The sequence below is a fragment of the Umezawaea endophytica genome, assembly GCF_025061645.1.
Taxonomy (GTDB): domain Bacteria; phylum Actinomycetota; class Actinomycetes; order Mycobacteriales; family Pseudonocardiaceae; genus Umezawaea; species Umezawaea endophytica.
Map to the genome: position 1 here is coordinate 142,183 of NZ_JANYMP010000005.1, position 47,160 is coordinate 189,342.

The 47,160-nt window shown below is 72.5% G+C and carries 43 protein-coding genes and 1 pseudogene; 20 read left to right on the forward strand and 24 right to left on the reverse strand.

The annotated features are described in order from the left end of the window. Window positions 1–42: 42 nt before the first annotated feature. From NZH93_RS12960 to NZH93_RS12975, 4 genes are read right to left on the reverse strand one after another with little or no spacing between them, the layout of a single operon-like run. Window positions 43–666 carry a hypothetical protein gene (locus NZH93_RS12960; RefSeq protein ID WP_259623280.1) on the reverse strand — a complete coding sequence of 208 codons (624 nt, stop codon included), beginning with the start codon at window positions 664–666 and terminating at the stop codon, window positions 43–45. Between the two features lie 55 nt (window positions 667–721). Then, window positions 722–1,390, reverse strand: a complete 669-nt coding sequence (locus tag NZH93_RS12965; RefSeq protein ID WP_259623281.1) for a response regulator transcription factor — start codon at window positions 1,388–1,390, stop codon at window positions 722–724. A 55-nt stretch (window positions 1,391–1,445) separates the two neighbouring features. After that, window positions 1,446–3,374 (reverse strand): sensor histidine kinase, encoded by a 1,929-nt coding sequence (locus NZH93_RS50655; protein WP_259623282.1) that lies wholly within the window; start codon window positions 3,372–3,374, stop codon window positions 1,446–1,448. 59 nt (window positions 3,375–3,433) lie between these two features. After that, window positions 3,434–3,871, reverse strand: coding sequence for a hypothetical protein (locus tag NZH93_RS12975; RefSeq protein ID WP_259623283.1), 438 nt, complete (start codon window positions 3,869–3,871; stop codon window positions 3,434–3,436). Window positions 3,872–4,231: 360 nt separating this feature from the next. On the opposite strand from NZH93_RS12975, the gene NZH93_RS12980 reads away from it, so the two are divergent. Beyond that, window positions 4,232–5,587: a sigma-54-dependent transcriptional regulator gene (locus NZH93_RS12980; RefSeq protein ID WP_259623284.1), complete on the forward strand. Its 1,356-nt coding sequence runs from the start codon at window positions 4,232–4,234 to the stop codon at window positions 5,585–5,587. Here the strand turns inward: NZH93_RS12980 and NZH93_RS12985 are convergent. From NZH93_RS12985 to NZH93_RS13000, 4 genes are read right to left on the reverse strand one after another with little or no spacing between them, the layout of a single operon-like run. Continuing rightward, window positions 5,526–6,326: an amidohydrolase family protein gene (locus NZH93_RS12985; protein ID WP_259623568.1), complete on the reverse strand. Its 801-nt coding sequence runs from the start codon at window positions 6,324–6,326 to the stop codon at window positions 5,526–5,528. The two genes, NZH93_RS12980 and NZH93_RS12985, sit on opposite strands and share 62 nt — an antisense overlap. Then, window positions 6,323–7,354, reverse strand: a complete 1,032-nt coding sequence (locus NZH93_RS12990; RefSeq protein ID WP_259623579.1) for a PLP-dependent aminotransferase family protein — start codon at window positions 7,352–7,354, stop codon at window positions 6,323–6,325. Before NZH93_RS12990 ends, NZH93_RS12985 begins: the two co-directional genes overlap by 4 nt. Then, window positions 7,351–7,854, reverse strand: a complete 504-nt coding sequence (locus NZH93_RS12995; protein ID WP_259623285.1) for a hypothetical protein — start codon at window positions 7,852–7,854, stop codon at window positions 7,351–7,353. The genes NZH93_RS12990 and NZH93_RS12995 overlap by 4 nt, the downstream gene beginning before the upstream one ends. Before the next feature lie 14 nt (window positions 7,855–7,868). Next, the gene (locus NZH93_RS13000; protein WP_259623286.1) at window positions 7,869–8,285 is read right to left on the reverse strand and encodes a nuclear transport factor 2 family protein; all 417 of its coding nucleotides are present in this window, start codon (window positions 8,283–8,285) and stop codon (window positions 7,869–7,871) included. A gap of 85 nt (window positions 8,286–8,370) precedes the next feature. On the opposite strand from NZH93_RS13000, the gene NZH93_RS13005 reads away from it, so the two are divergent. Continuing rightward, window positions 8,371–8,946 (forward strand): TetR/AcrR family transcriptional regulator, encoded by a 576-nt coding sequence (locus NZH93_RS13005; RefSeq protein WP_259623287.1) that lies wholly within the window; start codon window positions 8,371–8,373, stop codon window positions 8,944–8,946. Between the two features lie 103 nt (window positions 8,947–9,049). Beyond that, a complete protein-coding gene (locus tag NZH93_RS13010) occupies window positions 9,050–10,471 on the forward strand; it encodes a cytochrome P450 (protein WP_259623288.1) in 1,422 nt (473 codons plus the stop codon). Here the strand turns inward: NZH93_RS13010 and NZH93_RS13015 are convergent. The 3 genes from NZH93_RS13015 to NZH93_RS13025 form a co-directional block, all read right to left on the reverse strand. Then, window positions 10,468–11,694 (reverse strand): PP2C family protein-serine/threonine phosphatase, encoded by a 1,227-nt coding sequence (locus NZH93_RS13015; RefSeq protein WP_259623289.1) that lies wholly within the window; start codon window positions 11,692–11,694, stop codon window positions 10,468–10,470. The two genes, NZH93_RS13010 and NZH93_RS13015, sit on opposite strands and share 4 nt — an antisense overlap. 96 nt (window positions 11,695–11,790) lie before the next feature. Continuing rightward, on the reverse strand, window positions 11,791–12,513 hold the full coding sequence (locus NZH93_RS13020; protein ID WP_259623290.1) for a DUF1990 family protein: 723 nt from the start codon (window positions 12,511–12,513) through the stop codon (window positions 11,791–11,793). Continuing rightward, complete coding sequence (locus tag NZH93_RS13025) at window positions 12,514–12,729, reverse strand: hypothetical protein (protein WP_259623291.1); 216 nt, start codon at window positions 12,727–12,729, stop codon at window positions 12,514–12,516. Window positions 12,730–12,792: 63 nt separating this feature from the next. On the opposite strand from NZH93_RS13025, the gene NZH93_RS13030 reads away from it, so the two are divergent. Continuing rightward, the gene (locus NZH93_RS13030) at window positions 12,793–13,491 is read left to right on the forward strand and encodes a DUF1990 family protein (RefSeq protein ID WP_259623292.1); all 699 of its coding nucleotides are present in this window, start codon (window positions 12,793–12,795) and stop codon (window positions 13,489–13,491) included. Here NZH93_RS13030 and NZH93_RS13035 read toward each other — a convergent pair. Next, window positions 13,488–14,069, reverse strand: coding sequence for a DivIVA domain-containing protein (locus NZH93_RS13035; protein WP_259623293.1), 582 nt, complete (start codon window positions 14,067–14,069; stop codon window positions 13,488–13,490). The two genes, NZH93_RS13030 and NZH93_RS13035, sit on opposite strands and share 4 nt — an antisense overlap. A 284-nt stretch (window positions 14,070–14,353) precedes the next feature. On the opposite strand from NZH93_RS13035, the gene NZH93_RS13040 reads away from it, so the two are divergent. Next, window positions 14,354–17,359, forward strand: a complete 3,006-nt coding sequence (locus tag NZH93_RS13040) for a TIM-barrel domain-containing protein (RefSeq protein ID WP_259623294.1) — start codon at window positions 14,354–14,356, stop codon at window positions 17,357–17,359. Window positions 17,360–17,374: 15 nt separating this feature from the next. Here the strand turns inward: NZH93_RS13040 and NZH93_RS13045 are convergent, their stop codons facing one another. Continuing rightward, window positions 17,375–17,680, reverse strand: a complete 306-nt coding sequence (locus NZH93_RS13045; protein WP_259623295.1) for a zinc-ribbon domain-containing protein — start codon at window positions 17,678–17,680, stop codon at window positions 17,375–17,377. Window positions 17,681–17,840: 160 nt separating this feature from the next. On the opposite strand from NZH93_RS13045, the gene NZH93_RS13050 reads away from it, so the two are divergent. Beyond that, the gene (locus NZH93_RS13050) at window positions 17,841–18,605 is read left to right on the forward strand and encodes a DUF1963 domain-containing protein (RefSeq protein WP_259623296.1); all 765 of its coding nucleotides are present in this window, start codon (window positions 17,841–17,843) and stop codon (window positions 18,603–18,605) included. 12 nt (window positions 18,606–18,617) lie between these two features. Here NZH93_RS13050 and NZH93_RS13055 read toward each other — a convergent pair whose 3' ends face one another. After that, complete coding sequence (locus NZH93_RS13055) at window positions 18,618–19,286, reverse strand: GntR family transcriptional regulator (protein ID WP_259623297.1); 669 nt, start codon at window positions 19,284–19,286, stop codon at window positions 18,618–18,620. A gap of 95 nt (window positions 19,287–19,381) precedes the next feature. On the opposite strand from NZH93_RS13055, the gene NZH93_RS13060 reads away from it, so the two are divergent. The 5 genes and pseudogenes from NZH93_RS13060 to NZH93_RS51410 form a co-directional block, all read left to right on the forward strand. After that, window positions 19,382–19,813, forward strand: a complete 432-nt coding sequence (locus NZH93_RS13060; RefSeq protein ID WP_259623298.1) for a VOC family protein — start codon at window positions 19,382–19,384, stop codon at window positions 19,811–19,813. 178 nt (window positions 19,814–19,991) lie between these two features. After that, the gene (locus NZH93_RS13065; protein ID WP_259623299.1) at window positions 19,992–21,545 is read left to right on the forward strand and encodes a substrate-binding domain-containing protein; all 1,554 of its coding nucleotides are present in this window, start codon (window positions 19,992–19,994) and stop codon (window positions 21,543–21,545) included. Next, on the forward strand, window positions 21,542–23,275 hold the full coding sequence (locus NZH93_RS13070; protein WP_259623300.1) for a hypothetical protein: 1,734 nt from the start codon (window positions 21,542–21,544) through the stop codon (window positions 23,273–23,275). Before NZH93_RS13065 ends, NZH93_RS13070 begins: the two co-directional genes overlap by 4 nt. A 20-nt stretch (window positions 23,276–23,295) precedes the next feature. Continuing rightward, window positions 23,296–24,030, forward strand: coding sequence for a class I SAM-dependent methyltransferase (locus NZH93_RS13075; RefSeq protein WP_259623301.1), 735 nt, complete (start codon window positions 23,296–23,298; stop codon window positions 24,028–24,030). A 50-nt stretch (window positions 24,031–24,080) separates the two neighbouring features. Further along, a pseudogene (locus NZH93_RS51410) lies at window positions 24,081–27,155 on the forward strand (alpha-(1->3)-arabinofuranosyltransferase); the annotation flags it as partial. A 900-nt stretch (window positions 27,156–28,055) separates the two neighbouring features. Here the strand turns inward: NZH93_RS51410 and NZH93_RS51230 are convergent. Next, window positions 28,056–29,261, reverse strand: a complete 1,206-nt coding sequence (locus tag NZH93_RS51230) for a lipopolysaccharide biosynthesis protein (protein ID WP_372506622.1) — start codon at window positions 29,259–29,261, stop codon at window positions 28,056–28,058. A gap of 101 nt (window positions 29,262–29,362) precedes the next feature. Between NZH93_RS51230 and NZH93_RS13085 the strand changes: the two genes are divergently transcribed. Genes NZH93_RS13085 through NZH93_RS13095 form a run of 3 tightly spaced genes read left to right on the forward strand, consistent with a single transcriptional unit; the run spans window position 29,363 to window position 31,936 of the window. Continuing rightward, window positions 29,363–31,018 (forward strand): MmpA family trehalose lipid delivery protein, encoded by a 1,656-nt coding sequence (locus tag NZH93_RS13085; RefSeq protein ID WP_259623303.1) that lies wholly within the window; start codon window positions 29,363–29,365, stop codon window positions 31,016–31,018. A gap of 20 nt (window positions 31,019–31,038) precedes the next feature. Beyond that, window positions 31,039–31,206 carry a hypothetical protein gene (locus tag NZH93_RS13090; RefSeq protein WP_259623304.1) on the forward strand — a complete coding sequence of 56 codons (168 nt, stop codon included), beginning with the start codon at window positions 31,039–31,041 and terminating at the stop codon, window positions 31,204–31,206. Between the two features lies 1 nt (window position 31,207). After that, window positions 31,208–31,936 carry a class I SAM-dependent methyltransferase gene (locus tag NZH93_RS13095; protein ID WP_259623305.1) on the forward strand — a complete coding sequence of 243 codons (729 nt, stop codon included), beginning with the start codon at window positions 31,208–31,210 and terminating at the stop codon, window positions 31,934–31,936. Here the strand turns inward: NZH93_RS13095 and pgfA are convergent. From pgfA to NZH93_RS13120, 5 genes are all read right to left on the reverse strand, one after another. Beyond that, entirely contained in the window at window positions 31,933–32,916 is a 984-nt protein-coding gene (pgfA, locus tag NZH93_RS13100; protein ID WP_259623306.1) for a cell envelope lipid trafficking protein PgfA, read from the reverse strand. The two genes, NZH93_RS13095 and pgfA, sit on opposite strands and share 4 nt — an antisense overlap. Beyond that, window positions 32,913–34,079 carry a glycosyltransferase family 4 protein gene (locus NZH93_RS13105; RefSeq protein ID WP_259623307.1) on the reverse strand — a complete coding sequence of 389 codons (1,167 nt, stop codon included), beginning with the start codon at window positions 34,077–34,079 and terminating at the stop codon, window positions 32,913–32,915. Before NZH93_RS13105 ends, pgfA begins: the two co-directional genes overlap by 4 nt. Continuing rightward, complete coding sequence (locus NZH93_RS13110; RefSeq protein WP_259623308.1) at window positions 34,080–34,835, reverse strand: glycosyltransferase; 756 nt, start codon at window positions 34,833–34,835, stop codon at window positions 34,080–34,082. It lies immediately after the preceding gene. A gap of 474 nt (window positions 34,836–35,309) precedes the next feature. Then, window positions 35,310–35,606, reverse strand: a complete 297-nt coding sequence (locus NZH93_RS13115; protein ID WP_259623309.1) for a hypothetical protein — start codon at window positions 35,604–35,606, stop codon at window positions 35,310–35,312. A gap of 84 nt (window positions 35,607–35,690) precedes the next feature. Next, on the reverse strand, window positions 35,691–36,479 hold the full coding sequence (locus NZH93_RS13120; RefSeq protein WP_259623310.1) for an SDR family NAD(P)-dependent oxidoreductase: 789 nt from the start codon (window positions 36,477–36,479) through the stop codon (window positions 35,691–35,693). Window positions 36,480–36,564: 85 nt separating this feature from the next. Between NZH93_RS13120 and NZH93_RS13125 the strand changes: the two genes are divergently transcribed. Both NZH93_RS13125 and NZH93_RS13130 read left to right on the forward strand, forming a co-directional pair. After that, the gene (locus NZH93_RS13125) at window positions 36,565–37,416 is read left to right on the forward strand and encodes a helix-turn-helix transcriptional regulator (protein WP_259623311.1); all 852 of its coding nucleotides are present in this window, start codon (window positions 36,565–36,567) and stop codon (window positions 37,414–37,416) included. A gap of 255 nt (window positions 37,417–37,671) precedes the next feature. After that, entirely contained in the window at window positions 37,672–39,279 is a 1,608-nt protein-coding gene (locus NZH93_RS13130) for a sigma-70 family RNA polymerase sigma factor (protein WP_259623312.1), read from the forward strand. Between the two features lie 14 nt (window positions 39,280–39,293). Here the strand turns inward: NZH93_RS13130 and NZH93_RS13135 are convergent, their stop codons facing one another. Together NZH93_RS13135 and NZH93_RS13140 are read right to left on the reverse strand one after the other, a co-directional pair. After that, window positions 39,294–40,145: a phosphotransferase enzyme family protein gene (locus tag NZH93_RS13135; protein ID WP_259623313.1), complete on the reverse strand. Its 852-nt coding sequence runs from the start codon at window positions 40,143–40,145 to the stop codon at window positions 39,294–39,296. A gap of 102 nt (window positions 40,146–40,247) precedes the next feature. Then, window positions 40,248–41,405 (reverse strand): serine hydrolase domain-containing protein, encoded by a 1,158-nt coding sequence (locus tag NZH93_RS13140; RefSeq protein WP_259623314.1) that lies wholly within the window; start codon window positions 41,403–41,405, stop codon window positions 40,248–40,250. 173 nt (window positions 41,406–41,578) lie between these two features. On the opposite strand from NZH93_RS13140, the gene NZH93_RS13145 reads away from it, so the two are divergent. Both NZH93_RS13145 and NZH93_RS13150 read left to right on the forward strand, forming a co-directional pair. Further along, on the forward strand, window positions 41,579–42,358 hold the full coding sequence (locus tag NZH93_RS13145) for a M15 family metallopeptidase (RefSeq protein WP_259623315.1): 780 nt from the start codon (window positions 41,579–41,581) through the stop codon (window positions 42,356–42,358). 91 nt (window positions 42,359–42,449) lie between these two features. Further along, entirely contained in the window at window positions 42,450–43,160 is a 711-nt protein-coding gene (locus tag NZH93_RS13150) for a class I SAM-dependent methyltransferase (protein WP_259623316.1), read from the forward strand. 15 nt (window positions 43,161–43,175) lie between these two features. Here NZH93_RS13150 and NZH93_RS13155 read toward each other — a convergent pair whose 3' ends face one another. Continuing rightward, window positions 43,176–44,987 (reverse strand): ABC transporter ATP-binding protein, encoded by a 1,812-nt coding sequence (locus tag NZH93_RS13155; protein WP_259623317.1) that lies wholly within the window; start codon window positions 44,985–44,987, stop codon window positions 43,176–43,178. Window positions 44,988–45,206: 219 nt separating this feature from the next. On the opposite strand from NZH93_RS13155, the gene NZH93_RS13160 reads away from it, so the two are divergent. Beyond that, window positions 45,207–45,593: a hypothetical protein gene (locus NZH93_RS13160; protein WP_259623318.1), complete on the forward strand. Its 387-nt coding sequence runs from the start codon at window positions 45,207–45,209 to the stop codon at window positions 45,591–45,593. Window positions 45,594–45,665: 72 nt separating this feature from the next. On the opposite strand, the gene NZH93_RS13165 is transcribed toward NZH93_RS13160, so the two are convergent. Next, window positions 45,666–46,637, reverse strand: a complete 972-nt coding sequence (locus tag NZH93_RS13165; RefSeq protein ID WP_259623319.1) for a helix-turn-helix transcriptional regulator — start codon at window positions 46,635–46,637, stop codon at window positions 45,666–45,668. Window positions 46,638–46,748: 111 nt separating this feature from the next. Between NZH93_RS13165 and NZH93_RS13170 the strand changes: the two genes are divergently transcribed. Then, entirely contained in the window at window positions 46,749–47,144 is a 396-nt protein-coding gene (locus NZH93_RS13170) for a RidA family protein (RefSeq protein ID WP_259623569.1), read from the forward strand. The last annotated feature ends 16 nt before the right edge of the window (window positions 47,145–47,160 follow it).

Below are 47,160 nucleotides of genomic sequence, written 5' to 3' on the forward strand. Positions count from 1 at the left end.
CGGGCGCGGACGGGACCCGGCCCCGTCCGCGCCCGCCGGTGGTCAGCGGACCAGCGGGTGCGGCCACACCAGCGGCTCGTCCGGCACGTGCACCCAGCCGCGCTGGGCCACCGAGCCGATCTGGACGTTCACCAGCGGCGCGAACGACGGCGCGTCGATGCCGTCGTAACCGTGGTGCACCACGGACCAGTACAGGTCGTCCGAGACGACGAGCACCAGCGGCGCGGAGGTCTCCCGCAGCGCCAGCTTCAACCGCGGCGCGTCGAGCAGGCGGCATGCCACGTCGAGCATCTCCCCCGACTGGCCGAGCTCGTCGAAGTGCACCTCGCCCGCGTGCAGCACCGCCCGCAGGCGGATCGCCAGGTCGGGGAACTCCGCGTTGTGCCTGCCGAGCACCCGGCTCACCTCGGGCACGACCGACTCCAGCAGCAGCGTCTTCGGCACCCGGTCGGACGACCGGATGAGGACGATCGCGCCGTCGCCGCGGTCCAGGGGCGGGTCGAGGTCGGCGTCACCGACGCCGTGCGCGGCGAACGCCTGGCCGAGCGCGCCGTACATCACCCTGCGCAGCTTCTGCTTCTCCATGTTGTTGCGGGTTGTCGAACCCTCGATGTCCACCCCGAACGCGACGCGGTAGACGGGGTGTCGCCTGTCTGCATTGCCCATGCGGACACGGTCCCGCCCCCGCTTTCCCAGGAACAAGCGGTCCCGCGTCCCGGATTCACGGGTGCTCCCCGCCGCCGATGCCGTGCTTGCGCGCCTTCTCGACGACCTCGGCGCGGTCGCGCGCGCCCAGCTTGGACTGGATCTCCCCCGCCCGGTTGGCCACGGTCTTGGTCGCGAGCGTCAACTCGGTGGCGATCTGCTGGTTCGACTGCCCCCTCGCCATCAGCACCAGCATGCGGTACTCGGCCCGCGTGAGGCGGAACGGCAGGTCGCCGTCCGGCACCTGCTGGTCGAGCAGCGCGGTGATGACCCCCAGGTCCAGCACCGCCTTGTTGCCCTCCGCCACGGTGCGCACCGCCTGCACGACGTTCGTCTCCTCCTTGCACAGGTAGCCCGCGGCCCCGGCCCTCAGCGAGGCGCGCACGTGTTCGGGCTCCTCGTGCATGGACAGCACCAGGAGCCTGGTGGCCGGGACCAGCTCGACGATCCGGCGGATCACCTCCGGACCGCAGAGCGTCGGCTCGGCGCCCGCGAACCGCGGTATCCGGAGGTCGACCAGCACCACGTCGGGGTGTTCCCGCTCGGTGAACGCGATGGCGTCCTCACCGGTCGCGCACTCGCCCACCACCTCCACGTCCTCGGCGTCCTCCAGTTCGCCGCGCAGGCCCCTGACGAAGATCGGGTGGTCGTCCACGATCAGGACCCGGTGTCGCGTGTCCGTCAAGGTGCCCTCCCGGTGCGCTGGTGGCACGGCCGTCCGTCCCGACGCCACGACGGGGTCATCCCCGCGTGAACGGGATGCGCGCCGTGACGCGGGTTCCGGGAGCGCCGCAGTCGACGGTGAAGTCCCCACCGAGGTCCTGGCAGCGCTCCTTCATCGATTCCAGCCCGATCCCCGGAACGGGGTTCGGTGCCAGTCCCCGGCCGTCGTCGGTGACGGCGATCTCCAGGCCGGTGCCGGTGCGGACGACGTCGATCCGGCACTCCGACGCCTCCGCGTGCCGGACGACGTTCGTCAGCGCCTCACTGATCACGAGGTAGGCGGCCCGCAGGACGGGGAACGGGACGTCGTCGAGGTCCCCCCTAGGGACGACGTGCACCGCCACCTCGCCGTCCAGGCGGTCCGCCAGCCCGCGCAGCGCGTTCACCAGTCCCGACCGCAGGTCGAGCGCCTGCACGTCGCGGGCCACCCGCCGCACGGTGCCGGTGAGCGTCTCCAGGTCGGCGACCGCTTCCCCCAGCCGCCGCCGCGCCTTCTCGTCGGAGCCGTCCATCGTCCGGAGGACGACGCTCACCTGCTTCTGGACGCCCACGACACCGGGGCAGATCATGTCGTGCAGGTCGTAGCTGATCCGGTGCAGGTCCTCCCGGCGCTTGAGCTCGAACCGCGCGTCCGCGTGGCGCAGCGCCAGCGCCAGCCGCACCGAGTGCACGGCGGGCGCGGCCTGGCCCGCCAGGTCGTCCAGCAGGCCCAGTTCCCGCGACCCCAGCCGCTCGCCGCCGCCGCGCGCCTCGGCCACCAGCACGCCGATCCGCTGCCCGCTGTGCCGCAGGTCCACCTCGTGCTGCTCCCACCCGCGCGAGCACCCGTACTCGTCCGGCGCGCGGCAGTCCGCGCCGTCCAGGCGGACCGCCACGTACGGCAGCTTCAACGCCTCGCCGACCGACGCGGCGATGGCGGGCAGCACCTCGTGCGGGCGGCGGGGGTGCGCCAGCGTGCGCCCCAGTTCCACCAGCGCCCGGTACGGGTCGCAGCGGTCGCCGAACAGCCACCGGTCCAGCGCCCTCCGGAGCAGCGCGTGCAGCGGCGCGAGCGCCACCACGACCACGAGGGTCGCGAGCGCGTTGGCGGCGGTGGGGACGCTGGTGGTGGTGACCAGCACGACGGCCGTGTAGGCGCCGATCAGCAGCGCGCCCAGCAGGCCGTAGAGCAGGGTGCGGTGGATGATCAACTCGATGTCGTACAGGTCGTGCACGGTGATCACCACCACCAGCGCCACCGGGAACGCCATCGCCGCCGCCAGCCAGGCGCCGCCGGACACCAGTTCCAGCGCCAGCGTCGGGATCCCCAGCACGGCGCCCACCACCGCCCAGCCGAGCACCCGCCGCCGCACCCCGTCCTCCCTGAACCAGCGCACCACCAGCGAGAGCACGGCCACCGCCAGCGCGACGGCGAACGCCGTGAACCCCGTCCACGCCAGCACCACCGCGACCCCTCTGCGCGCGGTACCGCCGAAGACCTGCTGCCAGAACGCGACCGGCTCCGACCACGCCGCCCAGCCGACGCCGACCACCGGCAGCACCACCCCGGCCGCCGCGACGGCGACGGCGGGCCACCACCGGCGGGTGGGAGGCCGTCCCGTTGGGAACAGCAGGAGCACCACCGGCAGCAGCGAGTACGTCGGCCACCAGCTCCAGGTGCCGATCCACGCCGCCCACGGCTCGTGCGGCGCGGCCGCGGCCCCCACCGCGACCGCGCCGCACACCCCCATCGCGAGCACCAGCCACCCCACGGCGTTGCGCCGCGCGTGGGCCACGATCCGCTCACCCAGCAGGCAGTACACGACGGCCGTGAACCAGTTGTGCGGGTGCGACGGCTCACCGCCCGTGGTGACGTGCGCGGCCAGCGCGACCAGCACCAGCGCCGCCGAGCCCATCGCGAGCAGCCGGGAGCCGAACACCGCCCCGCCGCCGCGCCGCGTTCCCACCGTCGGCCCGGATACCATTGCTCCCCCTAGTGGTCTGCGAACACCGTCCCCGCGGTGGTTCAGGACGTGCCGGTGAGCCAGTGCCAGAAGTTGTGGCAAGGCGACCCCTCGTCGTACGCCTCGACACCCCCGTGCGCCAGCTCGACGTCCCGGTCCAGGCCGCCCCCGCTCAACGTGACGCCCGCCCCGTCGTGCGGGTGCCGGTGCGCGCGTTCCCCGCCGCCGCGCCGTCCCCCGCGGGCCAACGCCTTCCGCATCGTCGCCAGTTCCGGCAGCAGTCCCGGCCCGACGAGCGCTCCGTACCTCGCCTCGAACAACGCCAGCCCCTCGCACATCCGGCCCGGCTCGAACGGGACGACGGCGACGTGCGGCACGGCGAAGTGCTCGTTGCCCGTCGGGGCGGCCGCCGCGTAGGCGAGGAACGTGTCGTGCCACTGGGCCAGGTCTCCGAGGACGGGATGGACGAGCTGCCCTCGGTCTTCGGTGGGTGCGGACATCGATCTCCTCCGGTCGCTGAGCTTCGTGGTCCAGCGTCCCCATCCCGCGGTCCCGGGAACCAGAGGCGACCGTCCCGGATTCGCAGGGGGAACCCGAGGCACCCCACCACCGGGCGGTGACGGCCGACAAGGTCAGATGACGCAGAAGGCCGCGAGCACCGCGCGCCGACCTGACGTCGGGCTATTCAGGCCTCTTTTTGCGGAATAGCGCGGGTATCCGCGCATGACCCCTACCGCCTGGTTCACTGGTGGGGGGAACGCGTCCGGGGGGACGCTCAGGGGGAGAGAAATGATCTCATGTGGACGTTCGCGCACCCGTAGGTCGTCGACCGGCAACGGCGGGTGGAGCCGCCGAGACCAGTGACGTGGTTGGTGGACCTGGACGAGCACGCCGCGTCCCGCGCGGTCGTCCGGGCGCTGCGCGCGGCCGATCCCAGGACGGAGGTGGTCCGCGCGCCGCGCGCCGAACCGTCCGGCCTGGTGCTGTGCTCGCGGGAGTCGGCGGCGCTGGACGAGCTGCTGTCCGCGACGGCGGGGGCGGGCTGGCACGTGATCGTCGTGGCGGTCGAGAAGGGGCTGGAGCCGTGGTCGGTGCTGGCGCGCGGCGCGGCCGACGTGCTCACCTGGGACGGTGATCCCGAGGCGGTGCTGGCCAGGGTGGCGCGGGCGCGGGAGGTCGACGAGCTGGTGCGCGCGCCGCAGGTGTCGGCCACGCTGCGCGGTTCCAGCCCGGCGCTGGCGGCGGCGCTGCGGGACCTGGTGACCGCGGCGCGCTTCGCCCGCGGACCGATCCTGATCCTGGGCGAGACCGGGACGGGCAAGGAGTTGGCGGCTCGCGTCGCGCACCGGATGGAGTCCGGTTCGGGGCCCCTGGTGGTGGTGGACTGCACGACGGTCGTGCCGTCCTTGTCCGGCAGCGAGCTGTTCGGGCACGAGAAGGGCGCGTTCACCGGTGCCGTCAACGTGCGGATCGGCGCCTGCGCGGCGGCCAACGGCGGGACGCTGATGCTCGACGAGGTCGGCGAACTGCCGCTGGAGCTCCAGTCCGAGTTGCTGCGCGTGGTGCAGGAGGGCACGTACAAGCGGGTGGGCAGCGACACCTGGCACACCACCAGGTTCAGGCTGGTGTGCGCGACGAACCGGGACCTCGCGGAGGAGGTGCGGGCGGGTCGGTTCCGCGCCGACCTCTACCACCGGATCGCGGCGTCGACGGTGCGGATGCCGCCGCTGCGGGACCGGCCCGAGGACGTCGTGCCGCTGTTCACCGCGTTCGTGGCGGAGGCGGAGGGGCGGCGGGAACCCGTGCGGCTGACGTCCTGGGTGGAGCGGGCGGTGCGCGCCCGCGCCTACCCCGGCAACCTGCGGGACCTGCGGCAGCTCGCGCAGCGGGTGGCGGCGCGCCACGTCGGGCCGGGACCGGTGACGCCGGGGGACCTGCCGCCCGCCGACCGCCCGGACCGGGCCGGGCCCGCGGTGTCCGCCGAGCCGGACGAGGACAGGGACCTCGGGACGCTGCTGGCGCGCGTGGTGCGGGTGCACCTCGCGGCCGGGACGAACCTGCGCGACCTGAGGGAGCGGGTGGCCGAGGTCGCGGTGGACGCGGCCCTGTCGGAGGCGGGCGGCAACGTGCGGGCCGCGGCCGTGCGGCTGGGCGTCACCGACCGGGCGCTGCACCACCGGCTGGCCGAGGCGCGGAAGCGGACCGCCGTGTCCTGACCGCGCGCCGACCCGTCAACCGCAGCAGGTTGCCGCCCAGCACCAGGGCCGCCCGGTCCGGGGGCAGGCGCAGCGCGCGCACCTTGGCGAGTTCCACGCCGGGGTGCAGGAACGGGCCGTCGGAGCCGAACAGGACCTTGTGCGCGCCCGCGAGGCGCACGGCGTCGGCGAGCACGTCGAAGTAGCGGACGCCGGAGGTGTCGGTGAACACGTTGGGAAGGCGGGTGAGCTGGTCGACGAACGCGGTCTGGGCGCGCCAGTCGTCGGCGAACGTGGACAGGTGCGGGATGATCCAGGCGACGTCCGGGTAGGCGCGCGCGGCGGTCTCCACCGAGCCGGTGTCGCCGTGCGGGTCGTACAGGACCGGCAGACCGCGTTGCCGGGCCACGTCAGCGATCTCCCTGGTGACGCGCCCGTCGTGCCAGTGGACCTTGATGCCGCACGCGCCCCACCGCAGGGCGTCGTCGACGACCTCGGCGACCCGGCCGCCCGCGGTGGCGGGGTTGACGTAGGCGAACCCGAGGTAGCGGCGGGGGTGGGCGCGGACCAGGTCGCCGACGGCGCCGTTGCCCGCGCGGCAGTCCGAGGTCAGCACGGAGAACAGGACGGTGGCGTCGATGCCCGCGGCACGGGCGCGCGGCCCGTACCGGTGCAGGGACGCGTCGGTGTCCCACGGGCCGGTGAGGCCGTCGCCGAGTCCGGCGTGGCAGTGGGCGTCGATGATCGGGAAGCGCTTCACGAGGCGGCCCTCCCGGCACCGGTGGCGCCCAGCGCGGCGCCGATCAGCGCGATGTCGTCGTCGGTGTGGTCGGCCCGGATCATCGCGCTGACCAGGGCGCCGGGCAGGCACCGGGGAACCTGGACCACGGCGCGCACGCCGTGCGCGAGCACCCGCGCGTGGTGCCGGTGCGCCAGGCCGGTGGTGGGGAACCAGGTGTCGGCGACGGGGAACGGCGGGTCGGTGTCGTCCAGCGCCCGTTGGACGCGGCGGACGTGGCGCAGCAGGCGCAGGCGCGCCCGGCCGGTCCCCCGGTCGGTCAGCGCCCGGTCGGCGGCGGCCAGGTCGGCGGCGGACGGCGGGCCGCAGTGCACGCGGGTGGGGCCGCGCACGGCCAGCCGGGACAGCGCGTCGGCGTCACCGGTGAGGACGGCCAGCGGGGCGCCGTACGCCTTGGCCAGCGAGGCCACCCACAGCACGTCCCGGTGGTCGATCCCGCTCCAGCGCGGGGTGCCGGAGCCGTCGCCGAACGCCTCGCCGGGCCGCCGGGCGCCCAGCACGCCGCAGGCCAGCGAGTCGTCCACGACCAGCGAGCCGCCGTGCGCGCGGGCGACCTCGCGCAGCCGGGCCAGCGGGGCGGCCCGACGGCAGCCGGGGCACCAGCCGTCGGTGACCACGAACAGCCTGCCCCGGCGCGGTTCGGGCACCAGGTCGGGCCGGTGGTGCGGGTAGTCCACGACCCGCGCGCCCCGCTGCCCCGACAGCAGCGAGGCCCAGCGGGCCACCGGGTAGCACGCGGAGTCCACCGCGACCACGTCCCCGCGCTCGGGCAGGCCGCCGAGCACGTCCAGCAGGGCGTGCAGCGCGGAGCGCGCGACCAGCCCGGCGGGCGCGCCCTGCCCGTCCGCCACCAGCGCGGCCACCCGGCGCGCGGCGGGGACCTCCCGCAGCGCGCCGGGAACCCCGGTGGTGAGCGAACGCCACGGCCGCAGCGCCCCCGCGGGGTGGCGCAGGCCGAGGAACAGGGCGGAGGTCGCGTCGACGATCACGCCCGGACCCTCCGCGCGCGCATCCGCTTGGCCAGCAGCGCCGAGGGCATGGTGGCGTCCACGCCCGCGGTCAGGTCGGCGCCGGTCACGGCCCGGTAGGCGTGGACGTAGCGCTGGACGGACTCGCGGAACAGCAGCGCCCAGTGCTCGGCGTCCTTGCGGGTGTGGTCGGTGCTGTTCCACTGCCCGTGCCGGACCGACAGCACGAGGCGCTCGCCGTGCACCGCCAGGTCGAAGAAGTGCGTGATGCTGGGGTCGGGCCAGCCCTGCAACTCCTTCATGGTGTCCACGCGGTCCATCCACGGTTCCTCGTAGGGCACCATCGGCGGACCGCCGAGGAACTGCCGCATCTCCTGCCTGCCCAGGATCCACTGCATCGCCAGCATCTCCGCCCGCGCCGTGGGGGCGAGGTCGGCGAACTGGTTGTGCGCGCCGTGCGCCAGCAGCAGGTGCACCTCGCGCAGGCCGCTGAGGGGAACCCCGTGGCCGTCCGTCCACAACGGACGGACGGCCGCTAGGCGTCGGCGACGCTCGCCAGGGTTTCGGCCAGTACCAGGGGGTTGAGGTAGTCGCGGTACGAGACGACCAGGCCGTCCCTGATCCGGATCACGGCGATGATGGTCTGGCGCAGGGGCGCGCCCGTGGGGAGCACGGTGCCGTGGGCGTCGTACTCGACGATCACCACCTCGGGGTCGGTGGTCTCGTGGATCACCGTGTTGCGGTACTCGTCGAACCTGACCAGGCCGTTGGCCTGCGCCGTCAGGAACTCGCGAATGCGGTCGCGGCCCTCCACCCGGTCGGGCAGGCCCGCGGGCAGGTACGGCCACTCGACGTGGCCGTCCGGGGCGAACAGGCTCGTGAACGCCTCGGTGTCCTGCTCCCGGCTCGCGCGCAGGAGCTGCTCGACGACCTCGCGTGACGTGGCGGTCATGGTCGACCCACTTTCGTTGAACGCTTGTTGATTGAACAACCGTAGAACGAAATGTGCCGTCGGTCAACGGCCGTAGAATGACCACGTGACCGAACCGAGCGCCCGTCCCACCAGGGCGCAGCAGCGCCGCCAGAGCGAGGAGCGCATCCTCACCGCGGCCCGCCGGATCTTCGCCGAACTCGGCTACGACCGGACCACGATCCGGGCCGTGGCGTCGGCGGCCGGTGTCGACGCGGGCCTGGTCATGCACTACTTCGGCAGCAAGGACCTGCTCTTCGCCCGCTCCACCGAGGTGCCCGCCGACGAGTTGCCGGGCGGCACGTCCGACGAGGTGGCCGAGGCGCTGCTCAGGTCGCTGGGCAGGCGCTTGGCCGACGAGCCGACGGCGTCACTGGCGGTCCTGCGCTCGACGCTCACCAACGCCGACGCCGCCGACCGCTACCGCGCCGCCGGGGCACCCCAGCTCAACCAGCTCACCGAGGCGATCCCGACCCCCGACGCCGACCTGCGCGCGAGCCTGCTCAGCGCGATCGTGCACGGCGTGATCGCCGAGCGGTACCTGCTGCGCCTCACCAACCTCGCGGACGCCTCGCCGGAGCAGATCATCGACCTGCTGCGCCCGTGCTTCCAGAGCCTGGCGACACCCCCGCCGACCCCGTAGGCGGCGGAGTGCGTGGCGGTAATTCGTGAGATGACCACGACGCAGTTGCCCCGTCCACCTCGCCTCCCTAGGTTCGGAGCCCGACAAGGGGAGACGCGCGACGATGGAACGACGACCGGTGGTCCTCGACGACACCGCGGGACGAACGGTGGCCGACCTCGGCGGACCGCGGGGCGTCCCGCTGGGGAACCTGCCCTCACTGGTGCGCGGTCAGGTCATGCACCAGGTGCTGGAGAAGTGGTGCGACCGCTTCGGTCCGACCTACCGGGTCCGGTTGGGACGGACGCCCGCCGTCGTGACCGCCGACCCGGTGGTCGTGCACTCCGTTCTGCGCCAACGACCCGACGTGTTCCGGCGGTCGAGCGTCATGACCGAGGTGATCGAGGAACTCGGCGGGAAGGGCGTGTTCACCGCGGAGGGGGCCGAGTGGCGGCGGCTGCGCAAGATCGCCGCGCAGAGCACCAGCGCGTCCTACCTGCGGCAGTACTTCACCACGATCACCGAGGTGACCGCGCGGATGCGGGACTCGTGGGTGGCGGCGGCGGGAACCGGCGCGCCCGTGGACGTCCTCACCGACATGCGGCGGTACACCCTGGACGTCACCACGTGGCTGGCCACCGGGCACGACCTCAACTCGCTGGAGAGCACCGGCGACGGCCTGCACAGCCGCCTGTCGCTGCTGTTCCCGGCGTTCGCCCGGCGGATCAACGCGCCGTTCCCGTACTGGCGCCACGTCAAGCTCCCCCGTGACCGGCGGCTGGATTCCACCGTCCGGGAACTGGAGGTCCTCGTGCGGGACCGCTTCGCCGTGGCCCGCGACCGGATGGCGGACGGCGTCGAACCCGCGAACTTCCTCGAAGCACTGGTCCGGCCACTCCCGGACGAGCCGCCGGCGGGCGACGCGGAGGTCTTCGGCAACGTCCTGACCATGCTGCTCGCCGGCGAGGACACCACCTCCTCCACCCTCGCCTGGGCCGTGCACCACCTCGCCGAACACCCCGAGGCGCAACGGCGGGTGGCGGCCGAAGCCGAGGCGGTGCTCGACGGCCCCGTCGACCCGGCCGCCGTCGGCAGGCTGACCTACGCCAGGGCGGTCGTCGACGAAGCCATGCGGCTCAACCCGGTGACACCGTTCCTCATCGTCCAGCCGAACCACGACGTCACCGTCGACACCGGCGGCGGCTCCCTCCGCTTGGCGGAGGGGACCCCGGTGCTCACGCTGCTGACGTACGGCTCCCGCCGCGACCGGGCCAGGTTCCCCGACCACGACGTGTTCCGCCCCGAGCGCTGGCTCGACGAGTCCCCCGTTCCACCCGAACTGCCCTACGCGCCCTTCGGCGAGGGCCCCCGCTTCTGCCCCGGCCGCAACCTCGCCCTGATCGAGGCCACCCTGCTCCTCGCGACCCTGTGCCGCGACCTCACCATCAGCCCGCACACCGCCACGGGCCCGGTCCGGGAACGCATGGGCTTCACCGCGTTCCCCACCGGTCTCGCGGTCACCCTCGACCGACGCGGGCAGGGCTAGGACCCGACCACCGGTGGGGTGCGGTGGCGGATCGTCAGCAGGGCGATGTCGTCGGTCGCGCGGCGGTCGCCGACCAGGGTGGCCATGATTCGCGTGCAGGCGTCCTCCGCCGGGGCCGGGGCGGCGGTGCGGCGGAGGGTTTCCAGGCCGGTGTCCAGGTCGACGTCGCGGCGTTCCACGAGGCCGTCGGTGTACAGGGCCACCAGTGCTCCGGGCGGTACGTCGACGGTCACGCTCCGGCGGCCGGTGACGGCGAGGCTGTAGCCGACGGGTGGGCCGACCGGGGCGTCGACGAACTCGGTGGCGCGGCCCGGTGCGGCCAGGACCGGGGGCAGGTGGCCCGCCAGTGCGACGGACATGCCGTGGGTGGTCGTGTCGACGACGGCGTAGACGATCGTGGCCATGGTGTGGTTCTCGAAGTGGCTGGCCTTGCGGTCGAGCTTGCCGAGCACCTCCGCCGGATCGGTGAACTCCAGGGCGTAGGCGCGCAGCGCGCTGCGCAGGCGCCCCATGACGATCGCGGCGGCCAGCCCGTTGCCGACCACGTCGCCGACCACGAGCCCGATGCGGTCACCGGGCAGGTGGAACACGTCGTACCAGTCGCCACCGACACCGCTGTCCGTACCGGGCACGTAGCGGGCGGCGAACTCCCAGGCGTCAGTGGTCGGGAGGTGGCTCGGCAGGAGGCTGTCCTGGAGCATGGCCGCCGCGGCGCGCGCGGACCGCGACCGGTGGGCGTGCGCCGCCGTCGCGAGCCGGTCGCCGACGAGTTGCAGCAGGTCGACCTCCTCGTCGGTGAACCGGCGCGCCGCGGTGCTGCCGATGTGCAGCACCCCGGCGAGATCACCCTGGGCCACCATCGGCACGCCCACCAACGATCGCAGGCCCCGCTCCCAGAGCAGGGGGTTGACCACCGTGGAGCGGTCGACGTGGTCGAGCCGCACCGGTTCCCGGTGCTGGGCGACACGTCCGGCGAAGCCGGTCCCCACCGGTATCCGCACGCCCTGGAGGACCTCCTCCTCCAGGCCGATGGCGGCCTTGGCGACCAGTTGCCGCCCGCCGGGGTCGACCAGCAGGACGGTGGCGGTGTCGATGGCGAACAGGTCTCGCACCCGCAGCAGCAGGACCTCGAACAGCTTCTCCAGTTCCAGGTCCCTCAGCGCGCTGTCCGTGACCGCTTCCAACACCCGCAGCCGCATCCGCGAACTCCGACCGACGCCCATCCACCAACCTCATCCCGCACTGGCCGTGCACACCGCTTGAACACTACGAGCACACGGCGATGCGGTGCGCGCCCGGTAGGGGGACCGCCACACGGGTCACCGGCCGGGGTGGCGGGAATCCGGCAGCACCCGCTCCCACGGGCTCGACCGCGCGCCGGACGGGGCCAGCACCACGCCGTCGGCCAGCAGCGTCAGCGGTGGCGGTGGCTCACCGCGCTCGGCGGCGGCCACGAGGTCGCGCAGGCGCCGCAGCACGGCGCCGTAGAACCGCTTCTGGGTCCACCGGCCGAACACCTGGAACCCCGCCCTGATCACCGGGTTCGGCAGCGGGGCGCGCCGGGAGTAGCCGCTGACCCTGAACGACACGGCCCCCGAGGTGAGGTCCTTGACGACCTCGTAGCTGAGCCTGCCCTCCTCCAGGTGCCCGCGCAGCGTCTGGTAGCTCCACCCCCACACCCGTTCGGACTCCTCGCCCGTTCCCCTGGTCTCGTCCACGACGGAGGTGACCCGCACCCCGAGGTAGAACCGCAGACCGGCGAACCGGCCCTCCAGCAGCATGTCGCGGCCGAGCAGTTCGTCGTCACGCCGGTAGAAGGCCCGCATGATCGACGGGTCGGAGAACTCGTACCGCTCGACCAGCAGGCAGGCACGGGCCCAGGCGCCGTCCGGCAGCGGTGGCCCCGGCGGTTCGGCGCCGACCACCGCGACGGCCGAGTCGACGTGCCAGTGCCCGGCCGCCACCCCGTCCACGGGCGCGGCGCGGGGGTCGTAGTTCAGCGGGAGGCCGCACAGGGCGTCGAGTTCGGCGGTGGGCTCCATCTACTCGGATTCCCGCAGCGTGTCGCCCATCAGCCACAGCGTGGGCGGCCACAGCCCGACGAACAGGGCTCGGCGCTCGGCGTTGCCGCGCTCGTCCTGGTCGACCGTCTTGGCCCGGATCCACAGCGCCACGCACAGCACGATCGCCCCGAGTGAGGCCACGTGGAGGTGGTCCCCCCGCAAACCCCTGCGCCGCAGAGATTTTCCTACCGACATGTGGACCTCCGTTCGGCACCGCGGTAACGAGCGACGGCCCGTTCCGCATGGTGTCATGGCCGCATGACACCCGCGAGCGGAGCCGCCCGGCTGGCGACGGTTCTGTGGTGGCCGGTAGGACTGGCGGTGGTGGCCTGGCGCTACCTCTGGCGAACCACCCCCCTGCACCGCTCCGACGAGGCGGGCGGCCCGGAGGACCTCCCCGACTTCGACGACGACGTGCCCGGCGGCCGGGCGCAGCGGATCGCCGACGGCACGGGCCCCCTGCTCCACCGGACGTACGCGATCAGGATCGTCGACAGCCCGCTGAGCGCCCCGGAACTGGTGGACGTCGTCGCCCGCGGGCTCAACAGGGCCTCGCCGGAGATGGCGGTGTTCCACAAGACCCGCGGGTCGAACGGCTCGGTGCGGCTGGGTGACGAACTCGTGGTGCGGATGCCCGGCCCGTGGGACGGACCGGTGCGGGTGACCGGGAGGGACGGCACGTCGTTCCGGCTGTCCACCCTGGCCGGGCACCTCGAAGCCGGTCACATCGAGTTCCGCGCGAGCGCCGCGGACGACGTGCTGCACTTCGAGATCGAGTCGTGGTGCCGGGCGGGTGACCGGCTGTCGCACCTGCTGTACAACCGCGTCGGGTTCGCCAAGGAGGTGCAGTTGAACATGTGGACGCACTTCTGCGTCCGCACCGCCGCGCTCGCCGGGGGCAGGTACCGGGGAGGCGTCACCATCCGGACGCGGCGCGTCGACTGGCCAGCCCGCTAGCCGACCGGACCGCTCGACCGAACAGGCTCGCTCGTCCCCGGCCGGGTCAACTGGTGCCGCCCGGTCGTCTCGGTCGTCTCGGCCGTCGGCCGCCTCGGCGCCGGCACGTCGATCGACGCCTCGGCGTCCGCGTACCACTCGTCGAGCTCGCGCTGCCGCTCGGCCAAGTCCTCGATCAGGTGCCTGGACTCCGCCAGCGCGGCGCACACGATCTCCCGCGCGCGGTGCGCAGCTTCGGTCAGTCGGCGCTGCCACTCCACCTCGTCGAGCGGCGCGTCCCCGGTCGGCACGGCCTCCCGCGGGTCGTCCTCGACGGCTTCCCGCCGCACCCCGGTCGTGGGGGCGTCCTCCGGCGGCCACCCCGTGCGCGACGACCGGGACCCGGCCAACTCCTGCCGCGCCTCGGCCAGTTGCCGGGTCAGGTCAGCCGCGGCCTTCACCCACGAGTCGCGGTCCCGGTACACGGCCTCGAGTTCCCGGTCGGCGTCGGCGAACCGGGCGTCCACCTGCTCGCGGTCGTAGCCCCGCCACCGGACGTCGAAGCAGCGGTCGACCTCCTTGAGCATTTCGTCGATCATGTTCCTACCCCGATGTCCCAGAGGGCGGCTCCGCGACCGCGGTACGCCGGATCAGTCACGGAGTACCCGACCCGCCGCGCAGCACGCCGCCGCGGGGCGGGCACCAGCCGAAATGGTGAACCGCCCGGCCACGGTCACGCTGCGGAGCCCCCTGGCCCGCCCTGTCGCAAGATGTCTGGTTTTGTTGCTTTCTGTTGACAACGTGCGGGTGCTGCGCGAGCGTGAGGAAGTCGGTCGTCGCGCCGCCCTTCCCGACATCCGATCCGGACGACAAGGAGCACTGGATGTCCTCAAGGAAGCCCACTCGTCGCGACTTCCTCAGGGCGGCGGGCATCACGGTCGGCACCGCCGCGGGCGTCGGCGCGCAGGTGCTGCCCGCGAACGCCGCGCCGTCACAGCAAGCCGTCGAGACGTTGACGAACTACGGCAGCCACAGCACCGACGGCCGCTCCATGACGACGACCAGCACCACGGGGCAGCACCTCACCATCACCGCCTACGGCGACCACGTCGTCCGGGTGCGCGCCATCCGCGGCGGCGAGACCTTCTTCGCCGACAACCGCTACGAGATGGTCGACCCCGCGAACCACGCGGGCATGGGCGGGTCGCTGCGCGTCGTCGACGACGGCGACAGCTTCACGATCACGACCGCCGCCGCCGACGGCGTCAAGATCGTCCTGCGGAAGAACCCCCTGCGCCTGGAGTACTACCGCAAGAGCGACAACACCCGGCTGGCCGGGGAAGACGCCACGCACAGCCTGGCCTGGAACGGCACCGGTGTCGTCACGCAGTCCTTCGCGCCCGCCGCAAGCGACGAGCGCTTCGTCAAGGGCGGCCACGGCCTCTACGGGCGCGCCCCGCGGATCGACCGGACCGGGGACCTCGTGTCCCACAACTACGGCGCGCGCAGCGACCACGCGGACCAGGCCCCGGCGATCGTCCCGCTCTACCTGTCCTCCAAGGGTTACGCGATCTTCTTCAACACCACGTTCGACACGGCGTTCAGCTTCGGCAACGGCGGCAGGTACGAGTTCTCCGCCGACGGTCACGGCGCCCCCGGAGCCGAGCCGCAGATCGACTACTTCCTCATCGAGGGCCCCGAGTTCGCGAAGCTGCTCGACCGCTACACCCGGCTGACCGGTCGGCCGCGCTTCCCGCAGCTCGGCGTCTTCGGCTTGCAGTTGTCGGACAAGAACTTCCCGAGCGTCAGCGACCAGAACTGGTGGACGACCAGGATCACCACGCTGCGGAACGCGGGTTTCCCGCTCGACGTGCAGGTCCACGACAACCGCTGGCGCGCGGGTTCCGGGGCGTGGAGCGGGTCGTGGTTCGAGTTCAGCTCGACGCGGTGGCCCGATCCCGCGGGCTTCAAGAACTGGGCCGCGGAGAACGGCGTGCTCACCACGCTGGACTACAACCGCAACAACTCCAACGAGATGGCGGGCTGGATCCCCGGTCCCCCACCGGGTTACAGCTTCGCCGCGGCGGACCTCACCGCCGTCAGCGACAACGACGCGGTGCCGGACTGGAGCAACCCGGCGACCCGAGCCTGGCTCTGGCGCGTCTTCTGGACCAAGGCGCTCGACCCGGCGCTCGGTTTCCCCGGCGACGCGCTGTGGATCGACGAGCCGGACGAGATGGGGCCCATCCCGTACACGGCGCTCGCCGCGAACGGGCAGCGCTGGTCCGAACTGCGCAACGCCTTCTTCCTGTACTGCCAGAAGGGCATCGGCCAGGAGGGCTGGGACGCGGCCATCGGCACCGCCAAGCGCCCCTGGACCTTCACCCGCGGCGCCACCGCGGGGCAGCAGCGCTTCGGCCACCTGTGGACGGGTGACATCAACTCGACCTACTCGGAGATGCAGGAGCAGATCCGGGGCATGCAGAACTCCGGGCTGGGCGGCTTCCCGTACTCCAACATCGACGCGGGCGGGTTCTTCGGCGGCGTGCTGTCCGGTGCCCTCTACCGCAACTGGGTGGCGGCCTGGGCGAGCGTCTCGCCGATCTGGAGGCCGCACTCGACGGGCGACACCGCGGCGCTCGGCCAGGCCGCGTCCCGCTGGCCCATCGACCAGGGCGCGGCGGAGCGGGCGGACTTCCTGCAGTACAGCAGGGTCCGCTACGCGTTGCTGCCCTACGTCTACACCATCGCCCACGCCGCCCACGCGACCGGGATGCCGATGGCCAGGGCGATGGTGATCGACTACCAGCGCAACGCCAACGCCTACTCCCACGACCTCCAGTACCTGTGGGGGCCGTCGATCATCGTCATGCCCGTCACCACCGACGTGGACGGCGCGGTGCAGAACGTGTGGCTGCCCGCGGGCGACACCTGGTACAACTTCTGGTCCGACGCCAAGAACGTGGGCTCGGACACCGCGGAGAAGGCCTACGTCACCAAGCCCGGCGAGATCATCATGTACGTCCGGGCCGGGAGCGTCCTGCCGAGGTACAAGTACGCGCAGAGCACCGCGTTCCTCGACAAGACCCACCTGGAGGTCGACGTCTACGCGGGCAAGGACGGCTCGTTCAGCGTCTACGAGGACGACGGCGTGACCGAGGAGTTCCGCGGCGGCTCCGCGTCGTCGACCACCGCGCTGACCTACACCGACTCGGCCCGGCGGGTGGTGATCGGCCACCCGGTCGGCACCTACCGGGGCGCGCCGACCGAACGCCGCTACGTCGTCCGCGTCCACGGTCTCGCCGCGCCCGTGGGGATGCGCGTCGGCACCGGCGCCCCGCTGCCCGCGTTCACCAGCGAGTCGGCGGCCGTGCTCAACGGCGGCGGCCAGGTCTGGGACGCCACGAGGAAGATCCTCTCGGTGGTGACGCCCAGGATTCCGGTGGTGACCGGCGGCGGCACCGCGGCCACGGTGGAACCGAGCGGGACCGCGTTCCCGACCCCGTCGGACCGGACCGTCCACGAGGCCGAGGACGCCGCCCTCAACGGTGTGGTGATCGGCTCGCGGCACGCCGGGTACACCGGTAACGGTTACGTCGACTACACCAACGCCACGGGCGACCACGTCGAGTGGACGGTGACCGTGCGCGCCGCCGGGACCCGTGCGCTCGGCTTCCGCTACGCCAACGGCGGCACGACCGACCGGCCGTTGACGATCTCGGTCGACGGCACGGTCGTCGGCACGCTCTCCTTCGCTCCCACCGGCGCGTGGACGACCTGGGCGACCGCCCGGCTGGACGCCGCGCTCCCGGCGGGCAGCGCGGTGCGGATCCGCGCCACCGCCACCGGGTCGAGCGGCGCGAACCTGGACAGCCTGACGATCGGCTGAGCCGCGGGCCCGCGATCAGGTCCGGGGCGGGTTCTGCTGGTACTGCTGCTGGACGCCCTGCCGCTCGGGTGACCCGCCTGCCTGCTGGAGCAGGCGGGTCGCCTCGGCCTTGTCCAGCCGGGTCGCCGCGCCGCAGTAGGTGCACTGCGTGGAGTACCTGGTCTTGACCGGGAACAGCGGGACGAAGAACAGGGTGAACTTCGTGACCGCCTTGTGCAGCGGGTGCGCGACCGGGTTGCCGCACTGACGGCAGACCAGGGTCAGCACCGTCAAGATGAAGACCTTGGTGCGAAAGCCGAAGATCACCACGTCGTACTCCAACCGACTCGTCCGGACCCCGTGCCGCTCACGTCATCACCGCTGGTAGCAGGGGTTCGACGTCGAGACTACCCACGATCGGGGAGCGAGGTGGCACGGGACGGTCCGATCGGTCCACCTCCCCGCGTCCGGTCCGCCGGTGGCCGGTGGAACGATCACCGCCATGGCATTCATCGACGAGAGCACCGTCGCGGGACTGGCCGAGGACCACGGCGTTCCCGCGGACGTGGCACGGGAATTGGCCGGGCTGCTGCGCCCCTGCGTCCTCCTGGTGGAACGGGGAGACCTGCCGGAGGGCACCCGGCCCGCCGGACGGTCGGGAGGTCTGCCCGCGCTGCCGGAGGACGTCGAGTGGCCCGGCGGCGCGGGTCCGTTCGCGATGACCGTGGACTGCGCCGCCCTGCCCCACGACTGGCTCGACATCGACCTCCCGCGCGACGGGCACCTGTTGTTCTTCACCACGTTCCAGTACGAGCCGGAGGACTCCGTCGTCCTGCACGTCCCCGCCGGGACGCCGACCGCGGAGCGCGCGCTCCCGGAGGACCTGGACAGCGCCGAGGACGAGGCCTACGAGCCGCGCGAGCTGTTCCCCTTGCCTGGCTTGAGCATCGACCACGACTGGTACGGCGCTCCCGCGGCGACCGCGCTGAGGAAAAGCGATCCGGACCGGGCCGAGAAACTGGACGGCTTCGTCGAGGTCCTCGTGAGCAGTGTCCACAACGGACCTCGCCCGCACCCCGTCGCCCAGCTCGGCGGGTTCTCCGTCCAGTGGCAGGAACCGCCGGACCAGGACGGGCTGGTGCTCTTCGCCCAGATCGCGGGCAACGGCGTCGACCACCAACTGTTCACGCTGAACCTGGTGGTGGGCACCAGTGAGGACATCTCGGCCCGGAAGTGGGGGGAACTCCGGTTCGAGCAGCAGTGCTGAGTCGGCGCGGAGTCAGGCCGGGTCCGCGGTCCCGGTGATGACGTCGACGGCGAGGCGGCGGTGGGCGGCGAACAGGTCGAGCGCCGTCCCGGTGTCGCGGGCGCGCAGTGCCGCGACGAGGTCCCGGTGCTCGCCGGGGATGCGGGCGAGGTAGTCCTCCGCGCTGCGGCCGATCCGGATCAGCAGGAACAGGTGCACCTGGCAGCGGATGCCGTTCCACGCCTCGTACAGGCGCCGGTGGCGGGCGGCGGCGAACACCGCGTCGTGGAAGTCGATGTCGCAGCGCACCATCTCGTGCACGTCCGCGGCGCGCTCCATGGCGTCCGCCGCCTTCGCCAGCACCGCGAGGTCCTCGTCCGAGGCGTGGGCGACCACCCGGTCGACGGCGAGCTGCTCCAGCACGCCGCGCAGGCTGACGAGTTCCTCGACGTCCTCGGGTGACAGCGTCGTCACGGTGGCGCCGCGGTGCCACTCGCTGCGGACCAGGCCCTCGCGCTCCAGGCGCAGCAGGGCCTCGCGCACGGGTCCGCGGCTGACGTCCAGCGCCTCGGACAGCTCCACCTCCCGCACCTGGGCGCCCGGTGCGTACACCCCGGTGAAGATCGCTTCCCTGATCCGGTCCGCGACCTCGTCGGCCAGGCCTCGACGGCGAGCGGGAGCGACGCTGCCCTGGTTGTCCATGATCCCTGCCTCCAGCGGTTGTCGTCATGTTAACATCGGCTCGCTTGTAGCAATGTTGACATTCGCCGCTCGGTTCGAGAAGGAAGGTCCACCCCATGACTGTCCTCGATTCGCCGATCCCGAGGTTCCACCTGGCCGTGCCGGTCGACGACCTGGCCGCCGCCCGCCGCTTCTACGGCGAGGTGCTCGGCCTCGAACAGGGCCGCAGCTCGGACACCTGGGTGGACTGGAACCTGCACGGCCACCAGTTCGTCACGCACCTGGCGGCGGGCCGCGCGCCGCGGGTCCACAACCCGGTCGACGGCCACGACGTCCCGGTGCCGCACTTCGGCCTGCTCCTGCCGATCCCGGAGTTCCAGGCGCTCGCCGAACGGCTGCGCGCGGCGGGCACCGAGTTCGTGATCGAGCCGTACGTCCGCTTCGAGGGGCAGACCGGCGAGCAGTGGACCATGTTCCTCCTCGACCCGGCGGGCAACGCCCTGGAGTTCAAGGCCTTCGCCGACGACTCCCAGGTGTTCGCCGCCTGATCAAGGGCCTCCGGCGCGGCACGGACCGGAAACCGCGTCGCGCCGGGGAAAGCACGGCGGACCGCGCTCCCCCGCCGTCCGGATGACAGATCGAACACGGCTTCGGCGACCCCTCGGTTAACCGGGCGGTTTCGCCTAGTCTGGCCCGACCAGTCAGCGGCGACGGGGGGTTGGGGCGGTGGCTCGGCGTTCGGACCCACCGGTGGTCGTCCTGAGCGTCCTGCTCGTGCTCTCGCTCGCCGGGTGGTTCGGCTTCGACTACCTGCACGACCGGCTCTCCGCGTCGAACTGCGACGCGGTGGCCACGCTCACCGTCGTGGCGGCGCCGGACGTCGCCTCGGCCGTGGCCGCTGTATCGAACCAGGACCAGGACCAGGCCGCGTGCTACCGGGTCGACGTGGTGTCGAGGGAGTCCGCCGAGGCCGTCCGGACCCTCGCGGAGACCAAGCCGGACGTGTGGATCCCCGAGTCGTCGCTGTGGCTGCTGCGCGCCCAGCGAGGGGGCGCGTGGGACATCCCCGTCACCGGCCCGTCCATCGCGTCCTCCCCCGTCGTGCTGGGGCTGACCGAGGCCGCCGCGCGCCAGTTCGGCTGGCCGGCGCGAACGCCGACCTGGGCCCAGGTGTTCAGCGGTGAGCCCGCGATCGGGTTCGTCGACCCGGCCGTCGACCCGACCGGTCTGTCGGCGCTGATCGGCACGGGTGAGCTGACCGCGTCGGCCGCGGACCCCGCCGGTTCCTACGCGCTGACCCTGCGCAAGCTCACCAGGAACACCGTCCAGGCGCCCACCGAGCTGTTCGACCCCTCCCGGCGGCTGGACGGCGTGGTGACCCCCGAGTGGGCGCTGGCGAAGCACGGTCTGGTCGGGGTGTACGCCGACCCCGCCGTGCCGTCGCTGGACTACCCCTACGTCGTGCTCCCCGGTTCCGATCAGGCCGAACGCGATGTGGCGCAACAGTTCCTGAGCCGCCTGCTCGACCAGTCCGCGGCCGGGCGGTTCGCCGAGGCGGGCCTGCGCGGCCCCGACGGCCGAGCGCTCGGCGGGTCGACCGCCGCGGTGGTCCGGCCGGTCGCCCCACCCGCCGACCCCGACCAGTTGCTCAACCAGTGGGCCGCGGTCAACCGCAGCGCGCGGATGCAGGTGCTGCTGGACGTGTCCGGGTCGATGGCGCAGGCCGTTCCCGAGGCCGACGCCAACCGGATGACGCTCACCGTCCAGGCCGCCGAGCTGGGCATCAGGCTGTTCAAGCCGACCACGAAGATCGGGCTGTGGCGGTTCTCCACGAACCTCGACGGCGACCAGGACTACAAGGAGCTCCTGCCGGTGCGGCCGGTGGAGGAGCACCTGGCCGACGGGTCGCTGGACCAGCTCCGCGCGGTCAGGGCCATCCCCAACGGCGCCACGGGCCTGTACGACTCGGTGCTGGCCGCCTACACCTCGGCCCGGCAGAACTGGGAGCCCGGCCGGATCAACCTCGTGGTGGTGCTCACCGACGGCAAGAACGAGGACCCCCAGGGGATCTCGCAGGAGCAACTGCTCGCCCGGTTGGCCGAGTTGCAGGACCCGAAGCGGCCGCTCCAGATCATCGGCATCGGCATCGGGCCGGACATCGACCCGGTCGAGCTGAGGGCGATCTCGCAGGCCACCGGCGGCGACGCCTACACCACCCCGGACCCGACCAAGATCGTCGACGTGTTCTACGCCGCGATGGGCAGGTTGCTGGAGACATGACCACCACCGAACAGCGCCAGATCGTCCTGGCCCGGCCCCGACCCGTCACCCTCGCCGCGGTCGCGATCGGCGTCATCCCGTTCGCGCTGCACGCCTGGATGGCCCTCAACGGGTTCTTCGGGCACGACGACTTCGTGATCCTCCACCGGGCGGCGGCGCACGGCCCGTTCGACCCCGGCTACCTCTTCCAGGACTACAGCGGCCACCTGGCGCCCGGCATGTTCCTGCTGGCGTGGTTCGTCACGGCCGTCGCGCCGCTGAGCCACGTGTTCGCCGTGCTCCCCCTGCTCGCCATGCAGGCGGGGGCGTCCGTGCTGTTCTGGCGGCTGCTCGTGCGGTGCTTCGGGTCGCGCTGGACGCTGCTGCTGCCGTTCGCGGTGTACGCGTTCTCCCCGTTGATCCTGTACCCCACCCTGTGGTGGGCCTACGGCGTGCAGCTCTTCCCGTTGCTGCTGACCATGTTCGGCGCGCTCAACGCGCACCTGACCTACCTGCGCACCCGCGAGTCCAAGCAGATCGTCCTCACCCTGCTGTGGACCGTCGCGGGAATGGCCTTCTACGAGAAGGCCGCGTTGTTCATCGCCGTCCTGTTCGGGTTCACCCTGCTGCTGGGCGAACGGATGCCGCGGCGGGTGTGGGTGGCGCACGGCGTCGTCCTCGCCGCGTTCACCGCGCTGTTCGTCGGCCTGACCGCCAGCCGCGTCAAGAACGACCTGCCGTCCGCGGACGCCATCGCGGACTTCGTCGGCTACGCGGTGGTGAACACGTTCCTGCCGGGGTTGTTCGGCGGCCCGTGGACCGGTCCCGCGCCCGGCTCGACCATCGCGACGTCCCCGCTGTGGCTGCGCCTGGCCGTGGCCGCGCTGGCGGTGGTGGTGCTCGTCGGCGGACTGGTCAAGGCACCGCGGCGCGCGGGGGCGGCGTGGCTGATGCTGGTGGGCTACCTCGCGGTCGACCTGGGTCTGGTGATCGTGACCAGGCTGCCCGAGATCGGGCCGCTGATCGGCAACGACCCCCGGTACACCGCCGACGCGGTACCGATAGCCGTGCTGTGCGCGGCGTTCGCCTACCTCCGACCGGGTGAGCGCGACGGCGGCCCGAAACGGCCACTCGTGCTCGGTCTGGTGGCCCTGCTCGGGATCAGCTCCACGTTCAGCTTCCTGTGGCTCGCGCCCGGTCTGCGGTTCGCCGAGTCGGAGCGGTACGTCGGCACGGCGCGGGCCGCGCTGGCGGCGAACCCGTCGATGACGTTCTACGACACGACCGTCCCGGACGCGATCATGTCGCTGTGGCTCGTGGAGGACGGCAAGGCGTCCAGGGTGGTCGGTCTGCTCCCGCAGCGGCCGAGGTTCGACCAGCCCGCGGAGGAGATGTTCCTGCTGGACGACAACGGGTCGCCCCACCGGATCACCGGGGTGAAGGATCCCGTCGTCGGCCGGAAGGGGCCGGTGGCCGACTGCGGCTACCCGGTGGGCGGCCAGGTCGTGACGATCCCGTTGAGCAGTCGGGTGGAGGGCCGCCGGTTGCTGCGGATGGAGTACTACACCTCCAGCGCGGGCCCGGTGCGGCTCGCGCTCGGGCCGGCCGCCCAGGAGGTGAACTTCGCCGAGGGCCTGCACGTGCTGTACGTCGTGGTGAACGGCGGCTCCGACCGGCTGGAGGTCAGCCGCGGCACCGATGTGGACCCGATGTGCGTGGTGGACGTCCGGATCGGTTCCCCTACGACGTGACCGGACCTACACTCCGGCGAATGACCTTCGACCAGGTGCGCCGCGACTGGACCCGGCTCGGCGAAGCGGATCCGCTGTGGGCGGTGCACGTCGCGCCGGACAAGCGCGGCGGCCGGTGGGACGTCGACCAGTTCCTCAAACTGGGGCGGCGGGACGTCGCGGTCGCCCGCGAGTGGCTGGCCCGGCTCGACCTGCCGGTGACCTGGCGGCGGGTGCTGGACTTCGGGTGCGGGGCGGGGCGGCTGTCGCAGGCGCTGGCCGAGCACGCCGAGGAGGTCGTCGGCGTGGACGTCTCGCCGCCGATGCTCGCCACCGCCGAGAAGCTCGACCGCAGCGGCGGGAAGTGCCGGTTCGTCCACAACGACACGCCGGACCTGCGCCGGTTCCCCGACGGCGATTTCGACCTGGTCTACACGGAACTGGTGTTGCAGCACCTGCCGCGCGCGGCGATCGAGGGCTACCTGGCGGAGTTCCTGCGCGTGCTGCGCCCCGGTGGCGTGGCGGTGTTGCAGTGCACCACCAGTCCGTTGTGGACGCTCAGGGGCGTGCTGTGGCGGTTCGCGCCCTACCGCCTGGTGGCCTGGGGGCAGCGCGTCGTGCTGCGCTACCCGGCGCCGATGCGGATGACCCCGCTGGCACCGGACCGGCTCGGCGCCGTCGTCGCCGAGCACGGCGGCGAGGTCGTCGACAGCGTGTCCGAGGACATCCCGGCCAGCCACTGGCGGTCCACGAGATACGTCGTCCGCAAGAGGTGACGCGCGTCCGGGCCGCCGTGGGCCTGCTCCGCAACCCCACGGCGTGGATCATGGCGGGTCTCGTGCTGCTGTCGTTCCTGCAACGCCCCGGCCGCACGACCTTCGACACCAAGCTCGACCTGGTGGTCGACCCGATCGCGTTCCTCGGCCGCGCGCTGCACCTGTGGAACCCGGCGGCCAGCGGCGGCGAGTTGCAGAACCAGGCGTACGGCTACCTGTTCCCGATGGGGCCGTACTTCGCGCTGTGCCAGGTGTTGGGGATGCCGCCGTGGATCGCCCAGCGCCTGTGGTGCGCGCTGCTGCTGTGCGCCGCGTTCGGCGGTGTCCTCGCCGTGGCGCGCGCGTTGCGGATCGGCAGCGCACCGGCGCAGTACCTGGGGGCCGTCGCCTACGCGCTGGCACCGCGGATGCTCACCGAGATCGGCCCGCTGTCGGCGGAGATGGTCGCCGCCGTGATGCTGCCGTGGATCCTGCTGCCCCTGGTCAAGGCCGACCGGATCGGGTCGCCGCGGCGGGCGGCGGGGCTGTCCGGGCTGGCGACCCTCGGCGTCGGCGGGATGAACGGCGCGCTGGTGCTCACGGTCCTGCTGCTGCCCGGACTGTGGCTGCTGACCCGGCGGTGGACCGTCCGGCACGTCCGGCTCGTGCTCTGGTGGTGCGCGTCCGTGGTGGCGGCCGTGCTGTGGTGGCTGCTGCCGCTGATGCTGCTGGGCGAGTACAGCCTGCCGTTCGTCGACTACGTCGAGTCCGCCGCCAACACCACGGCGCCGACGTCGCTGTTCCAGGTCCTGCGCGGCACCAACCAGTGGGTCGCCTACGTCGTGCAGGGCAGCCCGTGGTGGCCGTCCGGCTTCCTGCTGGTCGACAACCCGGTCCTGATGCTGGCCACCGGGCTCGTCGCGGCGGTCGGCCTCGCCGGACTGGTCCGGCGGGGGCTGCCGGAGCGGCTGTTCCTGACGATCGGCGTCGTCGCGGGCGTCACCGTGATGACCATCGGCTACGTCGGGGCGCTCGACAGCCCGCTGTCCCACACCGTCCGCGCGCTGCTGGACGGTCCGCTGGCCCCGCTGCGCAACGTGCACAAGTTCGAGCCCGGACTGCGGCTGCCGTTGATGCTCGCGTTCACGCACGCCGTGTCGGGCCTGAGGTTCCCGGCCGCCGCGGGCAAGGCGTTCGCGGGCCGGGCGAGGCTCGCCGTCGGTGTCGTGCTGGTGGCCGTGATGGCCGTGCCCGCGTGGACGTTCACGCTGCGGCCGGGGCCGGGGTGGCAGGAGATCCCGGAGTACTGGCGTTCCGCGATGACGTGGCTGGCCGACAACGACCCGGACGCCCGCACGCTCCTGCTGCCCGGCACCGGCTTCGGCGAGTACACCTGGGGCAAGACGGTCGACGAGCCCGCGCAGGCGCTGGCCAGGTCCCCCTGGGCGCTGCGCAGCCAGATCCCGCTGGGCTCGGAGGGCAACACCCGGCTGATGGACGCGGTCGAGGACGCGCTCGCCGACGGCCGCGGCGCACCGGGGCTCGCCGACTTCCTCGCCCGGTCCGGGCACCGGTTCCTGCTGGTGCGCAACGACATCGACCGCGTCTCCACCGACGCTCCACCGGTCACGGTGCTGCGCGACGCGCTGGCCCGCTCCGCCGGCATCGAGCGGGTGAAGACGTTCGGCCCGGTCGTCGAGCCGGGTGAGCACCCGGTGGTCGGCTCGATCGACCTCGACGCCGCTGACGCGCCCGCGCTGGAGGTCTACGAGGTGAAGCGGTCGGTGCCGCGCGCGGTCGCGGTGCACGCCGAGGACCTCGCGACGGTGAGCGGCGGCCCGGAATCCCTGTTGCCGCTGCTCGACTCCGGCGTGCTGAGGGGCGATCGTCCCGCCGTCCTGGCCGGTGACGGCGGCGCGCCGGGGAGCCGGGACTGGCTCGTCACCGACGGTCTGCGCCACCGCGAGCGCAACGTCGGGCGGATGCGCGACAACGTGAGCCAGACGCTCACCCCCGACGAGCGGCCCAGGCAGGACCGGCCCGCGTCGGACATCCTGCCGTTCCCCGGTCCTGAGCACCTGACGGTCGCGGCCTACCGGGGGATCCGCGGCGTCACCGCGTCGAGTTCGGCGAGCTACGCGGACTCCGTCAGGGCGTCCGACCCGTCGTCCATGCCGTTCGCCGCGATCGACGGGGACCCCTACAGCGCCTGGCAGTCCTCCACCTTCGACGGGCCTGCCGGGCAGTGGCTCGAAGTCGGCCTGGACACGCCACGGGTGGTCGACCAGGTGTCGCTGCGGATGGTGGACGACATCCGGGTCGGCTGGCCGGTCACCCGGATCAGGATCACCACCGACTCGGGTTCCCGCGAGCACGAGGTCGCCAGGGGCGCCGGGGAGCAGGTGTTCCCGGTGTCGCCGGGGCTCACGAGCCGGGTCCGGGTCACCGTGCTGTCGGTGGCGGCGGAGTTGACCAGCGGCTCCGTCGGCATCGCCGAGCTGTCGGTGCCGGGTGTGACCGCCCAGCGGGCGCTGCGGGTGCCCACCGACGTCCAGCCCGATCCCGCGCAGCGGACGAGCTTCGTGTTCAGCCGCGGCTCCCAGCCGCGCTACTCGTGCACGGGCACCGACGGCGACCAGCGGTGCGACGTGGGGCTGTCCAGGAGCGGTGAGGAGCCGAACGGGATCCACCGGCTCTTCCGCACCCGCGAGGACGCGAACTACCGTCTCGAAGGGACGGTCCTGCCGACCGTCGGCGGCGTTCTCCCCGTCACCGCACCGGGTCTGACCGTCTCCAGCACCACCCAGCTCGCCGGTGACCCGGCCGCCGCGCCGCTGGCCGCGGTCGACGTGAACCCGGCCACGACGTGGATCGCCGACTACACCGACGAGGAACCCACGCTGCGCCTGAGCTGGCCCGCCGCCCGTGACGTCACCGGCCTGCGGCTGACGACGTCGGAGCTGTCCGGCGCGTCCCGCCCCACCGAGGTGCAGATCACCACCCCGGAGCTGAGCCGGACCGTGCCGGTGTTCTCCGACGGCTCGGTCGACTTCGCCGCGACCACCGACCGGCTGGACATCACCGTCAAGAAGAGCGAGGGCGTCGCCGACCGCGTCCCCGGACCGGTGGGCATCAGCGACGTGGAGGTCGTCGGCGCGCCCGACCTGGTGCGGCCGATCCCCCTGGACACCCCGTTCACCGTGCCGTGCGGCTCCGGCCCGGCCGTCACCATCGACGGAACCGCTTACGCCACCACGGTTTCCGGCACGCTGCGGGACGTGTTCCAGCACCGCCCGCTGCCGCTGGGCACCTGCCGGGACCTCGTCGAGGGCGTCGACCTCGGCGGCCGGGAGCACGAGGTGAGCACGGCCCGGTCGACGTCCTTCGTGGTGCAGGACCTCACCCTGCTGCCCAGCACCACGCCCGCCGACCAGCCGCGGCCGGGCACGCGCGCGATCGACTTCGAGCAGTGGGGCGTCGCGCACCGGGAACTGCGGGTGGACGCCGGACCGGCCGCGGTGCTCAGCATCCCGGAGAACGCGAACGACGGCTGGGTGGCGGAGGTCGACGGGAAACCGCTGGCCCGCACCAGGATCGACGGCTGGCAGCAGGCCTGGGTGCTGCCCGCCGGTGGCGCGGCGACCGTGGTACTGGACTTCGAGCCCGACACCACCTACCGGCAGCGGCTCCTGGTCGGCGCCGTCGCCGCCGCGCTGCTCCTGCTGCTCACGCTGGTGCCCGTGCGCCGCCGCGTCCGGATCACCACCTCACCCGGCGGCGGGAGGTGGGTGCCGGTGGCGCTGGTGGTCCTGCTCGCGGCCGTCGGCGGTGTCCTCCCGGTCGTCCTGCTGATCGCGAGCCTGCTCGTCCGCGCCGTGGCCCAGCGGTACGCCGTGCGGTTCAACGTCACCGCGTTGACCGTCGTCACCGGGATGGCGACCGCCACCGGGATCGCGGTCGTCGGCCGCCTCCAGGGGCACGGCCAGGACTGGGCGTACGAGACGGCCACGCAGGCCGCCATCCTCGTCGCTCTGGCCGCGGCGGTGTCACCGTGCCTCGACTGGTTCGACGCGGGACCGGAACTCGACCAGGGCCCCGAAGCACACCAGCAGGGCGGTGGCGGTGACGGCGCCGGTGACGACCTGGACCGCCGACCCGTGCCACCAGCCCAAGACGAGCACCACCTCGAACCCGACCGCCAGCCAGGTCAGTGACGTGGACCGGCGGTCGGCGCCCGCGATCCTGGAGTACAGCAGGATCTGCACGAGTGCCAGCAGCGACCCGACCAGGGCGAACGGCCACACCGGGAGGCCGCTGGACGCGTACTTCGCACCGCCGACGAGCGACACGACCGTGCGGCCGAACAGCGCGCACCCCAGCACCACCACCGCGTCCACGGCGGCGCAGACGCCCAGCGCGATCGGCACGATCCGACGGCGGGCCTCCTCGTCGGCCAGCCTGGGCAGGACGACGACGGCGACGGCGTACGGCAGCCAGTAGGCGATCTTGGTGATCACCGAGCCCACCGCGTACTCCCCCGCCGCGCCCGCGGGCAGGCTGTGCCTGGCCAGCACCAGGTCCAGGTTCACCAGCAGCACCAGCGCCAGCAGGGCCTGCACGGCGTGCAGCACGTCGCGCACGTGCCCCGCGCCGCGCGGTCCGGGCAGCGGTCGGCCGCAGATCAACCAGCCCGTGCAGGCGACGAGGAGCGACCCGAGGAGCGTCCCGGCGAACGCCCCGGTCGGTGTGCGGAACACGAGCAGGCCCGCCAGCGTGCCGCCGACCCGCCCGATCCCCTCGGTCGCGATCAGCCTGGCCATGGACCGGAACCGCTGGGTGCCCTGGAGGACCCCGTAACAGAGGCCTACCAGGGTGATCGGCGCGAGCGAGCAGGCGAGCAGCAGCACCGCCCACGGCCCCGGCAGGTGCAGCAGGGCCATCAGCACGGGCGCGGCGGCCAGCGCGGCGGCCAGGACGGCGGCACCGGTCATCAGGCCGAGCGTGACCAGTGGGCCGCGGTCCTGCTCCGGTGCGCGCGCCACCCGCAGGGCGACCACGGTCTGGAGGCCCATCGCGGGCACCGCGCCGATCGCCAGCACCGCCAGCAGCGAGCCCAGTTCACCGAAGACCGGCGGCGCGAGCAGCCGCGCGGCGATCAGCGTGAGCAGGTAGCTGGCGACGTTGCTGCCCGCGAAGGCGACCGCGACGGCGACCGCGTCGAGGCGTGTCCTGGCCGGAAGTGCGTCCGCCATCGGCTTCGTCCCCTATGTTCGAGGTTACCGCGGGGTAGTGCTCGGGGAACCTTAGTCCCGCGGTCTCGGTTCCGGGACCGCCGAAGTGGAGCGGTGGTGCGATGCGGCTGGTCCTGCCCGCGGTGTCCGCCGCGCTCGCGCTGCTCGTGCTCACCCCGCTGCTCGGCCGCGGCTTCGTCCTGAACTACGACATGGTGTTCACGCCGGACCAGCCGCTCCTGCCCGACGGTCTCGGCCTCGGCTCGGCGCTGCCCCGCTCGGTGCCTGCGGACGCGGTGATGTCGTTCGCGACCGCGCTGCTGCCGGGGGACGTCGTCCAGAAGGTCGTGCTGCTGGCGGCCCTGTTCGCCGGTCCGCTCGGCGCGGGCAGGCTCGTGCCCACGGACTCGGTCGCGATCCGGGTCGTCGCCGCGGTCTGGTACGGGTGGAGCCCGTACGTGGCCGAGCGGCTCTTCATGGGCCACTGGCCGTACCTGGTCGCCTACGCCTGCCTGCCGTGGATCGCGGCGGCCGGGCTCGCGGTGCGCAGGGGTGAGCACGGTGCGCTGCCGAAGCTGGTGCTGGCCTGCGTCCCCGCCGTCCTGACCCCGACCGGCGGGATCCTCGCCGCCGTGCTGGCGGTCGTGTGCTCCGGCCGCCGCGCCCTCCGGGTCACCGTGCCGGTCGTGGTCCTGCTGAACCTGCCGTGGTTCCTGCCCTCCGTGCTGCGCCCGGACGGCTCGCTGTCCAGTCCGGACGGTGTCGGCGCGTTCGCCGCCAGGGTCGAGGGCTGGGGGTCGCCGGTCACGAGCGTGCTCGGCCTCGGTGGTATCTGGAACGCCGAGGTGGTGCCAGGCAGCCGGGCGATGCCGCTGGTACCGGTGCTCACCCTGCTGTCGGTCGCGGTGGCGCTGGTGGGGCTGCGGTCGCTGGCGCCGCGTTGGGGCGTCGCGCCGGCGCGGTCGTTCGTCCTCCTGGGCGCGGTCGGCGTCGCGGTCGCGGTGTTCGGCACCCTGCCGGGAGGTGGTGACGTGCTGGCGTGGGCGGTGTCGCACGTCCCCGGTGCCGGTCTGCTGCGGGACTCGCAGAAGTGGGTCGCGTGGTGGGCGCTCCCGCTCGCGCTCGGTGTCGCCCTGGGCGTCGAGGCGGCGGGGAAGCACCTCGCCAACCGGGCGGCGCTGGTGTCGCTGGCGGCGCTGCTCCCGCTCGTCACGATGCCCGACCTCGCCTGGGGAGGCTTGGGGCGCCTGGAGGTCGTGGACTACCCGGCCGACTGGAGCGCCGTGCGCGCCGTGCTGGAGGCGGACGACCGGCCGGGCGACGTGCTGTCCCTGCCGATGTCCGCGTTCCGGCGGTTCGCCTGGAACGGCGACCGGACCCAGCTCGACCCGGCGCCCCGGTTCCTGCCCAGGACGGTCGTCATCGACGACGTCGTGCACGTCGGCGGTGAACCGGTGTCCGGAGAGGACGGTCGGGCCGCGGCGATCCGCGGTGCGCTGGCCCGGAACGACGATCTGGGCGCGGTCGGGATCGGCTGGGTGCTGGTGGAGCACGGGACACCCGGCGCCGTCGATCCCCGCGTGCTCGACGGTCTCCAGGAGGTGTGGTCCGGGCCGTGGCTGACCCTCTACCGGGTGCCGGGCGTGATCGCGCCACCACCGCCCGGAGCGCCCGCACCCCCTGTGCTGGCAGGAGATCTGGCCGCGCTGGCACTGGTCGCATCCGGCCTATTGTGGCTGCTGTTACCAGCCGGTAGATTCAGGCGGCCTGGCCGCTAACGGATAGCCGAGGAGCAAGCGTGCGCACAGTGATCGGTGTCCTCATCGCCGTCGTCGCCGGACTCGCGTTCGCGGGAGGCGGGACGTACGCCCTCGTCAACTCCCTGGTGCCGAACGAGGCGGCCGAGTTGCAGAACGCCCCGGCGGCCAACAACTCGAACGGTGTCGTCAACTACGGCACGCCGTAAGGTGCCGAGCAGGGCGACGCTGGACCGGTCCGTCCGCCTGTTCAAGGCCTTCCGCGACGAGCAGACCGATCGGGACGCCTTCTACCGGTTGCTGGCCGACGACTCCGCGCGGCAGGTCGCCGAGTTCACCTCCCTCACGGGCCGGAGCCTGCTCGACGTCGGCGGCGGTCCGGGGTACTTCGCCGACGCCTTCCGCGCGGCGGGCGCCTACTACGTCGGCCTGGACCCGGACGTCGGCGAACTGTCGGCCCGCGGCGAGTACGCCGACGGGATGATCCGGGCCAGTGGCACCAGGTTGCCCGTCCGAACGTCCTCAGTGGACGTCTGCTACTCGTCGAACGTGCTGGAGCACGTGGACGAGCCCCGCGCCATGCTCGACGAGATGGTGCGCGTGACGAAGCCCGGCGGGACGGTGTTCCTGTCGTTCACGCCGTGGTACTCCCCGTGGGGCGGCCACGAAACCTCGCCGTGGCACTACCTTGGCGGCCACCGCGCCCGCGGCAGGTTCCGGCGCAAGCACGGCCTGGAGCCCAAGAACCGTTACGGCGAAAGCCTTTTCGCGGTGTCCGTCGGGTCGGCCCTGCGCTGGGCGCGGAACCACCCGGACGCGGCGCTGGAACGCGCACTCCCCCGGTACCACCCGTGGTGGGCGACCTGGGTCGTGCGCGTCCCGGTGCTCCGCGAGGTCGTGTCCTGGAACCTCGTGCTGGTCCTGCGGAAGAACCCCTAGGCGCGGCGGCGACCGACGAGCAGCAGGGCGATCCCGGCGAGCAGCAGGACACCTCCGGCGATCCACAGGACCACCGGAAGACCCGTCAGCAGCCACAGCCTCGACTTGTTGGCCTCGGCCGCCCGCACGTTGTTCTCGACCGTCTTCCGGTTGAGCTCCAACGTCCCGTCGAACACCGCGGTGCCCCGACCCGCGCCCTGGTCCGAGGTGCGCAGCTCCTGCTTCACCGACTGGCGCACCTTGACCAGCGCGCCGGTGTCCGGCTCGACCCACATCGTCTTGTCCACCTGGTAGTGCAGCCTGACCGACACCGAGGCGTCCGGCTTGCCGACCAGTGAACCGGGGACCTCGCGGCCGTCGACGTCGGTGGGCGGCACGGACACCTTGAACCGGTACACCGGCAGGCCGTCGACCTCGTCCTCGCCGTCGAACTTGGCGTCGACCTGCTTGTTCACCCCGGTGTCGTACCAGGGGTACGTCCGCTTCTCGGTCTGGAAGGGGAACTTGAAGTTCAGACCGGGGAACTGCGCCTGGCCGCGGGTGCCGGGGATCCTGGTGTCCTTGCCCTCCTCCTTGGTCTTCTGGAGGTACTGGTTGGTGCAGGGCGCGACGGCCTCCGCGCTGAACCGGTCCAGGCAGAGTTCGCGGACGCTCGCGTTGATCTCCTTGCCGTCGCGGTCGTTCGTGACGCGGGTGGCCTCGATCCACGAGGTCACGCCACCGTCGGCCTTCACCTCGGGCGCCCGCGCGTCCCCGGAGACGTAGGTGCTCGACGTGAGGTTGAGGTTCCGCTGGATCTCCGGCTGCGTCGGGGATCCCTTCTTCTCCACGTACACGAGCGCGGTGATGCCGCTGCCCTGCGCGACCGCGGAAGTCTTGGGGTCGTGCGGGATCTTGGCGAGGGCCGGGTAGGCGTAGAACCGCAGCAACAGCCCGGTCGCGATCCCGAACACGCCGAGTCCGAGCACGACTAAGGTCACAACGCGTCGCAAAGGTCCTCCTCAGGAGCTGGGCCGCCGACGCGGCCCGTGGTTGAACTGTCGAGCAGGGTGGACACCACGGCGACGAACAGCCGTCCACTGGCGGCCCAGTCGAAGCGGGCGGCCCACTCCCGGCACGCGTCGGCGACGGCCGCCGCGTCGTCGGGACGTGCCAGCAGCGTGAGCGCGTCGTGGATCGCCCCGCCGACGTCCTCGTCGGCGCCCACCAACCAGCCGGTCTCCCCGTGCCGCACGGAGTCGCGCAGCCCGTCGACCTCGCGGCAGACGGTCGGGACGCCGTGCGCGGCGGCCTCGACCACGGCCAGGCCCCAGCCCTCGCCGTCCGACAGGGTGACGTTCAGCCAGGACTCCCGCAGCAGCGCGCTCTTCGTCGAGTCGTCGACGAAACCGTGCACCACGACGGAATCCCCGAACGGCGCCGCCGCACCGCGCACCACGTCCTCGTGCGGGCCGCGGCCGACCACGTGCAGGCGCAGCCCCGGCCAGTGGCCGCGCAGCGTGCCGACGAGCCCGACCAGCCGGTCGACCCGCTTGTGCGTGACGAGCCTGCCGAGGCACACCAGCGTGGGGTCCGCGGAGCGGGCACCCTCCTCGGACGAGGGGTGGGCCGTTCCGTTGGGCACCACGAAGATCCGGCCGCGCCAGGCGAGGCGCTCGCGCATCGCGCGCACGGTGGACCGCGACACGGCGACCGTCACCGCCCGGCGGTAGACCCGACGCGCGGCGGGACCTTCCAGCCAGCGCCCGATCCGGGCCAGCCACGGCGGGAAGTGCACGGCGAACTGGGCGTCGTGCACGTGGTGCATCACCAGCACGACCTTCGTCCACCTGGCGACGACCAGCGGGCTGAAGAAGGGGATGCCGTTCTGGCAGTCGATCACCAGGTCGACGCGGCTCCTGTTGCGCAGCAGCCAGAACAGCGCCCAGAAGTACACCGTCCACCGGCCGCCGCGACGCACGGTCGACCCGTCACCGGCGCTCTGCCCGTCCCCCCTGGCCGTGAGGAAGGTGACCTGCGCGCCCGCGGCGGCCATCGCGTCCGCCATGCGGGCGGCGTACTCCTCGGCGCCACCGGCGTGCGGGTGCCCGCGGTCCCGCCAGTTCACCACTACCACCCGCGCACCGTTGAGCGGTGGTCTCACTCAGGCCACCTCCGCCACGGGTGTCATGACCGGGGCGACGGCGGGCGTCTTCTCCGAGCCGAGGATCGCCCGGATCCTGGCGAGCGCGGCGAAGCTGCGGTAGCCGTCCCGCATCGGGCGGAACGTGGACCCCGGCACGTCGGTCCAGCTCACCGGCAGTTCGACGATCATCGCGCCGATCCGCTGGGCCCTGGCGAGCAGTTCGACGTCGAACGCCCACCCCGGTGTGCGCAGCGGCTGGAAGATCGCGTCCGCGGTGCGCCGGTCGAAGAACTTGTAGCCGCACTGGGTGTCGCCGACGCCCGGCACGATCGAGCCCGCCGCGTGGCGGAAGGCCCACGCGCCCGCCTGGCGGACCTGGGTGTGCCTGGCCCGCACGATCGAGTTCGGGTGCGCCCGCGATCCGACGACCACGTTCACCCCGGTGCTCAGGAACCGGAGTGTCGGCGCCAGCGCCGCCATGTCGGTCGCCAGGTCCGCGTCGCAGAAGCCGACGTAGCGGCTGTCGGTCCGCAGCACCCCGGTCCGGACCGCGGCGCCCTTCCCCGGCTGGTCGCACCGGATCAGCCTCACCGGTACCGACCCGGACCTATGCAGGCGGGCGACCTCGCCGCTGCGGTCGGTGCTGGTGTTGTCGACGACCACGATCTCGCAGGGCTCCCGAGTGGTCGAGAGCGCGGCCTTGAGCGCGGACAGCGTGGTCGACAGCCGCGACTCCTCATTGCGCACAGGCACGACAATGGAAAGCAGTGTCATGTCTTCGCCGCCGATATTCCGGGCACGAAGAACCCGGCATGGTGTCGCAAGAGTCCTCCCATGACGTGACGCAGGTCTCAGACGCCGAAAGTTACCCAACGGTAGTTCCCCGGAAATAAAAGGTCAGTGTGATATGCGTCACACAACCCTTCGAAGTGACGTCCACCTTCGAACTTTGTGCCGTTCAGAGCCCGAACTTGAGCTGGACGGGCTAATCAGGATGGCGATGACCGGACGGACAGCGCCTCGTCGAACAAAGATCCGGTGAAAAACCGTCACGAGTCCGCCAGGAGCATCGCCGGTAGACGAAGAACGCAGGTCAAATCATCTGAATGGATCTACCAGCGGAGTGAAGCACCTGGTCAGGCGCGCGCAGTACCACAGATCGACGCGCGCGACGACAACCCGGCAGGCGTCAGTTGCATATCGGTTCGACCAAAAAACCGACCATCGACAGGTTCGGAAATCGCCGCGTCAAATCAGGTAACGGATCGAAGCCGTTCCGTAATAAAAGCAAGTCAAATCGTCAAATTCCGACCGATTCACGGCCTTCATTTCGCGCAATTCACCCTCTCCGAAGGCCGCGATCTGGGCTTTGACATGCGAAAACACACTTCCGGAGCCCCTCGGGACCACCCCGACCGCCCGGCGTTTAGCCTGGTCAGAGACGTGGGGCAGGTCATCGAAGATCGAGTCCCGAACAAAGGCGAGCACCGGGACCAGTCGGTCCATTAGTGCCGCCGATTCCACCGGGGTCAGCTCACCGGCCATTCGACGCGGCCACTCCACTCCGGCCCGCCCGTGCCGCGGTTCTTTCCCCACGGCACGGGCGACGGCATTCCGGAAATGGGTCGCTCAGGCGCGGGCGCCGCCGTCAACCCGCAGCACCGTCCCGGTCACGAAGGAGGCGCGGTCGCTCAGCAGCCACGCGGCGGCCTCGGCGATCTCGGACGGGTCGGCGCCCCGCCCCAGCGGCGTGCTCGCGACCAGCAGCTCGGGAAGGTCGGGCGCGTGCGCCACCCAGGTGTCCATCATCTCGGTGGCGGTGTTGCCGGGGGCGATGGCGTTGACCCTGATGCCCTCCGGGCCGTAGGTGACGGCGGCGGACTCGGTGAGGCTGTTGAGCGCGCGCTTCATCGCCCCGTACACGGGCAGGCGGGGGTTGCCCATCAGGCTGCCGACGCTGGAGTTGTTGACGATCGCCCCGACGCCCGCGGTGGCGCGGATGGCGGCGACCTCGGCGACCATCGCGAGCCACGGGCCTCGGAGGTTCACCGCGTAGAGGTGGTCGAAGTCGGCTTCCGGGACGAGGTCCATCGGGTTGGGCGGCACGAACGCGGCGCCGTTGTTGAAGGCGACGTCCAGCCTGCCGTGGAGGTCCACGACGTGCCGCACGGCCGCGCGGACGCTGTCGGCGTCGGCCAGGTCGCACACGACGTGGTCCGCCGTGCCGCCCGCGGCCCGGACCTCCTCGGTCACGGCCTTGAGCTGGTCCTCCGTGCGGGCCGCGAGCACCACCCGCGCCCCTTCGCGGGCGAACAGCCGCGCCGCCGCGGCGCCGATGCCGCGTCCGGCACCGGTGATGAAGGCGACCTTGTCCGCGAGCAGGCCGAGGGACGGGGCGGTGGTGGGTGTGGTGGTCATGGGACGAGCCTGTGCCGGTGCGTGCGACCCAACCAGGCACAGCCGGTACCTGGCTGGGCCCGCGACCCGCGAGCACACTGGAAGCGTGGACAGAGACGAGCTGGCGGCCTTCCTGCGCACCAGGCGCGAGCGGATCACCCCGGCCGACGTGGGCCTGCCCGCCGGACCGCGCAGGCGCACGCCGGGGCTGCGCCGCGAGGAGACCGCGCAGCTCGCGCACATCTCCACGGAGTACTACACCCGGCTGGAGCAGGCCCGCGGCCCGCGCCCGTCCCGCGAGGTGCTGGCCGGGCTGTCGCGGGCCCTGCGGCTGTCCGACACCGAGCGCGACCACCTCCACCACCTCGCGGGCGCTCCGCCCGCACCCCCGCCGGGTCCCTCGCGGGAGGTGCGGCCCGGCGTCCTGCACCTGCTGCACCGACTCCCGCAGGCGGCGGTCTTCGTGACGTCGGCGACGCAGGAGGTGATCGCCTGGAACGACCTCGCCGCCGCGCTGATGGAGGACTTCTCCGCGGTGTCCAGGCGTGATCGCAACCTGGTGCGCCGCGTCTTCCTCGGCCCGCACCCCGGCGGTCGCAGGCTCTTCGGGGTGTCGGACGCCGACGACTTCGCCCGCGGCGCCGCCCGGCAACTGCGCGCCACCGCGGCCCGCTACCCCGACGACCCGGAGACCGCCGAACTGGTCGCGGACCTGCTCGCGGGCAGCGAGGAGTTCGCCCGGCTGTGGGAGTCCCACGACGTGGGCGCGCGGCACGCCCTCCGCAAGACGTTCCAGCACCCGCTGGTCGGCCCCGTCACCGTCGACTGCGACGCACTGGACGTCACCGACCGGGACCAGCGCGTCGTGATCTACACGGCGCCCCCCGGTTCCCCGTCGGAGGAGGCGCTGCGGCTCCTGTCGGTCATCGGCACCCAGCGCATGGACGTGCCCGGCTGAGGCGACGCCCACCACTCGGTGAAAACCTTTACAGGAGAACAATTCCACGTCGAGTCGCTGCGCCACAACGGATCCGGGACGGCTGAACCACCGGACTCACCTGGGCGGAACCGGTCCCGCACCGAGAAGAGCCTTGCGCCTCCGGCCTTTCCGCCCCGCGTGCGCCGACGCCGTTCCGAGGTGGCTTGGTGCGAGCGCCGCGAGCGGTCTGGATAGGGTCTCGCCCATCCACACGGCATCCGGAAGGGGCAACCGGTGATCGGGCGCTTGGACGAAGGCGAAGCGCGGCGGTGGCGGACCGGTGATCCGGCCGTCCTGCGCGCCGACCTCGACCGCGCTCTCGCGGGCGCGGAAGACCCGCTGAACCCGCCGTCGGACGCGGAACTGCTGGACGCCGTACGAGGCGGGACGATCCAGGCCTACGGCACGCTCTACGCGCGTCACGTCCAAGCGGCGGGCAACCTGGCCCGGCAGCTCGCCAGGTCACCGGTGGAGGCCGACGACCTCGTGTCGGACGCCTTCGCCAAGGTCCTCTCCGTGCTGCGCACGGGTGGCGGCCCCGAGTCGGCGTTCCGCGCGTACCTGCTGACCGCGTTGCGCCACACGGCCTACGACAAGGCCCGGCGGGACCGCAGGCTCGAGCTGTCCGACGACGTGGAAGCCGTCCCCGGTGTCGCGAAGACCACGTCCCAGCCCTTCCACGACACCGCCGTGGCGCGACTTGACCGGTCGCTGGCCGCCAGGGCGTTCGCCAGCCTCCCCGAGCACTGGCAGACCGTGCTGTGGCACACCGCGATCGAGGGCCAGACACCCGCCCAGGTCTCCCCCCTGCTCGGCCTGACCCCCAACGGGGTCTCCGCGCTGGCCTACCGGGCCCGTGAGGGCCTGCGGAAGGCCTACCTCCAGGCGCACGTGGAGCGGAACCCCTCCGAGCCGTGCCGCGCCACCGCCGCCAAGCTCGGAGCCTGGACCCGCGGCGGCCTGTCCAAGCGCGAGGCGGTCCAGGTCGAGGCGCACCTGGACGAGTGCTCCGCCTGCCGCGCGCTGACCGCCGAGCTGGCCGACGTCAACGGCGCGCTGCGCGCCGTCGTCGCGCCGCTGGTGCTCGGTGTCGGCACCACCGGCTACCTGGCCGTCGGAGCGGGCAAGGCGAGCGCGGTCGCGTCGATCGCCACGGGCACCGGTGCGTCGGTGCCCCAGTGGCTCGGCGCGGTCGCCTCGGCGGTGCTGCTGGCGACCGCCATCGGTTCGGGCGTGGACGCCCCGGACCGCCCGGTCGACCCCACGGCCGTCGCCCAACCCCCGGCGACGAGCACCACCGCCGGCTTGACGACGACGGTCGGGCAGACCACCACGACCGCCCCGCCCGCGTCCGCTCCCCCGGCCTCGGGGACCGCGCCGGGGACCACCTCGACCGGCGGGTCGAGCGCCGTCGCACCGGCACCCACGGCCGCCGCCGCGCCCACGCTGGCACCGACCTCGCCCACCGGGTTCACCACGTCCACCGGCGGGCCGCCCACCGACTTCCCCATCACCATCAGCAACACCGGTTCGGCCCCCGCGCCGCCCCCGACGATGACGCTGTCGCTGCCGGACGACCTCAAGGTCGTGGGGCCGGGCAACAACCTGCGGGGTGGGGTCCTGGTCGGGCTGGACGGCGCGACGGGGACCGTGGGATGCCCGGCGGGCAAGGGGACGGTGGTCTGCGCGGCGACGCGGGAACTCGCGCCGGGCGACTCCGTGACGTTCGTCTTCCGCCTGCTCGCGGGCCCCAAGGCGCAGGACGGCACGATCACCGCCACCACGGACTCCGGTCCCCCGCTGGTCATCGAGGTGCCCGTCACCATCAAGCCGAAGAAGTAGACCGCGGCCCGCTATCAGCCGTGCGCACCCGGTCCGTCGCGGTCGAGCGCCTCCCGGATCTCCCCGAGCCACTCCACGCCCAGCCTGCGCCCGTCCGGGAGCCGGTCGTCCCGGTCCCAGCGCCACGCCGTGACCATCGCCCGGCCGAGGACCCGGCACGCGCGCAGCAGCTCCCGGTCGACACCGGGGTAGTGCTCGGCGACCTCCTCCGGCGCGTGGGCGAGGTCGAACTCGACCGGCCCGCGGCAGCACGTCTCGAAGTCGACGAACACCGGCCCGTTCCTCGTCGCGAGCACGTTGCCGGGGTGCGGCTCGCCGTGCAGCACCTGCTCGGCGGCACCGCGCTCGACGACCACCCGTCGCAGGTCCCGCAGCGCGTCGCCGAGGAACCGCCGGTCGTCGTCGGTGAGCGCCGGGGTCAGGTCTCGGCTCGCCACGAGTCGTCGGGCCTGCTCGACCCGATCGGCCAAGTGCGGTGTGGGGACGTCGAGTTCACGCATGCCCGCGTGCAGCCGTGCGAGCGCGGTGGCGTAGTCGGCTGGGGGAACTCCCCGCCCCGGCACGGGTTCGTAGTAGGTCCAGAAGGTGACCACGAACCCGTCCAGTTCGTGGACGCCCGTCGGCACACGGGGTTCCAGAGCGGCCACCGGGCTCCCGAACCCGGCCAGCCGTCGGGCGACATCGACCTCGAACCGAGCGATCTGGTCCGCCTCCGGCGCCACCCGTGCCACGACGTCGCAGGGCAGCAGGCGCACGGTGAGCTTGTTCGAGTCGTGCAGCACGACCGCCTCGTCCGCGGCCAGGCCGAGTGCCGAGGCGATCGACGTGGCAGCGGCCACCGCACGGGTGAACTCCGACCCCCGCATCGACTCCCCCTCAGCTCCGGCGGCCGCCACCGTACCAAGATCCGCCGCGTGCCCGGCACGCACGACGACGGGCGCCCGGACCGGGCACCCGTCGTCATCGGATCACTTGCAGAAAGCGGTGTCCACGCTGTTGAGCACCGCCTTGAGTGCGGGCAGGTCCTCCCCGAAGGTGCCCGGCAGGGCGGTCACCGCGAGCCCCACGGAACGGCCGTCGTCGGTCGCCCCACCGCGCGTCTCGTACCCGTCGATGTCGCCGCCGTGGCCCCAGTACACGCCGCCGCAGGTGAGCGGGATGCTGATCAGGCCGAGGCCGTAGCGCCACTCCGATCCGGGGTACACCGGGGCGTCGACCGTCTTGCGCATCTCGGCCAACTGCGCGGGCGGCAGCAGCTTGCCGTCGAGCAGCAGCCGGTTGAACTTCGCGAGGTCGCTCGGCGTCGAGATGAGCTGACCGGCGGCGCCGCCCCAGGACGGGTCCAGCTCGGTCACGTCGATCACCGTCTTGTCGGTGAGGCTGACGGTGCCGTAGCCCTGCGCGTGGGGCTCGCGGATGGTCTGGTCACCGGGCTGCGGCCAGTAGGTGGCGCGCAGACCGGCCTTCTTGATGACCCGTTCGGTGATCTGCTCCTGCACCGGGCGCTCGGTGATCCGCTCGATCAGCAGTCCCGCCAGCAGGTAGTTGGTGTTGCTGTACTTCCAGCTCGTGCCGGGGGCGAAGTCCGCCGGGTGGGCGAGCGCCGCGGCGAGCAGGTCGTGCGGCTGGAAGAACTTGTGCTGGATCTTCTGGAAGTTGTCCAGCCCGATGTGCGCGGTGTAGTTCGGGAGCCCGCTGGTGTGCTGGAGCAGGTGCCGCACGGTGATCTTCGTCGGGTCGATGTCCTCGCCGCGCACGAGTCCCGGCAGGTAGGTCTCGATGGACGCGTCCAGGTCCACCTTGCCCTCGGCCACCAGTTGCAGGACCACCACCGCGGTGAACGTCTTGGTCCCGCTGCCCGCCCTGACGTAGCCGTCCCGTGGCACCGGGACCTGCTTGTCGATCCGCGAGGACCCGGCGACCAGCGACGTCGTGCGGCCGTTCCTGCTCACCGACGCGAGCACCGCCGGGAACTTCTCCTGGCTCACCAGGGAGTTGATGCTGTCCTGCACGGGTGAGGTGCGCGAGGGGCCTTCCGCCGCCGAAGCGGTCCACGCGGTGCCCACCAGGCCCGCCACGGTCAGGACCACCGCACCCTTGCGCATCGTCGAGAGGGACTTGCTCATATCGCGTTCTCCTTGTTTCGGCCGGATCGACGAGGAAAATGATCCGCGCTCCGGGCACCAAGATCACTGGAGCTGGCCGCCGCATCGGGGGTGACCCAGGCTCTACCACCGCGCGGCGCGGCGTCTCATTCAGCTCCGCCGGGGAGTCGGACGGAGTAGAAACTCCAGGGGTGATGCGAAGCCGTTCCAGAACGCTGTGCGCCCTGCTGGCCGCACTGGCCCTCGTCCTCGCCCCCGTCCCCGCCTCCGCCGACACCGGGCAGTCCGGGTTCGTCGCCCTCAGATCGGTCGACCCGACGATCGTGCAGGAGATCCGCTACGCCGGTCACCACAACTTCGTCGGCGTCCCGATCGACGGCTACCTCGAACCGACCTGCCTGCTCACGAGGCAGGCCGCTCAGGCGTTGCGGACCGTGCAGCGGCGCGTCCGCCCGCTCGGCCTGACCCTGAAGGTCTACGACTGCTACCGCCCGCAGCGGGCGGTGGACCACTTCGTCCGCTGGGCCGAGGACCTCGCCGACACCACGATGAAGGCCGAGTTCTACCCGCAGGTCGACAAGACCAGGTTGTTCCTCGACGGCTACATTTCCGCGCGCTCCGGGCACAGCAGGGGCAGCACGCTCGACGTCACGCTGGTGCGGCTGCCCCCGGCACCGCAGCGCCCCTACGTGCCGGGTGAGGCCCTCGAGCCCTGCTACGCGCCGGTCGGCGTCCGGTTCCCGGACAACACCGTCGACATGGGCACCGGGTACGACTGCTTCGACACCCTGTCCCACACCGCCGACCCGCGGATCACCGGCGTCGCGCGGCAGAACCGCGACCTGCTCGTGAACACCATGAACGCGGCGGGCTTCACCAACCTCACCGAGGAGTGGTGGCACTTCACCTTGCGCGGGGAACCGTTCCCCGACACCTACTTCGACTTCCCCGTGGCCCGTTCGTCCGTGTGCTGACAGGTGTGGGGGGAGCCGCGGCTCCCCCCACACCCGACGGCGGGCGATAACCCTTCGCCCGGCACGTGGGTCGGACCCTAGGGTCGCCCGAATGGATCTGAGCACCGTCGCCGTCCCCCACACCCTCGCCCACCTGACACCGCTGCTGCCCGCTCCCCCGGCCCGCGTGCTGGAGGTCGGCTGCGGCCGGGGCGCGCTGGCCGCAGCCCTGATCGACGTGGGCTACGAGGTCACCGGTGTGGACCGCGACGCCGGGATGGCCGCCGCCGCGGCCGAACGCGGTGTGCCCGTCCTCCACGCCGACGTCCGCGACGTCTCCGGTGAGTACGACGTCGTGCTGTTCACCCGTTCCCTGCACCACGCCGAGGTCCTGGACGAGGTCCTGGGCCACGCGGCCGGGCTGCTCGCCGTGGGCGGGCAGCTCGTCGTCGAGGAGTTCGCCTGGGAGCGGGTGGACCGCTCGGCCGCCGACTTCCTCTACGACACCGGCGCGCTGCTGGTCGCCGCGGGCCTGCTCACCGCCGAGATCCCCACCGGCGACCTGCTCGAAGCCTGGGTCGGCGGCCACGACCACCTCCACTGCGGCTCCTCGATGCTCGCCGCACTGAGCCGCCTCGGCCCTGCTCCGACCACAGTGGACACCGCGATGCTGTGGCGCCTGCTCGACGGCCGCGGCGGTGCCTGGACCGAGCCCCGCAACCGCGTCCCCGGTGTCCTCGACGCCCTGCGCCGAGCCGAGGAGCGCCGCGTCGCCGCGGGCACGCTCCCCGCCGTCGGCCTCCTGGCGGCCGTCCGCCGCTGAGCCGCCCGCGCCCCGTCAGCGGGGCAGGGGCTCGTCGGCCACCTCCTCGTCGAGGAAACCGCCGGACTGGTGGCACCACAGCTTCGCGTACGTCCCGTTCGCGGCGAGCAACTGCGCGTGGGTGCCCTGCTCGGTGATCCGCCCCCGGTCGAGCACGATCAGCCGGTCCATCCGCACGACCGTGCTCAACCGGTGGGCGACGACGATCGCGGTGCGGCCCTCCATGAGCCGCCACAGCGCCTCCTGGACCAGCACCTCGCTCTCTGAGTCGAGCGCGCTGGTGGCCTCGTCCAGCAGCAGGATCGGCGCGTCCCGCAGGATCGCGCGGGCCAGTGCCACCCGCTGCCGCTGCCCGCCCGACAGCTTGACGCCGCGCTCGCCCACCATGGTGTCGAACCCGTCGGGCAGCGCGTCCGCGAACTCCGTCACGTGCGCGGCCTGCGCGGCGCGGCGGATCTCCGCGTCGGTCGCGCCCGGCCGGGCGAACGCGATGTTCTCGCGCAGGGTCCGGTGGAACATGGCGGGGTCCTGGGGCACGTACGCGATCAGGCCGCGCAGGTCGGCCTGGCGCAGGCGGGAGATGTCCTGGCCACCGACGAGGACACGGCCCCGGTCGACGTCCATCAGCCGCAGCAGCAGACGGGTGAGCGTGGTCTTGCCGCCGCCGGAGCGACCGACCAGCCCGATCCGCGTACCCGCCGGGATGTCCAGGTCGAGCTCGTCGAACAGCGGCTCGCCGACGCCGTGCGCGAACCCGACCTTCTCGAACCGGACCTGGGAGTCCTTGGTGCGCAAGGGTTCCGGGTGCTTCGGGTCGAGCACGGTCGGCGGGTCGAGCAGCAGTTCGGTGAACTGGGCCGCCTCGGTCAGCGTGCTCTCCACCCGCCGGTAGATCTGGTTGAACTCGAACATGATCCGCGTCGCGTTGCCGAAGTAGGCGAACGTCACCACGATCGCCTCCACGCCGAGCCCGCCGCTGACCCCGACCGCGACCGCGAGGCCGAGCGCGTTGGTGAGCACGGACAGCGGCGCGATCACGGTGTCGATGCGCAGGTTCCCGTAGTCCCACGACCGCAGCATCAGCGTCCGCTGCTCGGCGGCACGGGTCCGGTGCTCCTCGCTCTCCCGCCGTTCGGCGGCGAACGCCCGCACCGTCTCCATGTTCGCGAGCGTGTCGGAGACGTGGCCGGACACGCGGGCGATGGCGGCCTCGCGCCGGTCGACCAGCCGCTGGCGGTGGCGGATGAGCGGCGCGACCACGAATCCCGTGACCGTGATCAGGCCGAGCAGCACCACGACCAGCAGGGGGTCGTAGTTCCAGAGCACGACGCAGGCGAAGCCCAGCGGGATGAGGTTGGCGAAGACCTTGAAGGCCAGCGCGTCCACGAAGTCCTCGAAGCGGAAGGAGAAGCTCAGCACGCGCTTGGTGAGCGACCCGGCGAAGTTGTCGTGGAAGAACGCCGCGTCCTTCCCCAGCAGCTCGTCCATGGCCAGCGCCGACAGGTGCTCGATCCCGCGCCCGTCCAGGCGGTTGAGGCAGTGGATTCCCACGCGCCACAGCACTTCCGAGAACAGCATGAGACCGGTGAAGGCCAGCAGGTAGGGCATCACGGTGCCCGCGTCGGTGCCGCCGCCCGCCGCGAGCCGTCCCACGAGGGCGGCCACCGCCAACGGCGCCAGGTAGAGCTGGCAGGTCACGCCCAGCGCGGGCGACACGAGCGCGCCGACGGCGATGAACCCGTGACGCCGCAACTCCTTCCAGTACAGACGCAGGACGAGCATCACCGCGTTCTTGCGGACGGGTACTTCCGACCCTGGCGCGACCATCCGACTCCCTCCGGGGCACCTCGGACTCCTCATGCTGCCGCAGGAAACCTGGTCGTAGCGACCGAATATCACCCGTGGGCGCCTCCGGGGACGCGGTGCGCACGTTGTTGGCGCGTTGGTTGTTCAGCCCGACGCCCCGACCGTCAACAACACCCCGGAGCTAGAACTGGCCGGGTCGGCCGACCGGTTCGGCCGACCCGACAGGAGGAGAACTCGCAGATGACCAGAAAACTCATCCCGGTGCTGATCGCGATCGTCGCGCTGCTGGGGTTCGGCGTTCAGGCGACGGCGAGCGCGGCACCCCGCGAGACCGTCAACAGGTGCGCGCAGGTGGGGTTCGGTGCGGGCCTGGTGTGCGTCGAGGTGAACAGGGGTGCCTGGGTGACCGTCTGGTACGACAAGAGGAGCAGCGGCAGGCAGTCGTGCCGCCTCCGCTACAGCGGTCCCGACGGCGGGCACGAGGACGACGGCACGTTCACCATCGACCCCGGTCAGGTCAAGGGGTACCGCTGGTACCCGCCGGTCCACACCGGCTCCGGGTCCTACGTCGGATCCGTGTCCTGCAACGGCACGACGGCGTCCACCGGAACCCTCGTCGTCCCGTAGGCGCGGCGGCCGGTCGCCGCGAACGGCCGCACGGGTGAGCGGTGGTCCGGTACCGCGGTGCCGGACCACCGCTCAGGACGGCTCGTCGTACAACGCGGCTATCGCGGCGGCGCGGTCGCGCAGGGCGGTGCGCAGCGACGGCGGGGCCAGGACTTCGGCGTCCGCGCCGAGCCGCCACACCGCCCACTCGGCGTGCCAGGCGTCCTGGAAGGCCAGCTCCAGCCGCACCCGACCGTCCGCGTCGGGGGCCTCGGCGCGCACGGCCAGCGCGGTGTCCAGCAGGGCTTCCCGCCGTGCCGGGGCCACCCGCACCAGCACGGTGACGTGCCCGTCGGACAGGAACCCCGCGCAGCGCTCCCGCCACACCCGGTCCAGGTCGACCCGGTCCGGTCGCCGCGCCGGTTCGGGGAGTTCCTCGGCGGCCAGCACCCGCGACAGCCGGTAGGTGCGGTCCATTCCGGACCTCGTGGCCAGCAGGTAGCCGCGGTCGTGCACGGTGACCAGGCCGATGGGGTCCACCGTCCGCCACCCCGGTTCCCGGCCCGCGGCGGCGTAGTGGACGCGGAGCCGGTGCCCGGCGAGCACCGCGCGCCGGATCTCGGCCATCGCGGCGGCGGGCACCTCCTCGGTCACCTGCCTGCGCGGGAGCAGGTCGGTGTCGGGGTCGACGAGGAAGCGCTGGGCCGCGTCGCTCGCGGTGGCCCGATGTCCGTCCGGCAGCGCGTCGACCACCTTGCGCATGGCCGAGGCGAGCGCCGAGCGGAGGCCGAACACCTGCTCGCCGCGCCCGGACCCGGCGGTCAGCAGGGCGAGGGCCTCGTCGTGGTTCAGCCCGGTGAGCTCGGTCCGGAAACCGGGCAGCAGCGCGAAACCCCCGTGCCGACCCCGTTCTGCGTGGACCGGGACGCCCGCCGCGGACAGCGCCTCGATGTCGCGCAGCACGGTGCGGGTGGACACCTCCAGCTCGCGGGCCAGCACGTCCGCGGTCAGCCTGCCCCGACGGCGCAGCAACAACACCAGCGAGACCAACCGGTCGGCGCGCACCGGCGAAGTCTAGCGAAATACACGACACAGGATGTCGTGATTCGTTGCGAGGCTCAGCCGGACGACGTCGACGGACGTCCTCGATCCCTTGAGTCGAATGGAGCTGACGTGGTGGAACGCACGGCCGTGAACCCGGTGACGTGGTCGGTGGAGTTGGGGTTCAACCAGGGTGAGGTCGTCTCCGGGCACACCCGGACCCTGTACTGCTCGGGCCAGACCGCGATGAGCGCCGACGGCAGGCCCGAACACGACGGCGACGTGGCGGCACAGGTGGCGTTGAGCGTCGACAACCTGGAGGCGGTGCTGGGCGCGGCGGGCATGTCGCTCGCGAACCTCGTCCGGCTCACCGTCTACACCACCGACGTCGACCTGCTGATGCCGCACTACGGCGTGCTGGCGGCGCGGTTGGGCGCCGCCGGGGTGGCGCCGACCACCACCCTGCTCGGGGTGGCGCGGCTGGCGATCCCCGGCCAGGTGGTCGAGCTGGAGGGAACCGCCGTCGACTGACGTGCCCCCTCGCCGC

Coding starts and splice junctions, on each gene's coding strand:
- NZH93_RS12960 (WP_259623280.1), bottom strand. CDS start 666: ATGGGCAATGCAGACAGGCGACACCCCGTCTACCGCGTCGCGTTCGGG.
- NZH93_RS13075 (WP_259623301.1), top strand. CDS start 23,296: ATGACCTTCGACCAGGTGCGCCGCGACTGGACCCGGCTCGGCGAAGCG.
- NZH93_RS13135 (WP_259623313.1), bottom strand. CDS start 40,145: ATGCGGGGGTCGGAGTTCACCCGTGCGGTGGCCGCTGCCACGTCGATC.
- NZH93_RS13035 (WP_259623293.1), bottom strand. CDS start 14,069: ATGATCGACGAAATGCTCAAGGAGGTCGACCGCTGCTTCGACGTCCGG.
- NZH93_RS13110 (WP_259623308.1), bottom strand. CDS start 34,835: ATGACACTGCTTTCCATTGTCGTGCCTGTGCGCAATGAGGAGTCGCGG.
- NZH93_RS12975 (WP_259623283.1), bottom strand. CDS start 3,871: ATGTCCGCACCCACCGAAGACCGAGGGCAGCTCGTCCATCCCGTCCTC.
- NZH93_RS13000 (WP_259623286.1), bottom strand. CDS start 8,285: ATGACCGCCACGTCACGCGAGGTCGTCGAGCAGCTCCTGCGCGCGAGC.
- NZH93_RS13150 (WP_259623316.1), top strand. CDS start 42,450: ATGGATCTGAGCACCGTCGCCGTCCCCCACACCCTCGCCCACCTGACA.
- NZH93_RS13060 (WP_259623298.1), top strand. CDS start 19,382: ATGACTGTCCTCGATTCGCCGATCCCGAGGTTCCACCTGGCCGTGCCG.
- NZH93_RS13140 (WP_259623314.1), bottom strand. CDS start 41,405: ATGAGCAAGTCCCTCTCGACGATGCGCAAGGGTGCGGTGGTCCTGACC.
- NZH93_RS13120 (WP_259623310.1), bottom strand. CDS start 36,479: ATGACCACCACACCCACCACCGCCCCGTCCCTCGGCCTGCTCGCGGAC.
- NZH93_RS13030 (WP_259623292.1), top strand. CDS start 12,793: ATGACACCCGCGAGCGGAGCCGCCCGGCTGGCGACGGTTCTGTGGTGG.
- NZH93_RS13040 (WP_259623294.1), top strand. CDS start 14,354: ATGTCCTCAAGGAAGCCCACTCGTCGCGACTTCCTCAGGGCGGCGGGC.
- NZH93_RS13085 (WP_259623303.1), top strand. CDS start 29,363: ATGCGGCTGGTCCTGCCCGCGGTGTCCGCCGCGCTCGCGCTGCTCGTG.
- NZH93_RS51230 (WP_372506622.1), bottom strand. CDS start 29,261: ATGGCGGACGCACTTCCGGCCAGGACACGCCTCGACGCGGTCGCCGTC.
- NZH93_RS13025 (WP_259623291.1), bottom strand. CDS start 12,729: ATGTCGGTAGGAAAATCTCTGCGGCGCAGGGGTTTGCGGGGGGACCAC.
- NZH93_RS13010 (WP_259623288.1), top strand. CDS start 9,050: ATGGAACGACGACCGGTGGTCCTCGACGACACCGCGGGACGAACGGTG.
- NZH93_RS13115 (WP_259623309.1), bottom strand. CDS start 35,606: ATGGCCGGTGAGCTGACCCCGGTGGAATCGGCGGCACTAATGGACCGA.
- NZH93_RS13155 (WP_259623317.1), bottom strand. CDS start 44,987: ATGGTCGCGCCAGGGTCGGAAGTACCCGTCCGCAAGAACGCGGTGATG.
- NZH93_RS13070 (WP_259623300.1), top strand. CDS start 21,542: ATGACCACCACCGAACAGCGCCAGATCGTCCTGGCCCGGCCCCGACCC.
- NZH93_RS13050 (WP_259623296.1), top strand. CDS start 17,841: ATGGCATTCATCGACGAGAGCACCGTCGCGGGACTGGCCGAGGACCAC.
- NZH93_RS13145 (WP_259623315.1), top strand. CDS start 41,579: ATGCGAAGCCGTTCCAGAACGCTGTGCGCCCTGCTGGCCGCACTGGCC.
- NZH93_RS13160 (WP_259623318.1), top strand. CDS start 45,207: ATGACCAGAAAACTCATCCCGGTGCTGATCGCGATCGTCGCGCTGCTG.
- NZH93_RS13055 (WP_259623297.1), bottom strand. CDS start 19,286: ATGGACAACCAGGGCAGCGTCGCTCCCGCTCGCCGTCGAGGCCTGGCC.
- NZH93_RS13020 (WP_259623290.1), bottom strand. CDS start 12,513: ATGGAGCCCACCGCCGAACTCGACGCCCTGTGCGGCCTCCCGCTGAAC.
- NZH93_RS13015 (WP_259623289.1), bottom strand. CDS start 11,694: ATGGGCGTCGGTCGGAGTTCGCGGATGCGGCTGCGGGTGTTGGAAGCG.